Source organism: Shewanella sp. SM55 (genome assembly GCF_025654025.1).
GTDB classification, from domain to species: domain Bacteria; phylum Pseudomonadota; class Gammaproteobacteria; order Enterobacterales; family Shewanellaceae; genus Shewanella; species Shewanella oncorhynchi.
The window spans coordinates 1-57,671 of the sequence record NZ_JAKKRS010000019.1 but is presented as its reverse complement, the minus strand read 5'-3'; the positions used below and the strand labels follow the sequence as shown (position 1 = coordinate 57,671).

The following is a 57,671-nucleotide window of genomic DNA, read 5'->3' as shown; positions in this document are numbered from 1 at the left end:
CACCACAAGGTCTGGAGCTTCTTGCGACGGTTCATTGGCTAAATAAATATGAGCAGGCAAGAAATACCGACCAGATAGTGGAAGGTATACATTCATGGAATGCCAGAAAGCAGTTGTTTACCGTGCGGCAAATTTCTATCGCAGAAAAAATATTAGGTAGCCAGCATTGGCTGACAGCTTGAATTGATAACAACAAAGCCTCTATTTTAGAGGCTTTGTTGTTATCTGATATGTGTTAGGTTTTCTGCCGAGATGACTGGAAAGGGATAAATTGTTTTATTAAAAGTTTTCACAAGGACTCGTGTCATATGCATGATAATCAAGTTATTGACTCTCATCTGTGCTTAAAAAGCATCTATGAACTGTTGGATCAGTTTTTCTTCATTCCTGCTTATCAACGGGGGTATCGTTGGACGACAATGCAGGTTGAAGCATTGTTAAATGACATTTGGGAGTTCGCCCGTACACCAGCGTCCAGTCAATCTGCCTTCTATTGCTTGCAACCTGTAGTCGTGATTCAGAAAGGGAGCAACTGGGAGGTGGTAGATGGTCAACAGCGCCTAACTACGCTGTTTTTGCTGTTGCGTTACTTCGAAATTGAACATTTTCGTGACACTTTGGCCCGTCGTTATAAAAGACAGCTTTATTCATTAGACTACGAAACACGCAATACTTGCCCCCAATTTCTGCAGCATATCCATGAAGAATTCCAGATCGACAACATCGATTTTTTTCATATGCACCAGGCATTTCAGACTATCAAAGAGTGGTTTGCCGACAAAGATTACAGCGACCATGATGACTTTATAAAAATCCTTCTGGAGAAGTCTTCAGAGAGACCTGCTGTCAAAGTCATTTGGTATGACTTGAGCGGAGAAGGTGCTGACCAAGGTTACGCCATCGATGTATTTGCACGTATCAATATTGGCAAAATTCCACTGACTAATGCAGAGCTGATCAAGGCATTGTTTTTGAAACAATCGCACTTTAAATCCGAGGAAGCAAAGTTAAAGCAACTGCAGATTGCCTCCGAATGGGATGCAATAGAGAAACGCCTACAAGAACCATCGTTTTGGTATTTTATCAACGATTCTGGTAAATCGTATCCGACGCGTATCGAATACGTATTTGATTTAATGAAAGGAAATAAAGGCAGCAATGACCCTTTTTATACCTTTAGTAAGTTCCAGGACGACCTTTATGTGGAAGGAAAGTCCATCGAAGCGCTTTGGAAAGAAGTCAAAGACTACTTTTTAACGTTCGAGGATTGGTACCAAGACCGCGAGCTGTATCATTTAATCGGTTTTTTGGTGCAATGCGGCTTCAGAGTGGCTTATTTAAAAAACCATCTATTGGCTAAAAGCTATTTTAAGCGGGCTTTACGAGCCCTTATCGCAGAGAAACTACCTAAAAATATCGATGAATTAAGCTACGAAGATGATCAAACTAAGATCCGTCAACTCTTGCTACTGTTCAACATTCAAACGCTGCTCTCAACCCAAAATGCTGATGTCCGCTTCCCTTTTGACCGCTTTACGCACGAGCAGTGGGACATTGAGCATATACGTTCCAGAAGCGATAGCGCCCCGAAAGGAAAAGAGCGAACCAAGTGGCTTGATGAGTTAGGACATTTTTTACGTAATGACCCAAGTGCACTGACATTCTTCCTTCCTAAAGTAGAATCTGACACATCGCTTACCGTGAACCCGCAGCATCCGCAGGCCGCCACTGAGGCGGCTCAAGAGGTTGCAGAGAAACAAATTAGTCAACTTTTGAATGAGGTCGATAGCTTCCAAAACGACGATTTTCTCGGACACAGCTTTGATGATTTTTTTGAATCAGTAAACGAAAAACTCCACCAGCAACCGGTAGATTGGGTTGATGATCTTGGCAATTTGGCATTGCTTGATTCCAGCACCAATCGCAGCTACAAAAATGCGCTTTTCCCCATCAAACGCGCCCGAATTATCGAATGCGACAGTCATGGCGTGTTTGTACCCATTTGCACTAAAAACGCCTTTTTAAAGTATTACAGCAAGGCATATACGGAATTTGCGCACTGGAATGAAGCCGATGCAAACGACTATATGAACGCAATAAAGCAAGTGTTGGCCGATTACTTACCAGAGCAAGGAGCAAGCAATGACTGAACCATTGGACCTCGAGCATGATGGGCAGCGCTTGAGTTTTTTCCAGCTGTTTCGCGACTCTGATTTGAAGATTGAAATTCCCATCATTCAGCGAGATTACGCTCAGGGACGTCAAAAGGAAGCTGTTGTACGAGAAACCTTTTTACAAGCACTGTTTGAATACTTAGCCACTAACCGGCCTTTTAATGACCTAGATTTTGTTTATGGAAGTATTACTGAATCGTCAAAGTTTATTCCACTGGATGGGCAGCAACGACTCACCACTTTGTTTTTATTGCACTGGTATTTGGCGGTAAGTGCGGGTGAGCAGGAGTCCTTCAATGTTATCCTGAGTCATAATCGGCAAGCTCGGTTCACCTATGAAACCAGAAGCAGTTCACGAGAATTTTGCGATGCATTAGTAACCTATTTGTTTGATTACACATTGATAGAAGATAGTGCATCCCCTCAAGCAGTTTCCTCAATCATTAAAGACCAACATTGGTTTTTTACGTCTTGGTGCCTGGATCCAACAATTCAGGCAATGTTGACGATGTTGGATGCTATCCACCTGAAATTCAAAGAGCATCCTGAGTTTTACCTGAGGTTGACACACGATGAATCGCCAGTAATCACCTTCAGATTTCTCAACCTGGAAAAGTTTTTACTGACTGATGATCTTTACATCAAGATGAATGCTCGTGGTAAGCCGTTAACAGCCTTTGAAAACTTCAAAGCTAAGTTAGAGAAAAAAATACAATCATTTCACAGTGAATGGCCACTTAACTACAGCTTAGCCTATAAGGCTGGACCGATTTCAGGGTACGACTACTTTATTCACAAAATTGATAATGAGTGGGCAGACGTGTTTTGGCCATTTCGAAACACTTACTCAGATGACAATACTTTCGATGATGAGTTGATGAATTTCATCGGGTTATTTATCGCGCAGCAGCAATTGTTACGAGGTGGTATCGATATCGATGAAGTTCAATATACATTTTTTGAAAGTGCGAAAGTGAAGCGCTTAAGTTTGCAAGAGTATGAAAGTGCAAACGCGCTGTCACAGGCGCTGGTGATTAAGTTAATTGAGCTTCTTGATTTACTCAGTGATGGCAACTCCAAACAAGGCGGGCTTACTCGATACTTGATCGATAATGATTACTATCAAGAGGTTGAGACCTTTGAAAAAGTACTCGCCAATTCGACAAGCTATCCGGAAAAATTGCGTTTTTTTGCATTCTACAGTGCGGTTGCTAATGGTAAACGTGACCAAGAGCTGGTTGAGTGGATGCGTGTTGTGTTCAATCTAACAGAGCAGAAAATATTCAACACGTTCTCAGAGTATTATGCCTCTCTCGTCAGTTTAAACGAGTTAGCGCGCCACCAAACACCAATCCTTGAGTTACTGCGTGACAATATCGATATCAAAGCATTTCCTGAATATCAGGTATTTGAAGAGAAGTTAAAGGCACATCTGCTTTTGAAGTCGACACAATGGCGGACATCGATTTTGCAACTTGAGCTTCACCCCTACTTAAAGGGGCAAATTGGGTTTGTTCTCAAATTTTCTGGCATTGTTGACTACTTTTCTGTACATCAAGATGTGGAGTGGCCTCCTTCTGATAACGAATTTTTGTCGCGATTTTTGTATTATGCCAAGGCTGCGGAATCAGTATTTGATGTACTGAAGGATGGCTCTAACAAAATGAATTATGCATGGGAGCGAGCAGTACTCTGTAAGGGTATCTATTTCATCAGTAAGGGAGGCAATCCGTATAATTTGCTGAGTTCTTTGAGTGCTAAAAACGCTCGTCGGGATTTTTCTTGGTCGAGATTGCTGCGCTTATCGTTGACAGCGGATGACGAATGGAATCAAAAGCAAAGCTATGTTCAACAAGTATTTGATGATCCGATATTTGATACTGACAATGTGGTTCAAAGTCTGGAAAGCATCTGCTCCACAAATGTATCAACACGGACGTTTGATCAAGACAATTGGCAGCATTTGCTAATTACTACACCATCTCTCTTTGAAATATCGAGCCAAGGCTTTGTGACTATGGAAGAGAATACGGTGATCCTAATGCACCAGTCGCAAAGAAATCACAAGCAAAGCGAAATCCGAACCGCTTACCTATTTAACTTATTGAAAACAGAATCTTTTGATTGCTTACCATTTAGCATAATGGACTATGAACCTGTGCGAGGTATCGAGAGTAGACCATACATCGAGTTTGCCGGACTGCACTATTTAGGCGGTTTATATGAGCTTGATGTCAGCTATACAGACGCGAGTTTCACTCTTACCTTTAAACAGGCTTTAGGTGAATATGAAGCGTTGCCACAAAATATTGAGAATGAGCTTTTTGAGTTGGGATTTGTAAGGGATGGATTTATGGAAGGTCTGTTGTATTGGTTTAAGTTAGAGTGTTACACATTGTCTTCAGTAAAAGAGGCGGTTTATCAAACCTGTAACATACTAGATCGTCTAGCAGATGGCTGAGGTAGACCAAAATAAAAAGTCCTCAAGAGGTGGATAATTAAGTAGTTCACCGCTGAGTTGATTTGGAATCGCCACTGATTTCCTCGACACTTTTTAGTTAGATATGGATGAGCTTTATAAAGTTCTATTCGGTTGCATACAGGTGTATACGGAGTAAACAAAGACTCTTTATTGGTCTTCTGATAGGTATTGAGAGCGCAAAATAGAGATATTGACCATGACAGAAAAAACGTCAGTAAAAAAGATGACGAAGCATGCTCTAAATGAGCATGAAAAATTTGGCAATGATCAGGGCTGTTTAGCACCATCAGCGGACGATATAGATCTATTTTCTTATGCTGAAAAGTTGTCGGAGGAAATGCGAGAAAAAAAAGTAAAATTTCGCCTCAACTATTCAGGTAAGGATAACTTTTTCCTCCCCTCTTTAAACGAATGTATAGAATTCATCGTTGGTACAACGTACGTATCAACTGTTGCACGGGAAAGAGGCGAAACAACATTGGGCCACACATTTAAAGCATCATGCAAAATGAGCTATAAGCAACATCAGGCTCTCCCCCCGCTATCCGACCAACCATTGTGCAATCCCTGAATGATGCGTTTATCTGTTCTTTCTCAACCATCTTGCTACTTTCTTGATTTCTCATAATAAATTAATATCGAAATGCGGATATGATTGATGGTCGAATGCTCATGTATAGGGATTTAAAAGGAGAGGATAAGTGATGTTAGATTTCGAATTTGCGTGTAAGGAAAGCTTTGAGCGCCGTAAATCCATTAAATTGATGCCATGGGAGCGTGAAACCCTCGATGTCATCTATCAAGTGGCTGAACTCATTTTTGAAAATGGGGTGATCGCCGATCCCGTGCAATATAAGAAGCACCGGTACCTAATGTTTCGGCCATCGATGGCGAATGGCGATAAACCCATCACTCCGTTATTTGGCATTTACAGAGATAGATCACTAGGAAAAGATGAGAATCGTTTTAGATTACGATTTACCAGCAAGAAAAAAGCGGTAGTAAAGGCGTTATCTGACAAGGGCATCAGCCCAGACTACGAATTATTGTTGTTAGACATTTACAAAGATAGAAACACCCTTATCAATCTCCTAGAAAAAGTCTTATCCATTCCTGCTATCTGCGACATATATTCTCTCCCCAAATTTACCGACGGCATGAAACGGAAGGTACGCGAAGCCAAACAACGCCCATCATCATTACAGGCCCAATTTAGAGCTGATCTTCTCGAAGCCTATGGCAATACCTGTCCAATTACTGGATGCAAGATCGCAGAGGCAATGGAGGCCGCTCACATCAGTCCAGTAGGAAAGCTCGAAGATGAAAAAAACCCAAATATCTATCATCCATCTCTGGGAATTCTGTTAAGGGCTGACATTCATAGACTGGTTGATAGTGAATTGATTAGCTTTCAAATCAAAGATAGTCAAGCAATTGTTTTAGTTAATAAAATGCTTCAAAATGACTCAATGTATCGTGATTACAACGGTACTAAAGTCAAACCGCCAAAAGGTTATGAAAAGGCGTGGAAGGAGAATATCAAAAAGCAATACAACTCAAAGCACTAAGTTCAAGGTTCGGCTCGGCCAATTTAATAGGTGTTTGAGAGGAATGGCGTCTGGAAGGACAAGGCACAGGAGTAAATCTAAATTCCCTCGGGGTCTTCCAACAACACCAGAGTATGACCTTTACTCTCAGCCGGAGCAAAGCGACAGCGGTAAGGCTTTTAACCTGCATGTTTGCATGATGGTTTAAATTGAGGCGAAATTTGCGTCGTGAGACGCCTGTGCAATAGTGGCGATTCATACGGTATTTGAATCGGACTGTTGACTTTAGATTTGGCTCAGTTAAAAAGCCTTTAACTGAGCTAGATCTAAATAGTTATTATTTCAGCGGGAGGTGTTTATAATCAATTTCAAATATTGCGACAATTTTTCTAACGCTTCCCTTCGCTCATCGAAATAATCATGCTGGTTATAAATCCCTTCAACACCCTTTAGTTTGTGGTTAAGGCAACGCTCAGCAACGTGTCCTAGTGTACCTTGTTTTGCAAGCAGGGTTCGGCATGTACGACGTAGATCGTGCACAGTGAAGTGGGGCATATCACCCATTAAGTTTGGGGGTTGTTTTTTCTTACCGGCTTCGTGGCCAAATAGTTTAGTGATTGCTCGGTTTAGCGTATCAGGGCCCATATGGGGATTTTTACTGGAGCGTCTGCTTGGAAAGACATAATCTGAGCCACAAGCTCTAATTTTTAACTCATATAGCCATTCCATCACTATGGTAGGCAATGGAATCGCAATACCCACTCCTGATTTGCTTCTGTTTTTGGACAGATTCCACACCTTTTCATCAAGATTAAACTCCTTCCAAGGCGCTTCAGCCAACTCAGACTTACGTACTCCCAATGTAATCAGTAGTGCGCAGGCTAGGTAATTGTCACGGCTAAAACTGTCACTATTTTCCCTAGCGATCTTAAAAAACGTTGTGACTTCCTCTAGCGTTAAAGCGCGGTCTTTACTTTTTTCTAAGCCACCAGCATCTGATATAGAAAATGCACTGGCTGGATTTGCACCAAGTAAATCTAGTTTTATGCCGTGATTAAAAAGCTGCTTACAGTACATTAGAGCATCGTTAGCGATGGCGGGGCGGCCTGTCGCGGCGATAGTTTTGAGGATGTCTCTGATATCTCTAGCTGTAACAGTATCGATATTAAAGCTGCCTATATGCGGCGCGATATCCTTGCGATAGATACGTTCTGGAATATTGGCGTATTTAAGTCGATTGATGTTACCAAGGTGCCAATCAGCAAAAAGCTCATCAACAGTTTTGATTTGAGATTGCTCTGCACGTTTTTTGGCTACGAGCGGATCGAGACCATCGCGAAACTGTTTCATTTTGGTAGCAGCTTCTGCACGCGCATCAGCAAGAGACATATCACTGTATTTTGCTAAGGTCATTTCTTTGCGTTTAGATTGCGCCGTGTAACGGAGCATCCAATATGGAACGCCAAGTTTTGGGACAACAAAATACAGACCGTTTCCATCTGCATACCGGCCTGGCTCTCCTTTTGCCTTGGACTCAATCTCTTTTACTGTCAGGTTTCCCATAAATCCATTCCCCATCATGACCTTAAGGTTGCTTTTATGAAAGCCAATAATACCCACCACTGACGATCGGGTTTATTGTAGCATACCCACCAATATACCCACCATATAGTGGTGGGTAGTGGTGGGTATAGATGGATGTTAGTAGACGGTTTATATGTTAAAACTGATTAAAAACAATAATTAATGATACTTAGTGGATGGTTGTGGATATCATTCGACGTTTTGGATCTGCTCGCGCATTTGCTCGATAAGAACTTTAAGTTCCACTGCGGCCGAGGTGATCTCAGTGCTGATGGATTTAGAGGCGAGTGTGTTCGATTCGCGGTTGAATTCCTGCATCATAAAATCTAAACGACGACCTTCGCTGCCGCCTTTTTTGAGGATACGGCGAGCTTCGGCCACATGGGCTTCGAGGCGATCCATTTCTTCGGCTACATCTTGTTTCTGTGCCAGTAGCACCATTTCTTGCTCGATGCGGGCTGGGTCGAGTTCACCTTTGATTTCTGCAAGGCGGTTGGTGAGCTTTTCGCGTTGATACAACATCACAGTAGGCATGTGCTCGCGTACGACGGCGATTTGCTCGCTGACTCCGTCTAAGCGGCTTAGCAGCATATCTTTGATGGCTTCGCCTTCACGGCCGCGGGCTTCGATGAATTGATCTATGGCTGAGTCGAAGGCTGTGATCAGATCGGCGCCGATTGCATCCATATCTTGTTCACCGCTTGCTAGCACGCCCGGCCAGCGCAGGATGTCGGTAAGATTGACATCGCCTTGTCCCGCTTCTTGCTTGAGCCAATTGGCAGCGCCTAATAGCTGTTTGGCCAGCGCTTGATTCAATTGCAGCTCGTTGTTGCTGTTGTCTGCCAGTTCGTAGCGCAGATTGACTTCGACTTTACCGCGGCTTAAGCGTTTACGTAGGCGGTCGCGCAGTACGGGTTCGAAACTGCGGAATTGCTCGGGTAAACGTAGGTAAGTTTCGAGATAACGTTGATTGACTGAGCGAATTTCCCAGGAGGCAGTGCCCCATTGTGCTTTGTGCTCGATGCGAGCGTAGGCTGTCATGCTTTGGATCATGGGTTGTCCTAATGGTTTAATCGTCATAATGAGAGGCGATTATAGAGTCAATGGCTTTAGGATTAAAGGCATACAGCAAATATACCCAAGCTGCCTGAAGATACGAGTTTCAGAGCGCCTAGAGTGCTTCAATTCAAGGCGCAGCAATGACAGAATGTCGGCTACCTTTTGAATTGATGCAACACGGAAGTGAAGTGCCCTAGGCGTTCCGTCCCGGCGGTTGATGTTAACCACGGGGTAACGCACTTTATGCTGCGTTGGTTATTTTTAACTTAGTCCACTAGGTCCGCAAATAACCGCAATCGCCATGGATGGCGTGAATGCCATTTATGCAGGAGCAATAAATGGCCTTGCCTAAAGTGCGTTAAACTTCCGCTGAATTCTGCATCTTCAGGTTGTTTGGGTATAAGGACACGGATTAGGCGTTTGAGTGTGATGAGTTTGCCAGAGAATCACCCTAAGCATGGCATCCTAAGGCTCAAGCCCTTATAATATGCAGCCAAAATCGGTCAATGACTCAGAATACAGGAATCTCGCATGCGTCCAAGTAACAGAACGCCAGCACAAACTCGTCCCATCACTATCACTCGCCAGTTTACGGCCCATGCCGAAGGTTCTGTGTTAGTGGAATTTGGCGAAACGAAAGTGCTTTGTACCGCCAGTTTTACTGAAGGTGTGCCACGTTTCCTTAAAGGTCAGGGTCAAGGCTGGGTGACGGCGGAATACGGCATGTTGCCACGTTCGACCCATAGCCGTATGGATCGTGAAGCCGCTCGCGGTAAGCAATCTGGCCGTACGCAAGAAATTCAACGTCTTATCGGCCGTGCTCTGCGCGCCTGTGTGGATATGAAAGCCCTAGGCGAAAACACTATCGTGATCGATTGTGATGTGATCCAAGCTGACGGTGGCACGCGCACCGCGTCTATCACTGGCGCCTGTGTGGCCTTAGTGGATGCACTGAACTGGGCACGCGGTAAAGGCATCATTAAATCTAACCCGCTGAAATTCCTTATCGCTGCAGTCAGCGTCGGTATTTACAAGGGTGAAGCGATAAGCGATCTAGAATATATCGAAGACAGCGCCGCTGAAACTGACATGAACGTGGTAATGACGGAAACGGGCAAGATCATCGAAATTCAAGGCACCGCCGAAGGCGAGCCATTCAGCCACGAAGAATTACTCGAACTGTTGGCATTGGCCAAGAACAGTATTCGTGAAATCGTCGATGTGCAGAAAGCCGCACTGAACTAATAGTGTGGTGATGAACAAGCCCCGTCATGTTATAGAGTGCGGGGCTTTTTATTAGCTGCAACTTTTTATCTGCAGCAAGATGCTAGTGTTAGACAAGCCCTGTACCGAATTAAATGTTGCCCAATAAAACATTACCTAATAAAAACCAATAAAAGATAAAGCCGTAAGGAGATATTGTGAAAGCCTATCAACGTGAGTTTATTGAATTTGCCCTAGAACGTCAGGTATTACGATTTGGCGAATTTACCCTTAAATCGGGTCGTATCAGTCCTTATTTCTTCAATGCGGGTTTGTTCAATACTGGCCGCGATCTAGCGCGTTTAGGCCGTTTCTATGCCGCTGCGTTAGTGGATTCAGGCATTGATTACGATTTGCTGTTTGGCCCAGCTTACAAAGGTATTCCGATTGCGACCACTACGGCGGTTGCCCTGTGTGAACACCACGATATCGATATCCCTTACTGCTTTAACCGCAAAGAGAAAAAAGATCACGGCGAAGGTGGCAGCTTAGTCGGAAGCGAGCTGAAAGGCCGCGTTATGTTGGTAGATGATGTGATCACTGCCGGTACTGCGATTCGTGAGTCGATGGAAATCATCGAAGCCCATAAAGCACAATTAGCGGGCGTGTTGATTGCTTTAGACAGACAAGAGAAAGGCAAGGGCGAGTTATCGGCAATTCAAGAGGTTGAGCGTGATTTTGGCTGCGGAATTGTAGCAATTATTAAACTTGCCGACCTCATTAGCTATCTATCAGAAAAGCCTGGAATGGAAGCGCAACTTGCCGCCGTGAGCCAGTACCGCGAGCAATACGGCATTTAAGTCTAGCGTTTGGCCGTTGGTATTGATCAAGTGGCTATTATTGGCGTGGTGAAATCAGTTAATCAGCCGGCATTGATCTTAGCTAGGTTGAGAAAGGTTTGATTGAGTGGTATGAAAACAAAAAACGCTGCGATTCTATAGAAGGAATCGCAGCGTTTTTTTTATTGAGTTGTATTGATTGCTATTGATTTAGGCACACTTTAAATCACGTTACGCTTCAATACACTTATTTCGACTGATGCAAAAACTCGGCGCGGGTCGCAGGGTTAGACTTGAAAATACCGCCAAGTGCTGTGGTAGTGGTTGAACTGGTTGAGTCCATCACGCCACGGGATTTCACGCAGTAATGCACAGCATCCATTTTAACCGCAACGTCTTTGGTTTCGAGCAAGGTTTGTAGCGCGACTAACACTTGCTGAGTCAAACGCTCTTGCACCTGTGGACGTTGGGCAAAGAAACGCACGATGCGATTAATCTTTGATAAACCAATGATTTTTTTGCGTGGTAGATAAGCTATGGTCGCAGTACCATCGATCGTCACTAAATGGTGTTCGCAGGTGCTGGTGAGGCTAATGTCTTGCACTCGCACCATTTCATCGAAGCCCATCTTATTGTCGATAACCGTGATCTTAGGAAAGTTCGCATAATCTAAGCCGGAGAAGATTTCATCGACGTACATTTTAGCAATGCGGCGCGGCGTATCGGCAAGGCTATCGTCTGACAGATCCAATGACATTAATGTCAGGATTTCTTTCATATGATGTTCAATCTTGTCTTTACGTTCTTCACTGCTGTAAACGCTTGGGAGCATTGGGGTTTCAAGTCCACGTTCTAATAACGCGGCTTGTACTTTTACTGCTGCTTCACTTAATGCCATCTTATCCTCCACTACGTCGTAGCGGCTATAACAGAAAACCTATGCTGAACAGTATGGGGTATTTGGGCTGTCCAGCACTAGATACAAATTATTGCTATTCTCGCTAGAGCAAGAATAGGCTGATGAGAATAGCGCGAATAGCGGCTGATTCATACCGAAAAACGTTCATCGCAAACATGAAAAAGCCGATAGTCCTTATCGGATATCGGCTTTAAATCTACTGTGGCTAATCTTATTCAACGATAAACGTTGGCTAACGTCGCTGAAGTTTACAGTGTTAGATTTGTTTTTAGGAAACTCAGCATCTTTTCGTAGTATTTCGCTCTGTGTTCATCGTTATAAAAACCGTGGCCTTCATTATCCATCACCAGTTTTTGGTACGGATATTGGTGAGCTTTTAAGGCTTTTTCGAGGGATTCCAGTTGCTCAATTGGCGCTCGAGCATCTTCGCCGCCATGAACCAGTAGCAAGTTTGCTTTGAGTTTATTGACGTTTTCAGAAGGAGACATTGCCTTGAGCACCGCTTCATCTTGCCCTAGTACATCCTTAAGATAGCTTGTTCCTGCACGTCGACTGGCGACATCGCCTTCATCAAACATTAATTCTAAATCGTATACACCAGCTACACCCACAGCGCATTTAAACATATCTGGCGCAAGCACAGCGCTCTGCAAGGCGCTGTACCCACCAAAGCTACCACCAACGATACAGATGCGTTCCTTATCGGCAAAACCTTGGTCAATAACGTACTGGGTTGCGTCGATAATGTCATGCTGAATATCTGAGCCCCATTTTTGATAGCCAGCGCGTTCAAATTGATCGCCATATCCGCCTGAACCACGGAAGTTGACCTGTAGAACTGCTATGCCTTGGCTTGCTAGATATTGGTTTTGTGGGTCAAAGCCCCACCAGTCACGGATACCGTGTGGACCACCGTGTGGATTGACGACTAAGGGTAGGTTTTTAGCTTCTTTACCAAAGGGGAGCGTTAGATATCCATGGAGTTGTTTACCATCACGGCTGGTGAAAGTGATGGGTTTAACATCAGCCATTTGCTCTGGGTCGAGCCATTTTTTAGCGGCGGCTAGATATTCAAGTTTTAGTGTTTTCGTATCAAATATGTAGTAATCGCCAGGGTTTCGATCATTAAACGCAAGTACGACGAGTTTTGCTGCATCTCGGGTTTCGCTAACAATTCGTACTTGGTGACCGGGGAGAGCACCCAGCAGATCTTTTAGTAATTTAGCGTGCGAATCCTCATTATCGACAAAGGCATAACTTGGGTAACCATTTTCAAACTCGACGGCATAAAGTTGTTTATTGGTGCCGTTAATCCAAAAGTTGCTAGGGTCAACGTTTTCATCCTGAATGATTTCAGTTTTATCGCCCGTTTCGAGATTAATTTTGTAAACCCCTAAGGTTTCACCTTGGGATCGACCGGCGGCATAAATCGTATTTTTATCATCGGCAAAGGAGAGTGGTTTAAAATCAGCAAGACCTAGATTTAGTTTATCGGTATTTACCCAGTTACCGTCTTTGCGGTAGAACACTTTAGTAATGTTTTTATTGTCCTCACCGGCAACGAAGCGGACTTCACCTTGATGGTCTGTCATAAAACGGGCTCGGCCGATAGGTGAGCCTGTGATGCGTTTACGTGTGCCATTGAACAAGTCTACGCGATAGACATCTTGTGATAGTTCAAAGTCAAGATTGATCCTATCATTCCATGGAATAGCATTAACTAACATGTAGCGTTCATCATCTGGCAGAGGATCGAGGATAAACGCGCTCGCCCGCATAGGGGTATTTTTCTTGATATTTGAACCTGTTTGTTGCTCGCCACTCTCGAAGCCGAATAAATACGCTTTTCGTGAACCATCGGCATTTACCGCCATCAATTCACCGTAGTAGATAGGTGTGTCTTGCCAGCCTTTTAGGTATTCTTTTGCCAGTACCAGTCGCTCACTGTTGGCCCATTCATAGTCGCCGACTTGAGCATTATCGGGAAAACGTATCGCATTGAGGAGTTTTTTGGTTTGGGTATCTAAGACTAAGAGAACGTTTTTACCTTCGACACTTGTGATAGCGCTTAAGTATTTACCAGTAGGCGATATTTTTACATCCGAGTACTCATCACCTTTGCTGAATAACTGTGCTTGCGATAACGCATTCGCGTTGGAGCTATTGGCTGCAAAGGTGGATATTGGAAGTATTGGTAAGCAAAGTGTCGCCAACATGGCTAATCGGAAGAGTTTCATCTGACATCCTTGTAAAATCATTGTGTTTTTTGTTCTTAAAATGTTTTTCGAGGATAAAACAAAAGATGGGGCGAAACAAGGAAGGAATATCGAAAATAAAGGACGATAGTTACCGTCCTTTATGTTGAAAAATCATTAGCTTTGTAAAAGTTGGTGCTGGATAAAACGCCACTGTTCATCGAAGTGTGTCGTCGGTTTGAGTTTGAATTCACTTCGTACAAATTGAGCGATTCGGCCTTCGGCAAAGGCTAACAGTAAATTGGCTAATATGGCTTCGTCTAAGTTGAAGCCTTTACCTTCTCGCAGGGTTTTTTCCCGTAAAATTTGCTTTAACTGGGTTTCAATTTTGGCAAATAAGTTACCAATACGGCTTCGCAGGCGTTCATTTTCACCGAGTAGAGCATCACCGTTGAGAACGCGGGAAATTCCTGGGTTACGCTCGGCAAAGATCAGCAGCAGTTGCAGTACCAACTGGCAGCGCTTCATGGTGTCTTTTTCGTCATCCATGATTAAATTGATGCGCGACAATAACGACTCTTCGATAAATTCGATTAGGCCTTCGAACATCCGCGCTTTACTCGGGAAGTGGCGATACAGTGCGGCTTCCGATACACCGACTTCTGAGGCCAGTTTCGCTGTGGTGATCCTTTGTCCTGGGTTGGTTTCTAGCATCTGCGCTAGACATTGCAGAATGTGTTCACGACGATTAATTTTTGGGCTTACAGCCATTGCAGTATCCTTGGCTCAATAACGACTTAGGGGATTATTTAGTGCCTGAATGGCCAAATCCGCCTTCACCACGGTCTGAGCTGTCGAACTCATCAACGAGTTTGAATTGTGCTTGTACCACAGGAACAAACACCAGTTGCGCGAGACGATCGCCCATTTCTAAGGTGAATGGACTGTCACCACGATTCCAACAAGATACCATTAAGGGGCCTTGGTAATCTGAATCTATGAGTCCGACTAGATTCCCCAGTACGATACCGTGTTTATGGCCAAGGCCTGAGCGCGGTAAAATCACCGCTGCAAGTCCTGGGTCGGCCACATGAATGGCAATCCCCGTGGGAATGAGCACTGTTTCACCCGGTGCTATGGTTAAAGCCGTGTCTATCATGGCGCGAAGATCCATGCCTGCACTGCCTGCGGTGGCGTAAGCGGGCAAGGGAAATTCTGAGCCGATACGGGAGTCGAGAATTTTTAATTCAATCGGTGTTTTCATGTATTTGTTTTTTCTTTCACTATCAACGAAAGTAATTGCCGTGCCAACGTGAGTTTGTCAGTAGCAGGCAAATCTTGACTGCCGTGCGGCCAGAAAACACGCAGGGCATTAGCATCGGCATTAAAGCCTAGGCCAGCAATGGAAACGTCGTTTGCGGCGATCATGTTCAAGTTTTTACGTTTGAGCTTATCACGCGCATAGGCTTCTACATCATGGGTTTCGGCGGCAAATCCCACCACAAAAGGACGGTTAGGTAAGCTCGCAACCGTGGCTAAGATATCAGGATTCCTCACCAGCGCAAGTTGCATTTCTTCGGTCGATTTTTTGATCTTACAGGTAGCAATATCGCTAATGCGGTAGTCTGCAACGGCGGCGCAGCCAATAAAAATATCTTTTTTATCAAAGTTATCCATAACAGCATCGAGCATATTTTGCGCCGATTCAACATCAATGCGTGTCACGCCTTCTGGGGTGCTTAGATTTACTGGGCCTGAGACTAAGGTGACTGTTGCCCCCATATCTGCCGCGGCTTTGGCCAGTGCAAAGCCCATTTTTCCAGAACTGTGATTTGAAATGTATCTGACGGGATCAATTGCTTCACGGGTTGGTCCGGCGGTAATCAGCACCGACTGTCCTGCGAGTGGCTTAAATTCAACGGCGTCAGGCGTGGCAAAAAATTGTGTAGCCAGTTCCGCTATGTCTAATGGCTCTAACATACGACCAGGACCCACTTCACCACAGGCCTGACTGCCACTGGCGGGTCCCCAAAGTGTAAAACCACGTGATGCTAGGCTAGTTAAATTAGCTTGAGTTGCCAGATTACGGTACATCTGTTGGTTCATTGCTGGACACAGGGCAATTGGCGCCTCAGTGGCAAGACACGTGGTGGTGATTAGCTCATCGGCCATGCCTGCATTAATCCGCGCCAATAGGTTTGCGGTTGCAGGGGCGATGATGACGAGATCTGCCCAACGAGCGAGTTCTATATGACCCATGGCTGCTTCTGCTGCGGGGTCGAGCAAGCTAGATGCCACTGGATGTCCAGACAACGCTTGCAGCGTCAGAGGCGTGATAAATTCCATCGCACTTTGGCTCATCACCACGCGCACATCAAAACCACGCTCTTTCAAGCGACGTACTAAATCAGCACTTTTATAGGCCGCAATACCGCCGCCAATGCCCAGCAGGACGTTTTTATTTGTCAGACTCACAGACATCATCCGAGATAGAAATAATGCCGGCAACAATATCACAAAGCGGTGAATTTTAGTGACTATCCCAGTTCAAAAAATCTCGTCCATACTCAGTAAAGTGAAAATATGTGAGATGACAGGGAGGTCGCATGGGGATTAAAGATTGGCCTGAGGGCGAAGGTCCCAGAGATAAACTGTTACAAAAAGGAGCTGCGCATCTCTCGGATGCTGAATTACTGGCAGTATTGCTGCGTAACGGTTTAGCTGGATTAAACGCGGTTGACCTTGCTAGGTCGCTTATTTGCGAGTTTGGCGGCCTCAGAAACCTGCTCTGTGCCCCAAGAAATCAGGTGTGTCGACTTCCGGGCGTAGGACCTGTAAAATACGCCCAGCTTCAAGCTGCGGCCGAATTAGCGCGGCGTGTAGCGCAGGAAAATCTGCAAAGAGGTCAGGTTTTGACAAATCCCGATTTAACTCGGGACTATTTAATGCGACAATTGGCCGATCGCTCCTATGAAGTGTTCGCAGTTTTACTGCTGGATAGCCAGCATAGAGTGATTCAATTTGTCGAATTATTCCGCGGCACAATAGACTCAGCCTCAGTATATCCACGTGAAGTGGTGAGCTTAGTGCTGGAGAAAAAGGCCGCAGCAGTTATAGTTTGTCATAATCATCCGTCTGGTATTGCCGAGCCCAGTCAGGCTGACCGACGAATAACTGAGCGATTAAAAAATGCGTTAGCAACCATAGACGTATCCTTGTTGGACCATATGGTTGTAGGTGATCGAGAGATAGTTTCTTTTGCAGAACGAGGCTGGATTAATTAATCTAACACTTGATCTTCACTCTGTGATCGTGTATAAAATGCGCCCTCTTTGTGCCTCGGGCGACGGCCATACGAGGCACATTAATGCTCGAGCGTTAAAATTGTTTTTGGAGAAGATTGACATGTCAAGAGTATGCCAAGTTACTGGCAAGAAGCCGATGGTTGGTAACAACCGTTCGCATGCAAAAAACGCGACCCGTCGTCGTTTTTTACCTAACCTACAAAACCACCGTTTTTGGTTAGAAGAAGAAAAGCGTTTCGTACAGTTACGTGTATCTACTAAAGGTATCCGTCTGATCGACAAAAAAGGTATCGAAGTTGTTGTTGCTGAACTTCGTGCCCGTGGCGAGAAGGTATAATAGATCATGGCTAAAGCTAAAGGTAATCGTGAGAAGATCAAATTAGTTTCTACAGCTAAGACTGGTCACTTCTACACAACTGAAAAAAACAAGCGTAACATGCCTGAAAAAATGGAAATCAAAAAATTTGATCCAGTTATTCGTCAGCACGTTATCTACAAAGAAGCCAAAATCAAGTAATCCTTGGTTAGTGTTTCGAGAAAAGCCCCTTATTTAAGGGGCTTTTTTTTGCATTTTTTTAGTGGCTAGTCATCAAGTTGAGATAATTGCCTCGCAAACTGATGCCGCTGAATCATCCCCTGTGAAGTTAAAAAAGTGTGAACACTTACTGAAAATATAAAATAGTGCAGTTCTAAGCACTTTAAATCATCAAATCTGCACTTTAGTGAGAATAAATTCTTTATATGTGAATTAAAATGCAATACCATACGCGAAAGTTAGCGATTCATTCCTGGTGTGTCATAGTGACGCTGCCAGCTCAAAAATGAGGTGTAAATAACGCGTGCGTACCACTGAACTGGTTGATGGATTTCGTCATTCTGCCCCCTATGTTAATGCCCACAGAGGTAAAACTTTTGTGGTCATGCTGGGTGGTGAAGCTTTGGCTCAAAATCAATTCCGCGCCATCTTAAATGATGTCGCCCTGCTGCACAGTTTAGGGATCAAAGTGGTGTTGGTATATGGCGCTAGGCCGCAGATTGATGCTGCATTAGCCGCCAACGGTATTGCGCCTGCCTACCACGACGGTGTGCGTATCACGGATGAAGATTCGCTCAAAGTGATTAAGCAAGTTGCGGGTGCACTGCAATTTGATATCACAGCGCGTTTATCCATGAGTTTAAGTAATACGCCGATGCAAGGTGCGCAAATTAACTTAGTGAGCGGCAACTTTGTGATTGCTCAACCACTGGGTGTGGATAATGGTGTGGACTTTTGTCTGAGTGGCAAAGTGCGTCGTATTGATGTGCAAGGCTTAAAACGTCAGTTAGATAATCACTGCATCGTATTGATGGGGCCGATTGCGGCTTCGGTTACTGGTGAAAGCTTTAATCTCACCGCCGAGGAAATCGCGACTCAAGTGGCAATTAAGCTCAAAGCCGACAAGATGATCGGCTTTAGCTCACAGAACGGTATTCTCGATCGTAATGGCGATGTGATTGCCGAGTTGATGCCAAATGATGCGCAAAACATCATGAACAAGCTGGCCGAGCAAGGGTCTGCTTGTGTTGGCACTATGGCGTTTCTCAAAGCCAGTATCGATGCTTGCCGCAATGGCGTACCGCGTTGTCATTTAGTTAGCTACCTCGAAGATGGCGCCTTGTTGCAGGAACTGTTTTCTCGCGAAGGGATAGGCACGCAAATCGTGACTGAGAGTGCCGAGCGTTTACGCTGTGCGTCGATCGCTGATATTGGCGGTGTACTGAACCTTATCCGTCCATTGGAGGAGCAAGGCATTCTGGTGCGTCGTAGCCGTGAGCAGCTTGAGATCGAAATCGAACAGTTCATGTTGATTGAACGCGATGGTTTAGTGATTGGTTGTGCTGCGCTCTATCCTTTTGAAGAGGACAATGCGGGTGAGTTTGCTTGTTTGGTGGTGCATCCTGATTATCGCGATGCCGATAGAGGGAGCTTACTGCTGAAGAACATTATCAATCAGGCCAGAAACCGTGGTTATTCACGATTGTTTGCATTGACAACTCGGAGCATTCACTGGTTCTTAGAGCATGGTTTTGTGATTGAAGATGTTGAAGCACTGCCGCAGAAGAAGAAGCAGTTGTATAACTATCAACGCCGCTCCAAAATTCTCGCGCTCGATCTTTAAGCCGTTCTAAATCAATCCAATCAATGTCAGCCTAGTACTCATATTAGCGCTGGCATTTTTATCGACATAATATGTCTTTGTTGGCAGATTAAGGCTTCACTGCACGGGAGATACTGCCAATGAGTCCTCAATTTTTTGAACTCGCCCCTTTAACCCAAACCTCTATCTTCAGTTTTATCGTCTTATTGCTCGGTTTAGCGGGTATCTTACTGATGTTATGGCTAAAAAATATGCCTAAGATAGCGAAGTCGGCGAGTTTAGGTATATTGCTGGTGGTGATGGGCGGATTTTCTTGGGTCTTCTATCAATCGAATAGCGCCGAATTAGTGTTAACCGATACAGAGCTCACATTGGATGTTCCCTTCTATAAAGTGCAGTTATCCCGCGTGGATTTATTGCCCGCCGAGGCACGCATAGTCGATTTGCAACAAGAGGCAGATTTAACGCCGAGATTTAAAGCCAACGGTATAGGCATGCCAGGATTTCAATTGGGTTGGTTTAATCTACAAGGGAAAGGCAGGGCATTTTTGGCGATAACAGATAAATCGCAGTTAGTGTTAGTGCCAACGACTAAAGGCTACAGTTTATTACTGACAGTACCGCAAGGGAGTGAGTTTTTAGCACAGTTACAAAAGTAATCATCATATGTCATCACTTCTGCAACTGTGTATCGGCGTGATAATGCTTACGCCGTCTTGCGTTTATAGGCCATATCTAAGGTAAAGACGAGTAGCGCGCTCCAGATAAAGCCGAAGGTCACGCCTTTTTCGGCATCGAAGGGCTCATTGAACAGACTCACCGCGAGGATGAACATAATACTCGGGCCAATATATTGGAAAAAGCCGAGCATAGACAATGGAATACGTACCGCTGCCCCTGCAAAACACAGCAAAGGAATGGTAGTCACTATCCCAGCCGCCATTAACATCAGATTCAATTGCCAATCGTTAGTCAGCATGCTCGCCGTGGCAGTGTCTAAGGTTGCGACGAGATAAATCAGCGCTACCGGTAATAACACTGCGGTTTCGACCAATAATCCGGCCTTAGCATCCACATTGACCTTTTTTCGCAGCAGCGCATAGAAACCAAAGGTGCCCGCGAGTGCCAGTGAGACGATGGGAATTGAGCCAAAAGAGATTAACTGGATCAATACGCCAGCGCTGGCGAGTGAAACCGCAAACCATTGCAGTTTACGCAATCTTTCGCCTAGAAATAACATACCGAGTAAGACGTTGAGTAAAGGATTGATGAAGTAACCTAGGCTGGCATCGAGCATGTGATCGTTATTTACCGCCCAGATAAATAGTAGCCAGTTTCCCGCGATCAATATGGAAGTAATGGTGAGAACCATCAGCTGTTTAGGCTGTTTAAACAGTAAGCGTAAGCGTGAGAACCCGCCGATAAACTGCATAATCATCAGCATAAACACGAATGACCAAATCACCCGATGGAGCAAAATTTCGGTGGCGGAAACATGGTTGAGTAATTTGAAATATAAAGGCGCAAAACCCCACATACAGTAAGCACTGACGGCAAGTAGGATCCCTTTGCGGTATTCAAGATCTGGCATGAGACATCTTCGAAGAACAACAAGGTGGCGATTGTAGGTGTGTCTGACCGCTGACTCAAGGGCATCGCCGTGTTCTTTTCGTTACAGAATATCTCCGCAATAGATTGAATGGGCGATTAAAGTGAGTAACCATCCTGTTAATTAAGACGTTTACCTTAGTCAATTTTGAGCCCTAAGGCACTAATACACATCTAAATTTAACCACCTAACCCACCATATAAGTCCCTGTTCCAAAAGCGATATGCGTGCCTTGCTCATTATGTAGTTCCATGCGGCATACTGAAACTCGATTACCCGCACGAATGACGCTGCCCGTGCCCGTAAAGGTGAGGCCGCGTCCCGGCCGCAGATAATCGACGCGCATATCAATCGTCCCTAAAGTTTGGAGGCGTTGTTGTAATTCTTCAATCGTCCAATCTTCACGGCTTGCAACCAGTCCTGCAAATGCGGTGAGTCCGCCGACCACATCTAGTACTGTAGCTGTGACACCGCCGTGGAGGATCTGTTGATGGATATTGCCAATAAGTTCTGGTTTCATATTGATGACCACTTCGACACCGTCGACATCGTAGCGTTTAATATCGAGCCCGAGCAGATTATGAAAAGGGACATGTTGATCAAAGACTTCTGCCACTCGGCTTAATATCTCGGCTTGGATTGGGTTTGTCATGGTTTCTCATCCTTGTCACTGAGTGACGGTATTAGGCGTAATTGGATTTGTTATCAACACTTAGATTAACAAAGTGCGGCTTAGAGCAATTAATCTACAGTGAAGCGTGCGCAGAATGCAACTTAAGCTAGATTGAAGATAAATTGGCTATGGGCATTATGGTTAGTTGAGGGAGGGCGATCTTAGTCGATGACATTTATCCAGAATGGGTTTACGACAAGATGGCGCAAGACAGGAGCGGTTCAGTCCTTTAGAATAGGCCCCCTCACTTTTGACATAGAAGATCCATGGAAAAGCTCGTACTCGACACGCATGATGATCCGCTCTCGCAACGCCTCGCACAGGTGTTTGGTTACCGTGACTTTAGGGACGGTCAGCGGGAGGTGATAGAACGTGTCTGCGGCGGGCAAGATTGCTTAGTGATCATGCCAACGGGCGGCGGTAAGAGTCTGTGTTATCAGTTACCTGCCTTGATGATGAATGGCATCACTATTGTCGTCTCCCCATTGATTTCTTTGATGAAAGATCAAGTCGATAGCTTGTTGCAAACCGGTGTTGCTGCGGCTTATCTGAATTCCTCATTGCCGCGCGAGCAGAGTGCCGAAGTATTAAGGCAGCTACGCCACGGTGAGTTAAAACTGCTTTATGTGTCACCTGAACGTTTATTAACCGCTGATTTTATTGAGCGCATGCAGTCGCTCCAGCTCGCGATGTTTGCCATCGATGAGGCGCATTGTATCAGTCAGTGGGGTCATGATTTTCGCCCAGAATATGCGGCGCTCGGCCAGTTAAAGCAACTCTTCCCCTATGTGCCCATGATGGCGCTGACCGCAACAGCAGATCAGGCGACTCGGCAGAGTATTTGTGAGCGGCTCGGTATTGACCCATTCCGTTTACTTTCAAGTTTCGATCGGCCCAATATTCGCTATACAGTCGCCGAAAAGCTTAATGCAGCTAATCAGTTACGACATTTTTTAACGCAGCAGAATGGTACTAACGGCATTATTTATTGCAGCAGTCGTCGCCGTGTCGATGAAGTGGCTGACCGTTTATGCCTGCAAGGTTTTAATGCCAAGGCCTATCATGCGGGAATGACGCAGGAAGACCGTGGTGCAGTACAGGATAGTTTCCTTAAAGATCAAATTGATATTGTGGTTGCCACTGTGGCTTTCGGTATGGGGATTAATAAGTCTAATGTGCGCTTTGTAGTGCATTACGATATCCCGAAAAGTATCGAAGCCTATTATCAGGAAACGGGCCGAGCAGGACGTGATGGGCTCGATGCAGAAGCTTTTATGTTGTTCGATCCCGCCGATATTGGTCGGGTGCGACATTTGATTGAACAGTCCGAGCCAGGACCGCAGCAACAGGTCGAATTCCACAAACTTAATACTATGGCTGCCTTTGCTGAGGCGCAGACCTGTCGCCGCCAAGTGTTGCTGCATTACTTTGATGAGAGTGCATTAGAGCCCTGTGGTAACTGCGACATTTGCCTCGACCCGCCTAAGCGTTATAACGGCACCGAAGATGCGCAGAAGGTGCTGTCATGTATTTTCCGTTTAGGCCAGCGTTTTGGTATCAATCATTTAATTGAAGTGTTGCGCGGTTCGAAAGGCGCGCCGATAGTCGATCGAGGGCATGACAAACTCACGACTTGGGGGATTGGTAAAGACAAGAGCCATGAATATTGGTTGAGTGTGATCCGCCAACTCATTCATTTGGGACTGGCGAGTCAAGATGTGACTCGCGGTTCATCTATTACCCTAAACCCATCAGCACGACCTGTGCTCAAAGGGGAAGTGGCGCTAATGCTTGCTGAACCGCGTATTCAGTTAACAACCACAAAACGTAAGGCGAGTCAGTCTAAAGCACCGTTGAATTATGACCGTAAGTTGTTCGCACGGTTGAAGTTATTGCGTAGAACCATTGCCGAGCAGCAGGATGTGCCGCCGTATTTAGTCTTTAACGACGCTACCCTCGCAGAAATGGCAGCCATGATGCCAACGAGCGCGGGGGAAATGCTCGCCGTCAACGGGGTTGGCGAGCGTAAACTGAGTCGTTTCGGTGACGCTTTTCTCGATGAAATCGCGGCTTATTTAGCGGGAGAATAATAGTTTGGATTATTCTCATTGACTTTAACCTTGCCCAATTGATTGATACTGGCTCGCTTAATTAAAGACTCTAAGGTATCAAACTGTTGCATCGCCGCTATACCAATATTGACCTTACTTGAACCCTGCCAAGGCTGAATGCAAGCAACTAACTGACTAACGACTCTTTTAGCACCAGTTGCCGAGGTATGCGGCAGGATAATGACAATTTCATCCATCGAATATCGGATTAACTTATCTTGCTCCCGTAGTCTGTGTTGTAGCTCATCCTGTAAGAGAGGCAGGTCAACTTGACGGATCTGACTCGCATTAAACAATAATAAAGACAGTGGGTAATTACCTTGTTTGGCACTGTTTAATGCTGATGTGACTTGTTGGAGCAGCGTTTCAGCAGGTTCATTACCTTCAATATGTGGGGCACGATTATTCTGTTTATCAATCAAATACCAAATAGCTCCGCCCAATAATGCCATCGCGATTAAGAACAGTGTGCTATAGGCCCAATCGACATTTAGCTCTTGTAAGATTGAATCTTTTTCTGGTGCAGTGCTATTTGGCTTCTGCTGCAGATCTTGTTGATTTAGGCGGGCCTTAAATTGCAATATCCGAGCATTATTCATCGCTTGATTGGTGAGCTCGGCCGCTCGATAACGTTTGAGCAAGAAAGAATAGGCTTGTTTAAAATCCCCTTTTTCTAAGTAGTGATCGCTCATGATCCCGTAAAACCCTTTAAGATCTGAGTATTGTTTTAGGTTTTCAGCTTGCTCAATAGCGTGATTCATGAGGATTAAAGCGGCATCTTCTTGATGCTGAGCAAAACGAATTTGGGCGAGTAGGCGAGTTGAACGCATTGTCGCTAATTGTTGATTTTGTTTTTTAAACGTATTAATCGCGATAGAAAGATATTCTTCGGCATTATCGATGCGGCCTTTATCGAGCGCGATTGAGGCCAAAATGGCATAACTGTAGGCGAGTTCAAGTGGCGAACCGAGCTCAGGTAAAAGCGCTTTAGCTTGTTGTTCGAGTTTATCACTGTAATCAAACTCTTGATTATCAAGCGCTATCCGAGCTGCATTGCGTAAAATAAAGTGTAAAACTTTCCCTTTTGCATCGGCACTTTGTATACCTAAGTTGGTGTAATACATGGCTTGGGGGAAATCATGGGTGGCATAAAGTAAATTTCCCATCGCGGCATACACATAGGCCTGTGGTGGCCAAATCCAATTTTGGGTTTGAGCATGAATATCCGGATAAATATCAATCGCGAGGCGTAAATCTTCGATAGCAGAAGAGAAGTTGTCAGTGTCAGTATCGAGTTGGCCACGTAAGCGTAAAGCATCGACTAAGGCTTGTGGTTGCTGGTAACGTCGCGCGAGGTTAATGGCTGAATCAAGCAAGGGCAGCGCATTTTGAATATTGTTATAGCTAAGGTTGGCATCGGCTTGGCAAATCAAAAAGTAAGGTCGTACTTGATCTAGCTTAAGTTGTTTAGCGTTTGCTTCGCCTAATTGAGCGACGTTGATAGCGGCTTCATTTTCCCCTATTTGTAGTAGGTTTTGGCATTTCAACACACTTAATCTGAGTCGATTGATATCTGAGCTTGCACTGGTCGCAAATTGTTTTTCTAACGCTGTTATTTGAGTGAGTGCTTTACTGGGATATTGGTAGACGAGTTCAGTGAGTTCATCTAATTGGTCTATAGCACTGGCCCCAAAGGGAAACAGCCATAACAACAGGCTCAGTACCAAGACGCGAAAATCCATTTTGTGCTCCATATAAAATGCGTAAGTTCTAACATCCCTAATCACTAAGGCGGGATTATAACTTTTCTTAATCGTTTTTTGCATAAAAAACTATTTTTTTCTAAGGGGAATAAGTTAACACATCCCAGTGATTTCTGAATCCAAACAGCCGGTTAATTCTGTGGAATCGATCACTAATTTGGGGATGAAACTCACCGTTATTAGCCTTAAGACAGGTTGAATGAGTGGAACATGAAAAAATTAGGGTTGACACTATCGGCTAGGCAAGTTAAATATTAACCGTCCTCAATAATTCAAACAGAATAAATATACAGATTAAATGAATATTATTAGCCGCAAACTCGACCTCCTCCTTCTCTCTCTCGCGGTTTATACGCGGAGGTCTTAGTGTTGCACGCTCGATAAAGAGGCAAAGCATTCACAAACCCCGCACCGATGTTGCGGGGTTTTTTGTATCTGAATACGGCAAAAATTAACTAACGAACGGTGACGTTCCATGGAGAAGCGAGATGTCTAACAGAGTCATAATATTTGATACTACCTTGCGTGATGGTGAGCAGGCGTTAGCCGCAAGTTTGTCGGTCAAAGAAAAACTACAGATCGCTATGGCGCTGGAACGTCTCGGTGTGGATGTGATGGAAGTGGGTTTTCCGGTTTCTTCACCCGGTGATTTTGAGTCAGTGCAGACCATAGCGCGTACCATTAAAAATAGCCGCGTTTGTGCCTTATCCCGTGCATTGGAAAAGGACATCGATGCCGCGGCGCAGGCCTTGTCTGTCGCAGATCAATTCCGTATCCATACGTTTATCTCGACCTCAACGATTCACGTTGAGAGCAAGTTGAAGCGTTCTTTCGACCAAGTGTTAGAGATGGCCGTAGGCGCGGTGAAGTATGCCCGCCGTTTTACCGACGATGTGGAGTTTTCCTGTGAGGATGCGGGGCGTACGCCCATCGATAATCTATGTCGTATGGTAGAAGCCGCCATTCGTGCGGGCGCACGCACCATTAATATTCCCGATACGGTCGGTTACACAGTACCAAGCGAGTTTGGCAATATCATTCAGACTTTGTTTAATCGGGTGCCGAATATCGACCAAGCGGTGATCTCAGTGCATTGCCACGATGACTTAGGTTTATCTGTGGCTAACTCGATTACCGCTGTACAGCACGGTGCGCGTCAAATCGAATGTACCATCAATGGTATAGGTGAGCGTGCGGGTAACTGTTCGCTGGAAGAGATCGCTATGATTTTAGCGACGCGTAAGGGGATGTTGGGATTAGAAACGGGCATTAATGCCAAGGAAATTCATCGTACTTCTAATTTAGTCAGCCAGTTATGCAATATGCCAGTGCAGGCGAACAAGGCGATTGTCGGTGCCAATGCCTTTACCCATTCGTCGGGTATCCATCAGGATGGCATGTTAAAAGCACAAAATACCTATGAAATCATGACGCCCGAAAGCATAGGTTTGAATCGTAACAACTTGAATATGACCTCGCGCTCGGGTCGCCATGTGATCAAGCATCGCATGGAAGAAATGGGCTATAGCGAGCACGATTACAATATGGATACTCTGTATGAAGAGTTTCTAAAATTGGCAGATAAAAAAGGCCAAGTATTTGATTATGATTTAGAAGCCTTAGCCTTTATGGAAGCGCAGGCCGAAGAAGACAATCACTATCAATTGCAGCAATTAGTGGTGCAGTCTGACTCAACTGAAGGCGTAGCTACGGCGACTGTGCGTATCGAAGTGGGCGGCGAAATTAAAACCGAAGCCGCAACGGGTAATGGTCCTGTCGATGCTGCCTATAACGCGATTGCCCGCGCAACCGATCGCCGAATCGATATCATCAGCTACAAGCTAGGCGCTAAGGGTGTAGGTCAAAATGCCTTAGGCCAAGTCGACATTACCGCGGTTTACCACGAGCAGAACTTTCACGGCGTAGGTTTAGCGACCGATGTGGTCGAAGCCTCGGCGCGCGCTTTAGTGCATGTGATGAACTTAACGTGCCGCGCAGACAAGGTCGCCGATTACAAACAAAGCATGCAAAAAAACCGAGAGCTAGGCGGCGTCTAGTCGCTAAAAGCATCCAAAGAATAGCAAGGTCGAGCATAAAGCATTTACATTTAAAGGAGTTGGCTGGCGTATGAGTTATCAAATAGCAGTATTAGCAGGGGATGGGATCGGTCCTGAAGTGATGGCAGAGGCGCGTAAAGTGCTGCGTGAGGTTGAAGCGCGTTTCGATTTGAATATCGAATACACTGAATTCGATGTTGGCGGTATTGCCATCGATAACCACGGTAGTCCCTTACCCGATGCCACACTAAAGGGCTGTGAAGCGGCCGATGCGATCCTGTTTGGCTCGGTAGGCGGCCCTAAGTGGGAAAAGTTACCGCCAAATGAACAACCTGAGCGCGGCGCGCTATTGCCTCTGCGTGGTCACTTCGAACTGTTCTGTAATCTGCGCCCAGCAAAATTGCATGATGGCTTAGAACATATGTCGCCGCTGCGTAGCGATATTTCCGCCCGTGGCTTTGATGTTTTATGTGTGCGCGAGTTAACCGGCGGCATTTATTTTGGTAAGCCGAAGGGCCGTCAAGGCGAAGGCGAAAATGAAGAAGCCTTCGATACCATGCGTTATAGCCGTCGCGAAATTAGCCGTATCGCCCGCATCGCCTTCGAAGCCGCCCGTGGTCGCCGTAAAAAAGTGACCTCAGTGGATAAAGCCAATGTGCTCGCCTGTTCAGTGTTATGGCGCCAAGTGGTTGAAGAAGTCGCAGTAGATTTCCCCGATGTCGAGCTTGAACACATCTATATCGATAATGCGACCATGCAGTTGCTACGTCGTCCCGATGAGTTCGATGTGATGCTATGTTCTAACCTGTTCGGCGATATTTTATCCGACGAAATCGCCATGTTAACTGGCTCTATGGGCTTGTTGTCATCGGCGAGCATGAACAGCACTGGCTTTGGTTTATTTGAACCAGCGGGTGGCAGTGCGCCGGATATCGCGGGCAAAGGTATTGCAAACCCTATCGCCCAAATTCTGTCGGCGGCATTAATGCTGCGCCACAGCTTAAAGCAAGAAGAAGCCGCCTGTGCGATTGAACGTGCCGTAAGCAAAGCATTAAATTCTGGCTACTTAACCGGTGAGCTATTGAGCAGCGACAAGCGTAGCCAAGCTAAATCAACCGCCGAGATGGGTGACTTTATCGCCAATGCTATAAAGGAAGGTGTGTAATGACGACTGTGCCAAAAAACGCGGTGGCAAAAACGCTGTATCAAAAAGTATGGGATGCCCACGTTGTAGCGACTCCTGAAGGTGAAGCGCCGATCATTTATGTCGACAGACATTTAGTCCATGAAGTGACTTCTCCCCAAGCATTTAGTGGCTTAAAAGTGGCGGGCCGCAAACTGCGTGCACCGGAAAAAACCTTTGCTACTATGGATCACAACACTTCGACCCGTAGCGCCAGCTTGGATGCCCTAAGCCCGATGGCGCGCACTCAGGTTGAAACCCTAGCGCAAAACTGTAAAGACTTTGGCGTGCGTTTATACGACATTCACCATCCTAATCAAGGGATTGTGCATGTGATGGGGCCAGAGTTGGGTATTACCTTACCCGGCACTGTGATTGTCTGTGGTGATTCCCATACCGCGACCCATGGCGCCTTTGGGGCATTGGCGTTTGGCATTGGTACGTCCGAGGTTGAGCACGTTTTAGCAACCCAAACCTTGCGTCAACTAAAAGCTAAGACCATGAAGATTGAAGTGCGTGGTCATGTCACCGATGGCGTGACCGCCAAAGATATCGTACTCGCTATTATTGGCAAAATCGGCATGGATGGTGGCACGGGTTATGTGGTGGAGTTCTGCGGTGAGGCGATTGAAGCCCTGTCGATGGAAGGCCGCATGACAGTGTGCAACATGGCGATTGAGATGGGCGCTAAGGCGGGCATGGTCGCGCCGGATCAAACCACTTTCGACTATTTAGCAGGCCGCGAGTTTGCACCCAAGGGCGAAGATTGGACTGAGGCTGTCGCTTATTGGCAAGCCATAAAAACCGATGATGGCGCCGTGTTTGATGCGACTGTGGTACTCGATGCCGCCGATATTGCACCACAATTGACTTGGGGTACAAACCCCGGCCAAGTCGTAGCGATCGATGGAAAAGTGCCAAATCCTATTGATGAAGCCAACCCAAGCACCCGTGCCAGCATGGAAAAGGCCTTAGAATACATTGGCCTGAGTGCGGGCACGCCTATGACAGACATCAGTATCAACAAGGTATTTATCGGTTCTTGTACTAACTCAAGGATTGAAGATTTACGCAGCGCCGCCGTACATGCCAAAGGTCGTAAAGTCGCGAATGGCGTCACCGCGATTGTCGTACCCGGTTCTGGTCAAGTGAAAGCGCAAGCCGAAGCCGAAGGCTTAGATAAAATCTTTATCGAAGCGGGGTTTGAGTGGCGTTTACCGGGTTGTTCTATGTGTTTAGCGATGAACGATGACAGATTAGAAGCGGGTGATCGCTGCGCTTCGACCAGTAATCGTAACTTCGAAGGCCGCCAAGGCCGTGGCAGTCGCACCCATTTGGTGAGCCCTGCAATGGCCGCCGCCGCTGCGGTGGCTGGGCATTTTGTCGATATTCGTAAACCTTACTAATTACCGTAAACCCAAGAGGAGAAGTTAATGCAACCTTTTACGACCCATACCGGGATTGCGGGCATGATAGACAGCACCAATATCGATACGGATCAGATCATTCCGAAACAGTTTTTGTCTAAGGTGACGCGCGATGGTTTTGGCGTGCACTTATTTCATGACTGGCGTTATTTAGATGATGCGGGCGATGTGCCTAATCCTGAGTTTTCATTGAACCAGCCTCGTTATAAAGGCGCTTCAATTCTTTTGTCGCAGGAAAACTTTGGTTGTGGTTCAAGCCGCGAGCATGCGCCTTGGGCGCTGGCAGACTTTGGTTTGCGCGCCATTATAGCGCCGAGTTTTGCCGATATTTTTTACGGCAACTCAATCAATAATGGCCTATTGCCTGTGGCGTTAACCCATGCGCAGGTGCGTCAGTTGATGGACGAAGTGGCGGCAGAAGAAGGCGCGCAAATCACGGTTGATCTCACAAGCTGTAAAGTGATTGCACCGTCAGGTGCTGAGTTTAGTTTTACGCTGGCAGAGTCGGCGAGACATAAGTTACTCAATGGGTTAGATGCTATTGGGTTGACCTTGTCCCATGCTGCGCAAATCAGTCAGTACGAAACTCAAATCCAAGGTTGGCGCCGCTAAACTTTCAGCGCACATTTGTACTCGTGTTGAGTCTATAATTAAGCGCCTAAGTTAATACCTAGGCGTTTTTGTTTTGAATCTCAATACACTCTTAATTTAATTTATTGTATTTTAAGACATAAATTTTTATTGTCGTTTTGATACTAGAAAATTTCATTCTCTGCAGTGATTTATGCTGAATTTGTCGAGTTTAAATGATTTACAGGTGTTCCAAAGTTTTAATTTTTTATCTTGTTGTTTAATATTGGTATTTGTTGGGTTCTTAATTTAAATCTCACGACTGTCGTGAATGATTTTTGAGTGTTTAATGGTTGGCTTTTGTTTGAATGGTGATGTATGTCACTAAATCTGTTTTAAAGTCGCATTTCTTTAGAGTTTCTGTCTGTTTTATCTCCTTCGGTTGCAAACATCTTCTGCATAAGTAAACTGCTGCGCATTCAATATGGAGTGTTTGCTCTATTTTGCCTGAACGCCGCAGTACTCATCTAAGTAGTACAGATAACAATAATATGATTAGAGAATAACAATGCAAAAACGTCTTCTGACTTTGGCTGTCACTGCAGCCTTGTTAAGTTCAACGACTCAACTCCATGCCGCGGGTTTTCAACTTGCGGAATACTCTGCTACAGGTTTAGGTCGCGCCTTTGCGGGTGAAGCCGCTATGGCGGATAACGCTTCGGCTCAAGGTCGAAATCCTGCAATGCTGACTTATTTAGAAGGACGTCAGTTGTCCGCGGGTGGCATTTACGTTATGCCAAACGTCGATGTGACAGGTGATGTCAGCCTTAGCTCACCGTTAATTGGTCCTAATCCTGTTGTTATGAAAGGTGGCGATGCACTGGATGTGGCCGATGACGCACTCGTGCCAAATTTTTATTATTCAAATCAGCTAAATGATCAATGGACTTGGGGCCTAGCGGTAAACTCTAATTATGGTCTAGCCACTGAATTACCCGCTACTCACGCAGCGGCTATTTTTGGTAATAAGACTTCGGTTACGACCGTTGAATTTAATCCAAACATCGCTTATCGCATCAATGATGCTGTCAGCGTAGGTGCTGGTGTACGGATCGTTTATGGTGAAGGCGAAATTGGTGCCTCATTACCAGGTTGGGTTGATGGTATCAAACCTGCTCTGCCGGCTCCTGTGCAGGCTATGTTACCTCCAGGTGGCACTGAGCTGAAAAGCATGAAGGGTGATGATGTGGGTTACGGCTGGCAGTTAGGTGCAAGCTGGCAAATTAATCCTGCTCACCGTTTAGGTTTTGCTTATCACAGCGGCGTGCAACTGGACTTAGATGGCCATGCGTCTGGTGTTCTGTACACTGGCGGCCAAGATGTGTCCATTGAAGGTTATTTACCGCTTGAATTGCCCGCTTTTGCAGAGATAGCTTCCCATCACCAATTGACCGATAACTGGGCCATGCATGCGAGTGTGAACTGGACCGATTGGAGTGTATTCGATCAACTAGTGGCTTATTTCCCTGGTGAAGTTAAGCCTAAGGGCGGCTTAGAGTCTGATTTAGTTAAAGAAGAGCACTTCGAAGATAACTGGCGCTTCGCGCTAGGGACGACTTATCAAGTGAATAACGACTGGTTAGTGCGTGCCGGTGTTGCTTTAGATAAAACGGCGGCAAATGACGAGTGGCGCACAACCACAATTCCAGACTCTGACCGTCTGTGGTTCTCTGTCGGCGCAGGTTATCAGGCAACTAAGAACCTGAACGTTGATTTTGCTGTGACTTATATTAAAGCGACTGGCGATGCGCCAATCAACGAACAGCAAAACCTATTGAACCTCGCGACTGTTAACTTTAACGGTGAAGCAAGCGGTGATGTATGGCTTGCGGGTATCCAAATGAGCTACAAGATGTAATTTCAGCATGTTAAAAAAAGCCCTGAATCTTCAGGGCTTTTTTATGGCTATAGCATGGTGGCGTTATCTTGTTTTACGGCTTGCTTGCTGGTCACGGCGGTAAATTCCGAATATATTCACTGCATAAGTCGGTGGATCATGTTAATTCTCGCTAGCATAAAAAGGCGGCGGAGAGTTCATATAGGATAGTAGCGTGCAGAAAAAATACGTGGTGGCCTTAGATCAAGGCACGACCAGCTCAAGGGCGATAGTGTTCGATCACGACGCAAACATTGTCAGCGTGTCCCAGCGGGAATTTACCCAGTTGTACCCTAATCCGGGGTGGGTCGAGCACGATCCCATGGAGATCTGGGCAAGCCAAAGTTCAGTATTGGTTGAAGTGCTGGCTAGGGCGGGGATCCATAGCGATGAAGTGGCGGCGATAGGTATTACCAATCAGCGGGAGACCACAGTTATTTGGGAGAAGGCCACAGGCAAACCTATCTACAATGCAATTGTGTGGCAGTGTCGCCGTAGCTCTGAAATCTGCGAGCAACTCAAAGCCCAAGGGCTTGAAGAGTATGTGCGTGAAAACACCGGCCTGCTACTCGACCCTTATTTTTCAGGCACTAAAATTAAATGGATCTTAGACAATGTGCCCAACGCTCGCGCGCAAGCCGAGTGTGGGGAGTTGTTATTCGGCACTATCGATACTTGGCTAGTATGGAAGCTGACCGAGGGCAAAGTGCATGTCACCGATCCCACCAATGCTGCCCGTACCTTGCTGTTTAATATCCATAGCCTGACTTGGGATAATAAGTTACTCCAAGCCTTAGGTATTCCCTTGTCTATGCTGCCCGAAGTCAAACCTTCCTGCAGCGTGTATGGTACGACACGGATTGCGGGTGAAGGCAGTGAAATCCAAGTTGCAGGAATGGCGGGCGATCAACAGGCGGCGCTTTTTGGTCAGTTATGTGTCGAACCCGGTATGGCGAAGAATACCTACGGCACTGGCTGTTTCTTGTTGATGAATACGGGGACAAAGGCCGTGCGCTCAAACCATGGCTTGTTGACCACAGTTGCCGTGGGGCCGAAGGGGGAAGTGAATTATGCCCTTGAAGGTTCCGTCTTTATGGGCGGCGCGACCATTCAATGGTTGCGGGATGAGCTCGGGCTCATTCGTGATGCCAGCGATACCGAGTATTTTGCCTCTAAGGTCGCCGATACTAATGGCGTGTATCTGGTGCCCGCCTTTGTGGGACTCGGTGCGCCCTATTGGGATCCCAATGCCCGTGGCGCGCTATTTGGGCTGACGCGCGGGGCGAATCGTAATCATATTATTCGGGCAGCGTTGGAATCTATCGCTTATCAGAGTAAAGATTTACTCGATGCTATGACCAAAGACAGTGGCGTCAGCCTTAAGCGTTTAAAGGTGGATGGCGGCGCGGTCGCTAATGATTTTTTGATGCAATTTCAAGCCGACATTACCGATGTCGAAGTGTTAAGGCCAAGCGTTTGTGAGACAACCGCTTTGGGCGCGGCATTTTTAGCTGGGTTGGCCGTGGGCTTTTGGGAGAGTGTGATAGAGCTTGAGCACAAAGCCTGCATCGATAAGCATTTTATCCCTAATATCGATGCCCAGACTCGAGTACAGCTATACGCAGGTTGGCAGGACGCGGTGGCCAGAACTCGAACTTAAACAATACGTCTTGAGGCGGCATTGGTTTGAGATCAAACTTAATTTGAGGTATCGCATGATTCGAAATCTGGTCTGATTTCAGACATGCTCGATAGTGCTGCTAAAAAGAGGCTAATAAAAAGGCGCTAATCCAATGGGATTGCGCCTTTTCCGTTTTATATCAGTACGGATTTATACCTCTACATCAATGATATGTTGGCTCGGTAGCTTCTTGATTTCTGCGGAATCATCGGTCACTTCAAGTACGACACCTTCTTTTAGTTTTAGCGTTTCGGTTTCATCCGATGCACGGCGTTTCTTATTTTTATTGTTATCTGATTCTTTGCGTCTTTCCCTGACTTTAGTATTGCGGCTTTCTAACGCTGGAGGTAACTGCGACTGCGGTGTTTCATGGCTATCGGGGGCATTTGCGCTTGCGCTGCTGACTTGGTCAACAACCCGTTTAGGGTGAAACACGGCTTTTACTGGCTGTGCCAGCATGGCATAAATGCTATCCAATCCACTCATAACGCCTCCTTGTTATTACACCTCTTAATATGATATCGGCTGAAGTAGGTCAATATTTAGACTATACGCCGTTTAACTTGTTAAGGCGAATAAGGCGAGCCATTAGGTAGCTAGTGCGGGTATAAGGTGAATGTATAGGGAGAAAGTGGTTCTTTTGGTGGATTTTACGTGGGATTTTTGATCTTTCTCGCAATCGCGACATTAATATTCAGCCATTAGTAAAAAGATGAACGTCTTTATTTGGAATAAAAATTTAGATTTTTATGCTGATTTCAACTCTTTTTTGACTGTCGAATAAGGATGGACGTAAGTTTGTTTTGTTGCGTTTTTGAGTTTGACGTTATTTCTCGACCCGTAAAATCCCACAAATACAGAAATAATTCCCCATTTTTTTCATCGCAAGCACCTGAAAGCAAAAGGTTGCTGAATATATCGGCGCTATTTATTCCTGTTGTTTCCTCTGTTTAGTCAATCTCTAATGGTTTTTCTTGTCAAAAGTTTGTCGCGAGGTTAAGTGCTCAACATGCGGCTAACCCGCTTGCCGACTGGATTTATAAAAGGATCCCATCCCTTGACAATGCTTGTCGACTGTCCCTAAACTTAGCAGTTGTGGGAAATAGTGGATATTTGTGGATCAAAAATCAAAGGATAGGATGAATTAGCGTGTTTCGTGGAGCCAGTGCTATCAACTTAGATACAAAGGGACGGATCGCTATTCCAGTGCGATACCGCGAACCTTTGCAGCTTGAGCACCAAGGCCGCATCGTGATTACCGTTGATATCCAATCCGCCTGTTTACTCTTGTATCCCATTCACGAATGGGAATTGATCGAAGCTAAGTTGTTGAAGCTTTCAGATACCGATAAAACCCAGAGATCCTTAAAACGCCTGCTACTCGGCTACGCCCACGAAGTGGAGCTCGACAGTAATGGGCGCATATTATTGCCGCCACCGTTAAGGCAATATGCCAATTTAGATAAGCGCATCATGCTAGTGGGGCAATTGAATAAATTTGAGCTGTGGGATGAGCAATCTTGGCTGCAGCAAATTGATGAATGTCAGGAAACGATTCGAAGTGAGGATCTCGTTAATAATGAGCGCCTCGCGGATTTTTCACTTTAACGAGTCGTGATAACTAAATAAGAAGAGAGTAATGAGTCAAGAATTTGCCCATTTATCCGTACTGCTAGCAGAAACGGTTGGCGGTTTAAACATCAAAGACGATGGCATCTATATCGATGGCACGTTTGGCCGCGGTGGTCATTCAAGACAAGTATTACAACAACTCGGTGAACATGGTCGATTGATCGCCATCGATCGTGATCCTCAAGCGATTGAAGCGGCCAAACAATTTGCTGACGATCCACGCTTTCAAATCGTGCATGGTGGCTTTGGTCAATTAGCCGATTATGTCGAAGAGCTTGGGCTTGTGGGCAAAATTGATGGCGTATTACTCGATTTAGGTGTGTCTTCACCCCAGCTCGACGATGCTGAGCGCGGTTTTAGTTTTTTGCGCGATGGTCCACTCGATATGCGTATGGATAACAGTCAAGGCCAAACGGCTGCGCAATGGTTGGCTCGTGCCGAAATTGAAGATATGGCTTGGGTATTTAAAACCTACGGTGAAGAGAAAAATGCTCGCCATATTGCCCGTTGTATTGCTGCCGACCGTGAGAAAACGCCGTTTTTACGTACCAAAGATTTAGCCGATTTAATTGCGCGTATCACTAAAAATAAAGAACGCAATAAGCACCCTGCGACTCGGGTGTTTCAAGCGATCCGCATTTATATCAATAGTGAATTAGATCAAATTGATCAGGCACTTGAAGGAGCCGTCAATGTGCTTGCTCCCCAAGGACGCTTGTCGGTCATCAGTTTCCATTCTTTAGAAGATCGTATCGTGAAGCGTTTTATTCGTCGTCATAGCCAAGGCGAAAGTGTACCGCACGGTTTTCCGGTGACTGAAGATCAAATTAACAAGTCGCGTAAGTTACGTGCCGTGGGCAAGGCGATTATGCCATCCGACGAAGAAATCGAACGCAATGCCAGAGCTCGCAGCTCAGTGTTACGCATTGCCGAGCGTTTAGATTACTAAGGGGCGCACTGTGAGTAAGCCCTCGATTAATCTGCCACGGATCGTTTTACATGATTTATGGCTGCACAAATGGATCTTGTTATTAGCCTTGCTTGTGCTGAGTAATGCGGTTGCCGTGGTTTATGGCAGCCATGTTAGCCGTCAACTGACAACCCAGTGGGACCAGTTACTGCAGGAGCGAGATAGATTAGATATTGAGTGGCGCAATTTATTATTAGAAGAGCAATCGCAGACTGAGCACAGTCGTATTACGCGTATTGCCTCTAAGGAACTCAACATGAGTCGTCCGTTACCCAGCGAAGAAGTTGTGGTAAAGGTGCCGTGAGTATAGGGAAGATATGACTAGGCAAGCGAAAATCAAACGGGTAAGCAAACCGCAAAAACCTCAATTGATCCACTGGCGTTTATACGTAGTGGTCGGGTTTGTGTGTGCGTTGTTTTGCAGCCTAGTGGGACGCGCAGCTTACATTCAAATTATCGAGCCCGACAAATTACGTCACGAAAGTGACATGCGAACATTGCGGACCACAAGTCGTGAAGTGCAGCGTGGCTTGATCACCGACCGTAATGGCGACATGCTGGCCGTGAGCGTACCTGTACGAGCCGTCTGGGCCGATCCAAAACAAGTCAATGATAGTAATGGTTTTGCCGATATGCGCCGCTGGCAAGCCTTAGCCGATGTGTTGCATGAGCCCCTCGAAGATTTGTTAGAGCGAGTGCGCAGTAACCCCACCAAACGCTTCACCTACTTGAAACGCCAAATTACCCCTGCGGTTGCGGACTATATTACTCAACTTAAATTACCCGGTGTATTTCTAAAGTCTGAATCCCGCCGTTATTATCCTGGCGGTGAAATCACAGCTCAGTTAATCGGCATCACTAACATAGATGATGTTGGGATTGAAGGTGTTGAAAATGCTTACAATAGTTGGTTAACAGGTACGCCTTCCAAACAAAAAGTGCGTAAGTCACGCGATGGTCATGTCGTCGAGCGTCTGGATATAGTGCAGGAAGGTGAGAGCCCTAACGATCTCGTGCTGAGTATCGATCATAGGATCCAACAATTAGCCTATCGCGAACTAAAACGCACCACTGAGATGAACCAAGCGACTTCGGGTTCGATTGTCGTCCTCGACATTCACACGGGTGAAGTCTTGGCAATGGTGAATACGCCTTCGTATAACCCCAATGCGCGCGACAATCTGCAAACCTTCAGAATGCGTAACCGTGCTATGACAGATACCTTTGAGCCGGGTTCGACCATTAAGCCATTTGTGGTTGCCGCAGCGCTTGAAGCTGGCACAGTTAAATCGACCGATATTATTGCCACTTCACCGGGTTGGATGCGTTTAGGTGGTCGCCAAGTACGTGACCCCGCCAACTACGGCGATATGAGTTTGGCGCGTATTTTGGCTAAATCCAGTAACGTCGGCATCAGTAAATTGGCTTTGTCTATTCCGGTGCAGCAACTGCTCGGTACTTATCAATCCATGGGACTTGGCAGTTTTTCGGGAATTAACCTCACGGGTGAAAGCGCTGGCTTGATTCAAGATCGCCACCGTTGGTCAGACTTTGAACGTGCCACCTTGTCGTTTGGTTACGGCTTAACGGCAACAACACTTCAACTTGCGCGCATGTATGCCACCTTAGGCAATGGCGGTACTTTGTTTCCTGTCTCGATAATGAAACTGAAAAAGCCACCTGTCGGTGAGCGAGTTATTTCTGAAAATGTGGCCCACGATGTAATGCAAATGCTGGTCGGTGTAACGGAAAAAGGCGGCACTGGCACCTTAGCGCACATCGACGGTTATCCAGTTGCAGGTAAGTCTGGCACAAGTCGTAAGGCAGTTGCTGGTGGTTATGGTGATGATTATGTTGCTTTATTTGCGGGTGTTGCTCCTGCGAATAATCCTAGATTAGCGATAGTGGTGGTAGTGAATGAGCCTAAGGGCGATCTCTATTATGGTGGTTCAGTGGCGGGGCCTGCATTTGCCAAAGTCATGTCTGGCGCACTGCAAATGTTAAACGTTGAACCCATTACCGATAAAGAACAAGTGCAATTGGCGGGAATCGCCGCTGGGAGAGCAGAATGATGTTATTACGGGATTTGCTAGCGCCTTGGCTACATTATGCTGGCGCGCAGTCCTTCAATGATCTGACCTTAGATAGCCGCGCAATACGTCGCGGCGATGTGTTTTTGGCGCTGCCAGGACATAAGGTCGATGGCAGACAGTTTATTGAAAAAGCCTTAGATTTAGGTGCCGCAGCCGTATTAGTTCACACGGATGAGGCTGACCAACATGGCAAAGTGTTGCTGGGCGATAATGCCGAGCACTGTGTGCAGATTTATTTCTTTCAGTTAAGTCGTCAGGTATCGGCAATTGCCGCCCAGCGTTATCCCTTAGCGCACAAGTCTGCCGTTATGCCATCCCTTGGGGTTATCGGCATTACTGGAACTAACGGTAAAACCTCTACGAGTCAACTCATTGCACAACTGGTAACTTCATTGGGGGGCAAAGCCGCCGTCATGGGCACCCTTGGTAATGGTCTCTGGGGGGCTTTAGTCGATAGCGGTAATACCACTGCCGATGCGATTACCTTAATGCGTCAGTTGCATGAGTTTGAAGCCCAAGGCGCGAACGTCTGCGCCATGGAAGTGTCGAGCCACGGCTTAGTGCAAGGCCGCGTCGACGCAGTACCATTTGATGTTGCCGTGTTCACTAATCTGACGCGCGATCACCTCGATTACCACGGCGATATGGAAAGCTATGCCGCCGCTAAACAAAGCCTATTTCGTTTCAGCACTTTAGGTCACGGTTTATTAAATCTCGACGATGCAGTTGGCGCCTCTTGGTTGATTGAGCTTAAGCCTGTGCCTGCGCAGATTTGGGGTTTTAGCATTGAAGGTCATCAAGGTGCGGCTTTTTATACTAAAAATGCCAAGTTTGACGATCAAGGTGTCAGTGCAACCTTAGTGTGGCCCGAGGGCGAAACTCAAATTCACTCACCACTTCTTGGTGCCTTTAATCTCTCTAATTTACTCGCGGCGTTATCGGCCTTGTATCTGCAAGGTTTTGATATGAAAGCGTTAGCCGAGCAGGTGCAATATTTAACGCCCGTTGCAGGTCGTATGGAGCGTTTCACTACTGCGGATAACATCACCTTAGTAGTCGATTATGCCCATACACCCGATGCGATTGAACAAGCGTTAAACGCGCTACGTCGCCATTGTGCCGGTGATTTATGGTGCGTGTTTGGTTGTGGCGGCGACCGTGATAAGGGTAAGCGTCCTTTGATGGGTCAAGCTGCAGAACAGTATGCCGACCGTATTATGGTGACCAGCGACAATGCGCGCAGTGAAGACCCTGCGCAAATTATTACCGATATTATCCAAGGGCTTGCAACACCTGAACAGGCATTGACTGAGGTTGACCGTATCGCAGCGATTAAAGAGGTTGTGGCATTGGCTAAACCTGGCGATGTTATCTTGCTTGCGGGCAAGGGCCACGAAACTTACCAAGAGGCGGCAGGTGTGCGTCATGATTATGATGAACGCGCCCTGGCACGCCAGTTATCGGAGCAATCAAGATGATCCCTCTTTCTCTCGAGACTCTAAGTCAACACTTAGGCGTGCATCGAGTCGGTGACGACGTCACCATCCAAGATTTAAGCAGTGATAGCCGTAAAATCGGCGCTGCAACCCTGTTTGTTGCCTTAAAGGGTGAGCGCTTTGACGGCCATGATTTTGCAGCTACAGCTATTGCGAACGGCGCCGCGGCGTTAATGGTTGAGCGTGAGTTAGCTTTTGATATTCCGCAGCTCATAGTGGCTGATTGTCAAAAAGCCATGGGTGCGATTGGTGCTTATGTTCGTGACCAGATCAATCCGATTTGTGTTGCTTTGACTGGCTCAAACGGCAAAACCAGCGTGAAGGAAATGATCGCGACCATTCTGTCGGCAAAGCATCAAATCCTCTATACCGCTGGCAATTTTAATAATGAGATTGGTGTGCCGCTCACTTTGCTGCGTTTAACGCCAGCGGATGAGTTTGGGATATTCGAGCTTGGCGCTAACCATAAAGGTGAAATCGATTACACCTCGGGACTCGTGCGTCCAAACGTCGCGCTGGTGAATAACGTCGGCAGCGCCCATTTAGAAGGATTTGGATCGCAAGCGGGTGTCGCACAGGCGAAGTCAGAAATTTTTAATCATCTGCAGGCTGATGGCACTGCCATCATCAATGCCGATGATGCCTTCGCTGATTTTATGAGCGTTAAGGCAAGACCTTATAAGCAACTGAGCTTCTCCCAGCAAGATGGCGCCGCTAAACGTCATATCGACGTGATAGCGACAGGCCATAAGACTAATGCGGATGGTTGCTATCGTTTTATGCTCAATTATTTAGGTGAATCTTGCCAAGTGGTATTGCCGTTGGCGGGTCGTCATCAGGTGAGTAATGCTCTCGCTGCTGCAAGTGTTTGTATTGCTTTGGGATTGAGTTTGACTGAAATATCTGAAGGCTTGAGCCAATTAACGCCAGTGAAAGGACGTATGCAGCCGAGTCAATTGGGGCGCGTGCGTCTAATCGACGATAGCTATAACGCAAATCCTGTCTCCGTTGGCGCTGCTATCGCTTGGTTAAAGGAAATTTCTGAAAATCGCTGTCTGGTACTGGGAGATTTAGGAGAATTAGGCGACAATGCGCCCCTTTTACACGCTGAACTAGGGCAACTGGCCAAGCAACAGGGGATTGATGCCTTGTTTTGTACCGGAACTTTAAGTCAGCACACGAGCCAAGCTTTCGGTGCGGAGCACTATGACAGTGTGGCGACGTTAGTAGAAAAACTTATAAAGCATATAAACCAGTTGCCGGGACAGGTAACGGTTCTCGTTAAAGGTTCACGTAGCGCCGCCATGGAGCGGGTCGTGGATGGCCTAACAGTAGCCTTCGGGCGTGGGGAGTTAGTGTAAATGCTGGTATATCTGGCCGAGTATTTAACCCGTTTTCATACCGGGTTTAACGTGTTTTCCTATGTGACATTTCGAGCCATTTTAGGCTTATTGACTGCATTGGTTTTTAGCTTATGGTTTGGCCCTAAACTGATTGAACGTTTGCAATTACTGCAAATTGGTCAGATTGTGCGTAACGATGGTCCAGAATCACATTTTAGTAAGCGTGGCACGCCGACTATGGGGGGCTTGCTGATATTGGCTGCTATTTTCATCAGCGTGTTGCTGTGGGGCGATCTCGGTAGCCGCTATGTGTGGGTCATGCTGTTTGTGCTCGGCAGTTTCGGTTTGATCGGCTTTATCGACGATTACCGCAAAGTGGTGCGTAAAGACACTAAAGGTTTGATCGCGCGCTGGAAGTACATTCTGCAATCTTTGGCTGCGCTGCTTATTGCTTTTTTTCTGTATGCCACAGCGGCCAATCCAGGCGAAACCCAATTAGTGGTGCCTTTCTTTAAAGACGTGATGCCGCAACTCGGCGCCGTATTTATCGTATTGGCGTACTTCACGATAGTGGGTTCGAGTAATGCGGTGAACTTAACCGATGGTCTCGATGGTTTGGCGATTATGCCGACGGTAATGGTCGCGGCGGCGTTTGCGTTGATCGCTTATTTGTCGGGTCACGCTCAGTTTGCGAACTACTTACATATTCCGCATTTACCCGGTTCTGGTGAGCTTGTGATTGTCTGTACCGCCATTGTCGGTGCGGGTCTGGGCTTTTTGTGGTTCAACACTTACCCTGCGCAAGTCTTCATGGGCGATGTGGGTTCTCTGTCATTAGGTGCTGCACTGGGCACAATTGCAGTGCTCGTTCGCCAAGAGATTTTGTTAGTGATTATGGGCGGCGTGTTCGTGATGGAAACCCTGTCAGTCATTCTGCAGGTGGGTTCGTACAAGTTACGCGGCCAGCGTATTTTCCGCATGGCGCCGATCCACCATCACTATGAGTTAAAAGGTTGGCCTGAACCTCGAGTGATAGTGCGTTTTTGGATTATCTCGATATTCCTCGTCTTACTTGGCTTAGCCACGTTGAAGTTAAGGTAATTGGTTATGCAAAATCAGTATTCACACATAGTGTTAGGTTTGGGGGCCACGGGCTTGTCCGTGGTGCGCTATTTGTGTGGAAAGGGCATTACGCCATTGGTGATGGACAGTCGTCGGCAGCCTCCGGGTGCTGAAACGTTAGCAACGTCTTTTCCTGATGTGAAGCTGATTTCTGGCGGATTCGATTGCCGTTATCTTGTGCAAGCGACGCAGATCATTATCAGTCCCGGCATTGCTACTTATACCCCAGAGGTGCGTGCCGCTGTGGATATGGGCATTGAGGTGATTGGCGATGTGGAGCTATTTGCCCGTGAAATTGCTGACCGTAAACCTTGTGTGATTGGCATTACTGGCTCTAACGGTAAATCGACTGTCACTACGCTGGTGGGGGAGATGGCAAGGGAAGCGGGTATTGCCGTTGCCGTCGGAGGTAATATCGGTGTGCCTGCGCTGGATTTACTGCATGAAAATGCGGACTTATTTGTGCTTGAGTTGTCGAGCTTTCAATTGGAAACCACCCACAGCCTTAAGTGTGTGGTGGCGACCTGTTTGAATATCAGCGAAGACCACATGGACAGATACAGTGACATTGATGCCTACCGCGAGGCTAAATTACGTTTATACAAACAAACCCGTGCCGTACTCTTTAATCGTGACGATAAACTGACCGTACCGCCAGAACCAATGAACCAAAATAGTTTTGGTTTAGCTGCGCCAGAAGCGGACGAATGGGGCATCAGCGACAGCAAGATTTATCACGGCAGCAGCGAAATAATGCCGATCACTGAAGTCTCGCTGATTGGCAGTCATAACCATGCCAACCTACTTGCGGCGATGGCGCTTGTGGATGTCGTCGGTGTCGATAAGCACGTTATGGCAAAAGTGGCGCGTACTTTTACTGGCTTATCCCATCGCTGTGAAGTGGTTGGTATTAAGAATGGCGTGACCTATGTCAATGACTCTAAAGCGACAAATGTCGGTGCCACAGTCGCCGCGCTCGATGGCTTGAGTGACCACTTAGGCGATATTATTTTGATTGCTGGCGGTGACGGTAAAGGGGCTGATTTTAAGCCTTTAGCTGTGGCTTTAGCTAAAGTGACGCACCTCATCACCTTAGGCCGCGATGGTAAAAAGATTGCTGCATTGAAAGACGGCTCGATAAGAGTCGACACTATGGCTGCTGCGGTAGCGAAAGCCGCTGAATTGGCAACCTCTGGTGATATCGTTTTATTATCGCCAGCCTGCGCCAGTTTAGATATGTACAGTAACTTCATGGCTCGAGGTGATGATTTTAGAAACCTCGTGGGACAACTTAATGGCGAGTGATGCAAGACAACTTAGCCTATTTGGGCGTTTGCGTTTAGCAATACCCAATTGGCAACGTGATACCGAAGTTCCGGGCGTGCAATTGTACGACCGTGCTTTGCTCGCGGCTGTGTTGTCTTTGATTAGCTTCGGCTTTGTAATGGTGATGTCAGCCTCTATGCCTGAAGCGCAAACGCTCACGGGGAACCCATTTTATTTTATGACTCGCCATGTGGGTTATTTAGTGGGTTGCTTATTCATTGCGGCATTTGTGCTAAGAGTAGAGATGCAGACTTGGCAGCGCTGGAGCCCCATGTTGTTGTTGATTGTGGGTTTGATGTTGTTGGCTGTATTGGTGGTTGGCACTACGGTAAACGGTGCAACGCGTTGGTTATCCATAGGCCCTATTCGCATCCAGGTGGCGGAAGTCGCTAAATTTGCCTTCGCCATCTATATGGCGGGTTACTTAGTGAGGCGTCATCAGGAAGTGCGCGAGAATGCTAAAGGCTTCTATAAGCCGATTGCAGTATTTGCGATTTACGCTGTGCTGATTTTGATGCAGCCCGACTTAGGTACTGTGGTGGTGCTATTTGTGGGAACGGTTGGTTTATTGTTCTTAGCCGGTGCGCGTTTACTCGATTTCTTTGCCTTGATTTTTGCGGGCGTATTGGCGTTCGTGGCCCTAGTACTATTGGAACCGTATCGTATCCGCCGAGTGACTTCCTTTATGGATCCTTGGCAAGATCCCTTCGGTAGCGGTTACCAGTTGACTCAATCTTTGATGGCCTATGGTCGAGGTGATTGGTTCGGCCAAGGGCTCGGAAATAGTATTCAAAAACTAGAATATTTACCCGAAGCGCACACTGACTTTATCTTTGCCGTGATCGGGGAAGAATTGGGCTTTATCGGCATTATTGCTGTGTTATCTGTACTGCTATTTGTGGCGCTGAGATCGATTCGTTTAGGTAATTTGTGTTTAGCCATGGATAAGCCATTTGAAGGTTATTTAGGTTATGCCATCGGTATTTGGATTTGTTTCCAGACTGTGGTGAATGTCGGCGCGAGTATCGGCATGTTGCCAACCAAAGGGCTGACATTACCTTTTATCAGTTACGGTGGTAGTAGTTTATGGGTCATGACTGCGGCAGCTATGATGTTGTTGCGCATTGATTACGAGCGGCGCATGACATTAGTTCAGGCCGTGCAAGGGAGATTGAAGTGATGACTCCAACAGGAAAACGTATTTTAGTCATGGCGGGTGGTACGGGAGGACATGTGTTCCCGGCACTGGCGGTGGCTAAGTATTTAGCTCAACAGGGTTGGCAAGTGCGTTGGTTAGGCACGGCCGATCGTATGGAGGCGCGTTTAGTGCCCCAGTATGGATTTGATATTGATTTCATCGATATCAAAGGTGTGCGCGGTAATGGTTTGATCCGAAAGCTTGCGGCGCCCTTTAAAGTGGTGCGTTCAATATTGCAGGCTAAGGCCGTGATTGTTGAGTTTAAACCCGATGTGGTCCTTGGCATGGGCGGATTCGCCAGTGGCCCAGGTGGTGTGGCGGCAAGATTAGCCGGTATTCCACTGGTGCTGCATGAGCAAAATGCCATCCCAGGGATGACAAACAAGTTATTGTCGCGGATTGCGACGCAAGTGTTATGCGCCTTTAAAAATACCTTTACCACAGTGAAGGCCAAGGTCGTTGGTAATCCGATTCGCCAAGAACTGATTGCCTTAGGCGCAGAACCTAAGCATGAGGCTGATAAAGCTTTAAAAGTGCTCGTGGTCGGTGGCAGCCTTGGCGCCAAAGTATTTAACGATCTTATGCCAGAAGCTGTCGCGATACTGAGTCAGCAGCAGTCAGTGACGATTTGGCATCAAGTGGGTAAAGATAATCTTACGGGCGTGAAGGCGGCATATCAGCAACAAGGACAAGATGGTGGCGTGAATATCGCTGAGTTTATCGACGATATGGAAGCCGCCTATCGCTGGGCTGATGTGGTATTGTGCCGAGCTGGCGCCTTGACTGTGTCTGAGTTAGCGGCGGTGGGGCTACCGAGTATTCTGGTACCTTATCCCCATGCAGTGGATGATCATCAAACCCGTAACGCTCAAGTATTGGTTGAGGCTGGCGCAGCTTTCCTATTGCCACAGGCCATCTTGGATGTGAATAAACTGGCGAACAAATTACAGTTGCTCGCCAATGACAGAACAGAATTAGCCCGTATGGGCCAAAGAGCGAGAGACGTTGCGGTACTGGATGCGACTGAACAAGTTGCCGCAGTGTGCATCAGCCTTGCTGAGAAAGGATAAGCATGACTAAGACAGAAAGATACGCACAACTGAGAAGCATGATCCCAGAAATGCGCCGTATTAAGCGTATTCACTTCGTCGGCATTGGCGGCGCGGGCATGGGCGGGATCGCCGAAGTGTTAGTGAACGAAGGCTATCAGGTGAGTGGTTCGGATATTGCGCAAAATGCCGTGACCGACAGATTGTGTTTACTCGGAGCCAAGATCCAAATTGGTCATGCCGCTGAAAACGTGCAGCAAGTGGATGTGGTCGTTATATCAACCGCGATTAATCTGGAAAATCCAGAAATCCTTGCCGCTAAAGAATTACGTATTCCTATTGTGCGTCGTGCTGAGATGTTAGCCGAGTTGATGCGTTATCGACATGGTGTGGCGATTGCGGGCACTCATGGTAAAACCACGACAACGAGTCTTATCGCCAGCGTTTATGGTCAAGCTGGGCGGGACCCAACCTTTGTGATTGGTGGCTTGCTTAACAGTGCCGGTACCAATGCCAGATTAGGTACCAGCCGTTATTTGATTGCCGAAGCCGATGAGAGTGATGCGAGCTTTTTGCATTTGCAGCCTATGGTCAGTGTGGTGACTAACATCGAAGCTGATCATATGGATACTTATGGCGGTGATTTTGAAAAACTGAAATCGACTTTTGTGGATTTTCTGCACAACTTGCCGTTCTACGGTGTCGCTGTGGTGTGCATTGATGATGCCGTCGTGCGTGAGATTCTGCCGCGTATTGGCCGTAAACACGTGACCTATGGTTTCAGTGACGATGCGGACGTGCAAGCACTTAATTTTAGCCAGCAAGGTCATCAGTGCCGTTTTACTGTCAGACGTAAAGCTAAAGAAGATCTCGATCTGGTGTTGAATTTACCGGGTCAACATAATGTGCTCAATGCGTTAGCGGCCATTGCGGTGGCGACTGAAGATGAAATCGACGATAACGCTATTACTCAGGCTCTAGTGGAGTTCCAAGGTATAGGGCGTCGTTTCCAGCATTTAGGCAAATTTGCCACGCCGAAGGGCGAAGTCATGTTAGTGGATGATTATGGTCATCATCCCAGCGAAGTTGCGGCGACCATTAAAGCTGCGCGCGCAGGATGGCCTGATAGACGTTTGGTCATGGCGTATCAGCCGCACAGATACACTCGTACCCGTGATTTGTATGAGGATTTTGTGGAAGTGTTATCGCAAGTGGATTGCTTATTGTTACTCGATATTTATAGTGCGGGTGAAGCGCCGATCACAGGTGCGGATGGTCGAGCATTATGCCGCTCAATTCGCTTGCGTGGTCAGCTAGATCCGATCTTTATCGCAAGCCCAGATCTGCTTGCAGAAGTGTTGCCCGATGTATTGCAGGACGGGGATTTATTACTCACCCAAGGTGCGGGTAATATTGGCGCCCTGTCACGACAGTTAGCGTCGTCTGGATTAGGGTTTGCTGTGGTGGAATTACCTGCGCAAGCAAGCTGATCTTTAGCGCTTGATCTGCGAGAAAAAGGAAATTTTGACCAAAGGATTTTGGTCTATATAATGGCCGGTTTTCTGTGGTTTTTAATGGGTGTCGTTAAAGGTGGGATGAAGCGTGTCTTGGAGTGATAAGAGGCGGCACTGGCGGGCAAGAATGTCACGGTTTAATTGGTATCAATGGAGCGGGGCTGGCTTTTTATTCTTCATCGTAGCCAGTTTTGTATTTGGTGGCTATCAGTTACATAAATTTTTGAATGATGCCAGCAACTTGCCGATTGAGGCCGTTGCCATTAAAGGTGAGCGGGTTTACACCACAGATAAAGATATACAAGTAGCACTACAGCATTTAATGCAGCGCAGTTTTTTTAGTGCTGACATTACCTTAGTGCAGCAGGCGTTAGAAGCTTTACCTTGGGTGTATCGCGCATCGGTAAGGCGCGAGTGGCCAGCGAAACTCAGGGTGTATTTGCAAGAGCAACAACCCGCAGCCCATTGGAATGGTGACTTGTGGTTGAACGTGCATGGAGAAGTATTCGAAGCGCCATCGCACCCAGAGCTTGAACATTTACCGCAGTTATCTGGACCAAATGATATGGGCCTTGAGGTGTTGACTGTCTATGCACAGATCAACTCCCTACTAAAGATTAATGGCTTTACCTTAGCCAGTTTGAATTTAACGCCACGACATGCGTGGCACGCGACCCTTGGAAACGGTATCGTTTTAGATTTGGGTCGAGAAGATAAAATTGCACGGATACAACGATTTATTACTGTTTATCCGGTTTTGGCGAAACAAGAGAAATCCGTTGCCAGAGTAGATTTGCGCTACGACACAGGGTTGGCCGTAGGCTGGGGCGATGCACAAACAAGAGAGCCGATAATTAATGATCAAAAACCAAGATAGAAACCTTATCGTCGGATTGGACATAGGAACCTCTAAGGTCGCAGTGATCATAGGCGAAGTTCTGCCCGATGGCGAAATTAGCATAGTCGGCCTTGGTAACCATCCCTCAAGGGGCATGGATAAAGGTGGCGTGAACGATTTAGATTCGATAGTTCGCAGTGTGCAACGTGCGCTCGATCAAGCGGAATTAATGGCGGATTGCCAAGTTTCATCGGTTTACTTGAGTATTTCGGGTAAACACATCGCCTGCCAAAATGAAAACGGCATGGTATCGATCAATGATGAAGAAGTGACACAGGAAGATGTTGATAACGTGATCCATACGGCTCGCTCGGTGAAGATCCCGACCGAACGTCGCATTTTACACGTGCTGCCGCAGGAATATGCAATCGACGTTCAAGACGGTATTCGCAGCCCAATCGGTATGTCCGGTATGCGTATGGAGGCCAAGGTACACATAGTGACCTGCGCCAATGATATGGCGAAGAATATTACTAAGAGCGTTGAGCGTTGTGGCCTTAAGGTCGACGACTTAGTGTTCTCTGGGATTGCTTCAGCCGATGCTGTGTTGACCTTCGATGAGAAAGATTTAGGTGTGTGTATCGTCGATATCGGCGGTGGCACTACGGATATCGCGGTATATACCAATGGCGCCTTGCGTCATTGTGCGGTTGTACCGGTTGCTGGTAACCAAGTGACGAACGACATTGCGAAGATTTTCCGCACGCCATCGTCACATGCTGAACAAATTAAAGTGCAGTTCGCCTGTGCTCGCAGTTCTATGGTGAGCCGCGAAGACAGTATTGAAGTGCCATCGGTAGGTGGTCGTCCATCGCGGAGCATGTCACGTCACACGCTCGCCGAAGTGGTTGAACCAAGATACCAAGAGCTGTTTGAGCTTGTGCTTAAAGAGTTGAAAGACAGTGGGTTAGAAGATCAAATCGCCGCAGGTATTGTGCTCACAGGTGGCACAGCGTCGATTCAAGGTGTGGTCGATATTGCGGAAGCGACTTTTGGCATGCCAGTTCGCGTAGCGTCACCGCTACCGATCAAAGGTTTATATGAATACGTGGACCAGTCTATTTACTCCACTGGAGTCGGACTGCTTCATTACGGCGCACGACGGGTGATCGAACGTCAGTTCGAACGTCCTGAGCGCCAAGGGGTAACTAGCGCTTGGAATCGGGTCCAAAGCTGGTTTAAGGGCGAATTTTAATTTTCATAACGCAGGCAACACGGAGATCAGACAATGTTTGAGATCATGGATACTCACTCAGACGACGCGGTGATTAAAGTCATCGGCGTTGGCGGCGGCGGCGGTAACGCTGTCGAACATATGGTCAAACACAACATTGAAGGTGTTGAGTTTATCGTTACCAATACAGACGCTCAGGCCCTGAGAAAATCAGGCGCTGGCTCAACAATTCAATTAGGACGCGATGTCACTAAAGGTCTTGGAGCAGGGGCAAACCCAGATGTGGGTCGTGCTGCAGCTGAAGAAGACCGCGAAAACATTCGCGCGGCAATCAAAGGTTCTGACATGATCTTTATCGCTGCCGGTATGGGCGGTGGTACAGGTACAGGTGCTGCACCTGTTGTGGCTCAAATCGCACGTGAAGAAGGTATTCTGACCGTTGCGGTTGTGACTAAGCCTTTCCCATTCGAAGGGAAAAAACGTATGGCTTACGCTGAGCAAGGTATTGCTGAGCTGGCTAAGCACGTGGATTCGTTAATCACGATCCCGAACGAAAAATTATTAAAAGTATTGGGCCGTGGTACTTCTTTACTCGATGCGTTCGCCGCAGCGAATAACGTGTTACTTGGTGCGGTACAAGGTATTGCCGAGCTTATCACTCGTCCTGGTCTGATTAACGTCGACTTTGCCGACGTGAAGACTGTGATGTCTGAAATGGGTAATGCCATGATGGGTACTGGCGTCGCTCGCGGTGAAGACCGCGCTGAAGAAGCGGCCGAAGCTGCTGTTGCCAGCCCATTATTAGAAGACATCGACTTAGCCGGTGCGCGTGGTGTGTTAGTGAACATCACTGCGGGTATGGATATGAGTATCGAAGAATTCGAAACTGTCGGTAATCATGTTAAGGCTTATGCCTCTGACAACGCGACTGTGGTTGTTGGTGCTGTCATCGACCCTGAAATGAGTGATGAGTTGCGTGTAACGGTTGTTGCGACTGGTATTGGTGCTGAAAAGCGTCCAGATATCCAATTGGTTTCTAAACCTGCACCTCGTCCAGAGCCTGTAGTGGTTGAACCAAAAGTCGAAGCCTATGTCGAAGAAGCTGCACATGTGAACTATGCAGCGCCAAAAGGCAACGTGTTGCCAGCGGCTCCGCAGCCAGCTCCTACGCCTGCACCATCGACAAAGCATGAATTGGATTATCTTGATATTCCAGCATTTTTGCGTAAGCAAGCCGACTAGCGAGAGCGTTTGAGTCCAGCGTAATATGTGAGGTGTTGTTCGTTTTGGGCAATACCACAACATAGCTGCATTTGTGTGACATAATAAAGTTATGTTATTATGTTGGACCAGTGCGGCTCGATTTGCCGACGCTGAGTGTACAAATATTAGGCTTTATAATTGGCATATAAACGGGTAACTGAATGATATTTCAACGAACTGTTCAGAAAATGGTGAAAACAACTGGTGTCGGATTGCATTCTGGCAACAAGGTCACTTTGAGCATTATGCCCGCGCCCGTTAATTCAGGGATCGTACTCGTGCGCACCGATTTGAGTCCTGCCGTCGCCATCCCAGCGAAGGCGGAGCAAGTTCGTGAAACCACTATGTGTACGGCACTTGTCAATGACGAAGGTATTCGTATCTCGACCATTGAGCATTTATTTGCAGCACTTGCGGGTTTAGGCATAGATAACGCTGTAATCGAAGTGGACGCGCCTGAAATTCCTATTATGGATGGCAGTGCAAGCCCATTCGTCTTCTTGTTGCAGTCTGCGGGTATTAAAGAGCAGGCCGCGCCTAAGAAGTACTTAAAGATTAAGCGCCCTGTGCGCGTTGAAGATGGCGATAAATGGGCCGAGTTAAAACCGTTTAAAGGTTTTAGAGTCAATTTTAAAATTGATTTTGCGCATCCAGAAATCGCTCGTAGCCAACAGCATGTGGTGATGGACTTTTCAACTTCTGCTTTCGTGAAAGATATCAGCCGCGCACGTACTTTTGGGTTTATGCGTGATATCGAATATTTGCGAGCCAACAACCTAGCGTTGGGCGGCAGCATGGAAAACGCTGTTGTACTTGATGAATATCGCGTCCTTAATCCCGACGGCCTGCGTTATGAGGACGAATTTGTTAAGCACAAAATTCTAGATGCGTTTGGTGATTTATATGTGGCTGGGCACGCTATTTTAGGTGAGTTCACTGCGTATAAAACCGGTCATGCGTTGAACAACCAATTGGTGCGTGCTTTACTCGCGCAACAAGATGCGTGGGAGTTGGTCAGCTTCGAAAAAGAAGCCGATGTCCCAGTCAGCTTTACCGTACCAGGTGGCGCTGTATTTGCTTAAAAAGCGATAAGATTATTTATTACGGCTGGCCAATGAGGCCAGCCGTTTTAGTTTTTCACCCAGTGAACCGCCAATATTTTCCGCTAATGCTGCAATGTGCTCTGCTGCTGCTGGGCTTAATTCTTTATGTCCCTGTTTAGGCTTTGCGTCATACATTGCTAATCTCGGGTTGACTTTAACTTCAATTGCGGTAAGGATTGGGAGCGTTTCTGCTTGAAGCTGGGTTAATAGCTTCGGCTTTTGGAAATTAATTCGCGCAGCCCAAGCTGCCGAAGTGGTTTCAACCACAAGAACACCCTGGCGGAAATTAGCGACTTTTAGTTGCTCCGCAACAGGACCTGCAATAATCTGCTTCACATGCTGATCCAGATACATAAGTAGTTCCGCTTTCTCAGCAAGGTCGGGTAATTTTCCCGATTGATGCAGTAATTGGCTGAGATCTTGAGGGGGCTTTTTCATATGATAATAAGATGGCTGAATTAGGCTATGAGTGTAACAGTATTTATTCAAGGTCGGAATGGCGTCACACGCTGGCAGCCCAGTAAACGCTGGTTGCTACTTCCAATACTATTGTTGGCCACTGGGTCCGGTATTTATCAACACAACTCCGCTCGATTTCAAGATCAGCAGGCCAGTGTCGATAACGATCGTCTCGTGCGCGAACAACAAAAGAAACAAGTCTTAGAGCTTAAAAGTGCTACTGAGTCTCAACTGGCTATGCTTGTGACTCATGTTGCACGTATGCAAGCCAAGATCACCCGTCTCGAAGCTTTAGGTCAACAGGTCGCCCAGCAGAATAAGTTGGATGAAGATTTTGATTTTTCATCCGAGGTTGGTGTGGGTGGTTTGAGCGAACTAGGCACTAACATCGAGCTCGGACAGCTTATCGACGATATGGATAAGTTGGCATCACGAATTGACAATAATAATGTTCAGCTTTCACTACTTGAAACAGTGTCATCTAACCACCATATAGATGATGAACGTTATATATCAGGTATCCCGCTCGATAAAGGTTGGTTATCGTCGCCCTACGGATTACGTAATGACCCTTTCAACGGTCGCAGGTCTGTGCATAAGGGGATTGATTTTACCGGTCGAGAAGGAGCTAAAGTTGTTGCGACTGCTGCAGGCGTGGTGACTTTTGCTGGAAATATGTTCGGTTATGGCGAATTGGTTGAAATCGACCATGGTAACGGTTTGCATACGCGTTATGGCCATAATAAAGCTTTGTCAGTGACTGTAGGTGATGTGGTCGCAAAAGGCGATGCTATCGCCAGTATGGGAAGCACTGGGCGCTCAACTGGGGCTCATGTGCATTATGAAGTGTTGCGCGGCGGACAGCAGATAGATCCACAAAAATTTGTCTACCGCAAAGCAAGTTAATTGAAACATTGGCTTCTAGTTTCCATCATGGACTTGGCCTACAGAGAATAAGTGATTCAGATGTTTGGTAAATTACTGACAAAAGTATTTGGTAGTCGCAACGACCGCACCCTTAAAGGGCTTCAAAAGATCGTTATTAGCATTAACGCATTAGAAGCTGATTATGAAAAATTAACCGATGAAGCATTAAAGGCGAAAACCGCAGAGTTCCGTGAGCGTTTAGCTGCTGGAGCTTCATTAGATAGCATCATGGCTGAAGCCTTTGCGACAGTGCGTGAAGCGTCTAAGCGTGTATTTGATATGCGTCATTTCGACGTACAGTTACTCGGCGGTATGGTACTCGACAGCAACCGTATTGCTGAAATGCGTACGGGTGAAGGTAAAACCTTAACGGCAACCTTACCCGCTTACTTAAACGCATTGACAGGCAAAGGCGTTCACGTGATTACAGTGAACGATTACTTGGCACGTCGTGATGCCGAGAATAACCGCCCACTGTTTGAGTTCCTTGGTTTAACCGTAGGAATCAACGTCGCTGGTATTGGCCAACATGAGAAGAAATCGGCCTATAACGCCGATATCACTTACGGGACCAACAACGAGTTTGGTTTCGATTATCTGCGCGATAACATGGCGTTTTCACCGCAAGAACGGGTCCAACGTCCGTTGCACTACGCCCTAATCGATGAAGTGGATTCAATCTTAATCGACGAGGCGCGTACGCCGCTGATCATCTCTGGCGCCGCCGAAGATAGCTCTGAGCTATACATCAAGATCAACACCTTGATCCCTAATCTTACCCGTCAAGATAAAGAAGATACGGAAGAGTTTGTGGGTGAGGGCGACTACAGCATTGATGAAAAAGCCAAACAAGTGCATTTCACCGAGCGTGGCCAAGAAAAAGTAGAAAACCTGCTGATCGAGCGCGGCATGTTAGCCGAAGGCGACTCACTCTATTCTGCTGCAAATATTTCCCTATTACACCACGTCAACGCGGCGCTTCGTGCGCACACGCTGTTTGAGCGTGATGTGGATTACATAGTACAAGACAACGAAGTCATCATAGTCGATGAACACACGGGTCGTACTATGCCGGGTCGTCGTTGGTCAGAAGGCTTACATCAAGCTGTCGAAGCCAAAGAAGGCGTACACATTCAAAACGAAAACCAAACATTGGCTTCGATCACTTTCCAGAACTACTTCCGTCAATACGAGAAGCTGGCAGGTATGACAGGTACAGCCGATACTGAAGCGGGATATGACGGATTTAGTTTATTTGACCGCCGATGAAAAATATCAAGCGATCATTAAAGACATTAAAGATTGCCGTGAACGTGGTCAGCCAGTATTGGTGGGTACAGTATCAATCGAACAGTCTGAACTGTTAGCGCGCTTAATGGTGCAGGAAAAGATCCCGCACGAAGTTTTAAATGCTAAATTCCACGAACGAGAAGCTGAAATCGTCGCGCAAGCTGGCCGTACTGGCTCTGTGACTATTGCGACGAACATGGCAGGTCGTGGTACCGATATCGTGCTTGGCGGCAACTGGAACATGGAAATCGATGAACTCGATAATCCAACAGCAGAGCAAAAAGCTAAGATCAAAGCCGATTGGCAAATTCGTCATGATGAAGTCGTTGCTGCGGGTGGTTTACATATCCTAGGCACAGAACGTCACGAATCACGCCGTATCGATAACCAGTTACGTGGTCGTGCGGGTCGTCAAGGTGACGCGGGTTCATCACGCTTCTACCTGTCGATGGAAGATAGCTTAATGCGTATCTTCGCCTCGGATCGTGTCTCTGGCATGATGAAAAAGCTGGGTATGGAAGAAGGCGAAGCGATCGAGCATCCATGGGTGTCTCGCGCAATTGAAAACGCTCAACGTAAAGTTGAAGCCCGTAACTTCGATATCCGTAAGCAATTACTCGAATTTGATGACGTCGCTAACGATCAACGCCAAGTGGTTTACGCCCAGCGCAATGAGTTGATGGATGCCGAAAGTATTGAAGATACTATCCAAAACATCCAAGACGATGTAATTGGCGCGGTAATCGATCAATATATTCCGCCGCAATCGGTAGAAGAGTTGTGGGATATCCCGGGTTTAGAGCAACGTCTACACCAAGAATTTATGCTCAAATTACCTATCCAAGAATGGTTAGATAAAGAAGACGATCTGCATGAAGAGAGTCTACGTGAGCGTATTATCACTGCTTGGGGCGATGCGTATAAGGCAAAAGAAGAAATGGTTGGCGCACAAGTGCTACGCCAGTTCGAGAAAGCCGTTATGCTGCAAACGCTCGATGGTCTGTGGAAAGAACACTTAGCGGCGATGGACCATCTGCGTCAAGGTATCCACTTACGTGGTTACGCGCAGAAGAATCCAAAGCAAGAATATAAGCGTGAGTCGTTTGAGTTATTCCAACAACTGCTGAACACCTTGAAACACGACGTCATCAGTGTGCTGTCGAAAGTACAAGTGCAAGCTCAGTCAGATGTGGAAGAAATGGAAGCGCGTCGTCGTGAAGAAGATGCCAAGATCCAGCGCGACTATCAACACGCAGCGGCAGAGTCGCTTGTTGGCGGTGATGATGAGCATGAAGCTGTCACTGCGCAAGCACCTATGATCCGTGATGGTGACAAAGTGGGTCGCAACGATCCTTGTCCTTGTGGCTCTGGTCGTAAGTACAAACAATGTCACGGCAAGTTAAGTTAATCTGCTGACAGATTAAGCCTACTGAATAAGTAGAATAAAACGTACACTAAAGGCAACTTATTTAAGTTGCCTTTTTATTTCCTCTTTAATAAGCCTAGCGCTTACTCTCGTGTCATCCGGATTACATTCTTACTCTTCTTTATATAGCTAATCGTCGTTATTCCCCATTGAACATCATTTCACTCTTATCTATAGCCACTAAAGTTAACCCGCCGCTGTAGCAAATTTAACCGTTAAAACCCATTTTGTGGATAAGTCTGAGGATAAAGTGGGGGTATTGTGTGACTAACTGAAAGTGTTAAAAAAAGATCCATTTTTCTCAAAAAAGCCCTTGCGGACTTTCTCAATCTCCCTATAATGCGCATCCACTGACACGGCAGACAGCGTAACGCAAGTTAAGCAAAGAAAGCCAAGCAGTTCATCGGTTAGCGAGCTAAACGATGAGTGTTGAGAAAGTTGAAAAAACTACTTGACGCACTAACGGGAATGCGTAGAATACGCAGCCCTGACCCGCTGAAAACTCAGTGTGTGGTCAACGCTCTTTAACAATTTATCAAGCAAATCTGTGTGGACACTCACAGGTGTTGAGTTAATCGAAACTGCTTAACCTTTGGGTTGGCAGTCAAAAATTTAAATCAATGTAACAATGAGTGTTCATAGCAATATGTACAGTTTGTTTCTGCTTTTAAGTGGGAACAAAAAATCAGAATTCATTGAGCCGCTGAAGTCGTAAGACGGAAGCAACAAAACTTTAATTGAAGAGTTTGATCATGGCTCAGATTGAACGCTGGCGGCAGGCCTAACACATGCAAGTCGAGCGGCAGCACAAGGGAGTTTACTCCTGAGGTGGCGAGCGGCGGACGGGTGAGTAATGCCTAGGGATCTGCCCAGTCGAGGGGGATAACAGTTGGAAACGACTGCTAATACCGCATACGCCCTACGGGGGAAAGG

47 protein-coding genes, 1 rRNA gene and 1 pseudogene (1 of these 49 running past the window's edge) are annotated in these 57,671 nt (G+C 46.6%); 37 read left to right on the top strand and 12 right to left on the bottom strand.

The features are described 5' to 3' along the window. From L5L91_RS20005 to L5L91_RS19985, 5 genes are all read left to right on the top strand, one after another. On the top strand, nucleotides 1-182 hold the final stretch of the coding sequence (locus L5L91_RS20005) for a macro domain-containing protein (protein WP_263237498.1). Its footprint begins 859 nt before the window's first position; the window shows 182 of its 1,041 coding nt (coding positions 860-1,041); its start codon lies beyond the left edge, outside the window; its stop codon occupies nucleotides 180-182. 126 nt (nucleotides 183-308) lie between these two features. Continuing rightward, nucleotides 309-2,150: a DUF262 domain-containing HNH endonuclease family protein gene (locus L5L91_RS20000; RefSeq protein WP_263237497.1), complete on the top strand. Its 1,842-nt coding sequence runs from the start codon at nucleotides 309-311 to the stop codon at nucleotides 2,148-2,150. Next, nucleotides 2,143-4,635: a DUF262 domain-containing protein gene (locus tag L5L91_RS19995; protein WP_263237496.1), complete on the top strand. Its 2,493-nt coding sequence runs from the start codon at nucleotides 2,143-2,145 to the stop codon at nucleotides 4,633-4,635. Before L5L91_RS20000 ends, L5L91_RS19995 begins: the two co-directional genes overlap by 8 nt. Nucleotides 4,636-4,852: 217 nt before the next feature. After that, complete coding sequence (locus L5L91_RS19990) at nucleotides 4,853-5,227, top strand: hypothetical protein (protein WP_263237495.1); 375 nt, start codon at nucleotides 4,853-4,855, stop codon at nucleotides 5,225-5,227. A 133-nt stretch (nucleotides 5,228-5,360) separates the two neighbouring features. Continuing rightward, nucleotides 5,361-6,224 (top strand): HNH endonuclease signature motif containing protein, encoded by an 864-nt coding sequence (locus L5L91_RS19985; protein WP_263237493.1) that lies wholly within the window; start codon nucleotides 5,361-5,363, stop codon nucleotides 6,222-6,224. Between the two features lie 321 nt (nucleotides 6,225-6,545). On the opposite strand, the gene L5L91_RS19980 is transcribed toward L5L91_RS19985, so the two are convergent. Together L5L91_RS19980 and L5L91_RS19975 are read right to left on the bottom strand one after the other, a co-directional pair. After that, entirely contained in the window at nucleotides 6,546-7,766 is a 1,221-nt protein-coding gene (locus tag L5L91_RS19980) for a tyrosine-type recombinase/integrase (RefSeq protein WP_263237492.1), read from the bottom strand. A 210-nt stretch (nucleotides 7,767-7,976) separates the two neighbouring features. Next, on the bottom strand, nucleotides 7,977-8,840 hold the full coding sequence (locus L5L91_RS19975) for a YicC/YloC family endoribonuclease (RefSeq protein ID WP_263237490.1): 864 nt from the start codon (nucleotides 8,838-8,840) through the stop codon (nucleotides 7,977-7,979). A 537-nt stretch (nucleotides 8,841-9,377) separates the two neighbouring features. On the opposite strand from L5L91_RS19975, the gene rph reads away from it, so the two are divergent. Together rph and pyrE are read left to right on the top strand one after the other, a co-directional pair. Further along, complete coding sequence (gene rph, locus L5L91_RS19970; RefSeq protein WP_006079862.1) at nucleotides 9,378-10,091, top strand: ribonuclease PH; 714 nt, start codon at nucleotides 9,378-9,380, stop codon at nucleotides 10,089-10,091. Nucleotides 10,092-10,267: 176 nt separating this feature from the next. Next, entirely contained in the window at nucleotides 10,268-10,909 is a 642-nt protein-coding gene (pyrE, locus tag L5L91_RS19965; RefSeq protein ID WP_259511916.1) for an orotate phosphoribosyltransferase, read from the top strand. A gap of 226 nt (nucleotides 10,910-11,135) precedes the next feature. Here the strand turns inward: pyrE and folE are convergent, their stop codons facing one another. From folE to coaBC, 5 genes are all read right to left on the bottom strand, one after another. Next, the gene (gene folE / locus L5L91_RS19960; RefSeq protein ID WP_006079864.1) at nucleotides 11,136-11,786 is read right to left on the bottom strand and encodes a GTP cyclohydrolase I FolE; all 651 of its coding nucleotides are present in this window, start codon (nucleotides 11,784-11,786) and stop codon (nucleotides 11,136-11,138) included. A 269-nt stretch (nucleotides 11,787-12,055) separates the two neighbouring features. Then, nucleotides 12,056-14,044 (bottom strand): alpha/beta hydrolase family protein, encoded by a 1,989-nt coding sequence (locus L5L91_RS19955; protein ID WP_263237487.1) that lies wholly within the window; start codon nucleotides 14,042-14,044, stop codon nucleotides 12,056-12,058. 135 nt (nucleotides 14,045-14,179) lie between these two features. Then, complete coding sequence (slmA, locus tag L5L91_RS19950; protein WP_113941097.1) at nucleotides 14,180-14,773, bottom strand: nucleoid occlusion factor SlmA; 594 nt, start codon at nucleotides 14,771-14,773, stop codon at nucleotides 14,180-14,182. Between the two features lie 34 nt (nucleotides 14,774-14,807). Then, nucleotides 14,808-15,266 carry a dUTP diphosphatase gene (gene dut / locus L5L91_RS19945; protein ID WP_105251173.1) on the bottom strand — a complete coding sequence of 153 codons (459 nt, stop codon included), beginning with the start codon at nucleotides 15,264-15,266 and terminating at the stop codon, nucleotides 14,808-14,810. Further along, the gene (gene coaBC / locus L5L91_RS19940) at nucleotides 15,263-16,486 is read right to left on the bottom strand and encodes a bifunctional phosphopantothenoylcysteine decarboxylase/phosphopantothenate--cysteine ligase CoaBC (protein ID WP_263237605.1); all 1,224 of its coding nucleotides are present in this window, start codon (nucleotides 16,484-16,486) and stop codon (nucleotides 15,263-15,265) included. Before coaBC ends, dut begins: the two co-directional genes overlap by 4 nt. Before the next feature lie 122 nt (nucleotides 16,487-16,608). On the opposite strand from coaBC, the gene radC reads away from it, so the two are divergent. The 5 genes from radC (at nucleotide 16,609) to L5L91_RS19915 (ending at nucleotide 20,104) form a co-directional block, all read left to right on the top strand. Beyond that, nucleotides 16,609-17,286, top strand: a complete 678-nt coding sequence (gene radC, locus L5L91_RS19935; protein ID WP_113941095.1) for a RadC family protein — start codon at nucleotides 16,609-16,611, stop codon at nucleotides 17,284-17,286. Between the two features lie 121 nt (nucleotides 17,287-17,407). Next, nucleotides 17,408-17,644, top strand: a complete 237-nt coding sequence (gene rpmB, locus L5L91_RS19930; RefSeq protein WP_006079870.1) for a 50S ribosomal protein L28 — start codon at nucleotides 17,408-17,410, stop codon at nucleotides 17,642-17,644. Nucleotides 17,645-17,650: 6 nt separating this feature from the next. After that, on the top strand, nucleotides 17,651-17,824 hold the full coding sequence (rpmG, locus tag L5L91_RS19925) for a 50S ribosomal protein L33 (RefSeq protein WP_006079871.1): 174 nt from the start codon (nucleotides 17,651-17,653) through the stop codon (nucleotides 17,822-17,824). A gap of 322 nt (nucleotides 17,825-18,146) precedes the next feature. Next, a complete protein-coding gene (gene argA / locus L5L91_RS19920) occupies nucleotides 18,147-19,466 on the top strand; it encodes an amino-acid N-acetyltransferase (RefSeq protein WP_105251176.1) in 1,320 nt (439 codons plus the stop codon). A 119-nt stretch (nucleotides 19,467-19,585) separates the two neighbouring features. Then, the gene (locus L5L91_RS19915; protein ID WP_263237485.1) at nucleotides 19,586-20,104 is read left to right on the top strand and encodes a PH domain-containing protein; all 519 of its coding nucleotides are present in this window, start codon (nucleotides 19,586-19,588) and stop codon (nucleotides 20,102-20,104) included. 47 nt (nucleotides 20,105-20,151) lie between these two features. On the opposite strand, the gene rarD is transcribed toward L5L91_RS19915, so the two are convergent. Together rarD and L5L91_RS19905 are read right to left on the bottom strand one after the other, a co-directional pair. Further along, nucleotides 20,152-21,036, bottom strand: a complete 885-nt coding sequence (gene rarD / locus L5L91_RS19910) for an EamA family transporter RarD (RefSeq protein ID WP_263164971.1) — start codon at nucleotides 21,034-21,036, stop codon at nucleotides 20,152-20,154. Between the two features lie 205 nt (nucleotides 21,037-21,241). Further along, the gene (locus tag L5L91_RS19905) at nucleotides 21,242-21,706 is read right to left on the bottom strand and encodes a thioesterase family protein (RefSeq protein WP_131525639.1); all 465 of its coding nucleotides are present in this window, start codon (nucleotides 21,704-21,706) and stop codon (nucleotides 21,242-21,244) included. Between the two features lie 287 nt (nucleotides 21,707-21,993). On the opposite strand from L5L91_RS19905, the gene recQ reads away from it, so the two are divergent. Next, complete coding sequence (gene recQ, locus L5L91_RS19900; protein ID WP_263164969.1) at nucleotides 21,994-23,817, top strand: DNA helicase RecQ; 1,824 nt, start codon at nucleotides 21,994-21,996, stop codon at nucleotides 23,815-23,817. On the opposite strand, the gene L5L91_RS19895 is transcribed toward recQ, so the two are convergent. Continuing rightward, the gene (locus L5L91_RS19895) at nucleotides 23,799-25,580 is read right to left on the bottom strand and encodes a diguanylate cyclase domain-containing protein (RefSeq protein WP_263237484.1); all 1,782 of its coding nucleotides are present in this window, start codon (nucleotides 25,578-25,580) and stop codon (nucleotides 23,799-23,801) included. The two genes, recQ and L5L91_RS19895, sit on opposite strands and share 19 nt — an antisense overlap. Nucleotides 25,581-26,089: 509 nt before the next feature. Here L5L91_RS19895 and leuA point away from each other — a divergent pair. The 6 genes from leuA (at nucleotide 26,090) to glpK (ending at nucleotide 34,434) form a co-directional block, all read left to right on the top strand. Then, nucleotides 26,090-27,658 (top strand): 2-isopropylmalate synthase, encoded by a 1,569-nt coding sequence (gene leuA / locus L5L91_RS19890; protein WP_113941087.1) that lies wholly within the window; start codon nucleotides 26,090-26,092, stop codon nucleotides 27,656-27,658. A 70-nt stretch (nucleotides 27,659-27,728) separates the two neighbouring features. Continuing rightward, nucleotides 27,729-28,823, top strand: coding sequence for a 3-isopropylmalate dehydrogenase (gene leuB / locus L5L91_RS19885; protein WP_263185185.1), 1,095 nt, complete (start codon nucleotides 27,729-27,731; stop codon nucleotides 28,821-28,823). A 23-nt stretch (nucleotides 28,824-28,846) separates the two neighbouring features. Next, nucleotides 28,847-30,247 (top strand): 3-isopropylmalate dehydratase large subunit, encoded by a 1,401-nt coding sequence (gene leuC / locus L5L91_RS19880; protein WP_263148956.1) that lies wholly within the window; start codon nucleotides 28,847-28,849, stop codon nucleotides 30,245-30,247. A 27-nt stretch (nucleotides 30,248-30,274) separates the two neighbouring features. Then, nucleotides 30,275-30,880 carry a 3-isopropylmalate dehydratase small subunit gene (gene leuD / locus L5L91_RS19875; protein WP_263164965.1) on the top strand — a complete coding sequence of 202 codons (606 nt, stop codon included), beginning with the start codon at nucleotides 30,275-30,277 and terminating at the stop codon, nucleotides 30,878-30,880. 526 nt (nucleotides 30,881-31,406) lie between these two features. Continuing rightward, nucleotides 31,407-32,756, top strand: a complete 1,350-nt coding sequence (locus tag L5L91_RS19870) for an outer membrane protein transport protein (protein ID WP_263164963.1) — start codon at nucleotides 31,407-31,409, stop codon at nucleotides 32,754-32,756. A gap of 193 nt (nucleotides 32,757-32,949) precedes the next feature. Beyond that, nucleotides 32,950-34,434 carry a glycerol kinase GlpK gene (gene glpK, locus L5L91_RS19865; protein WP_263237482.1) on the top strand — a complete coding sequence of 495 codons (1,485 nt, stop codon included), beginning with the start codon at nucleotides 32,950-32,952 and terminating at the stop codon, nucleotides 34,432-34,434. Between the two features lie 171 nt (nucleotides 34,435-34,605). Here glpK and L5L91_RS19860 read toward each other — a convergent pair whose 3' ends face one another. Continuing rightward, complete coding sequence (locus L5L91_RS19860; protein WP_105251187.1) at nucleotides 34,606-34,941, bottom strand: hypothetical protein; 336 nt, start codon at nucleotides 34,939-34,941, stop codon at nucleotides 34,606-34,608. Nucleotides 34,942-35,604: 663 nt separating this feature from the next. On the opposite strand from L5L91_RS19860, the gene mraZ reads away from it, so the two are divergent. The 15 genes from mraZ (at nucleotide 35,605) to lpxC (ending at nucleotide 52,615) form a co-directional block, all read left to right on the top strand. Then, a complete protein-coding gene (mraZ, locus tag L5L91_RS19855; protein WP_105251188.1) occupies nucleotides 35,605-36,063 on the top strand; it encodes a division/cell wall cluster transcriptional repressor MraZ in 459 nt (152 codons plus the stop codon). 31 nt (nucleotides 36,064-36,094) lie between these two features. Then, nucleotides 36,095-37,036 carry a 16S rRNA (cytosine(1402)-N(4))-methyltransferase RsmH gene (rsmH, locus tag L5L91_RS19850; protein ID WP_105251189.1) on the top strand — a complete coding sequence of 314 codons (942 nt, stop codon included), beginning with the start codon at nucleotides 36,095-36,097 and terminating at the stop codon, nucleotides 37,034-37,036. Nucleotides 37,037-37,046: 10 nt separating this feature from the next. Beyond that, nucleotides 37,047-37,361 carry a cell division protein FtsL gene (ftsL, locus tag L5L91_RS19845; protein WP_105251190.1) on the top strand — a complete coding sequence of 105 codons (315 nt, stop codon included), beginning with the start codon at nucleotides 37,047-37,049 and terminating at the stop codon, nucleotides 37,359-37,361. A gap of 13 nt (nucleotides 37,362-37,374) precedes the next feature. Beyond that, nucleotides 37,375-39,129: a penicillin-binding transpeptidase domain-containing protein gene (locus L5L91_RS19840; protein ID WP_105251191.1), complete on the top strand. Its 1,755-nt coding sequence runs from the start codon at nucleotides 37,375-37,377 to the stop codon at nucleotides 39,127-39,129. After that, a complete protein-coding gene (murE, locus tag L5L91_RS19835) occupies nucleotides 39,126-40,628 on the top strand; it encodes a UDP-N-acetylmuramoyl-L-alanyl-D-glutamate--2,6-diaminopimelate ligase (protein WP_263237480.1) in 1,503 nt (500 codons plus the stop codon). The genes L5L91_RS19840 and murE overlap by 4 nt, the downstream gene beginning before the upstream one ends. Continuing rightward, complete coding sequence (locus L5L91_RS19830; RefSeq protein ID WP_263197896.1) at nucleotides 40,625-42,007, top strand: UDP-N-acetylmuramoyl-tripeptide--D-alanyl-D-alanine ligase; 1,383 nt, start codon at nucleotides 40,625-40,627, stop codon at nucleotides 42,005-42,007. Before murE ends, L5L91_RS19830 begins: the two co-directional genes overlap by 4 nt. Continuing rightward, nucleotides 42,008-43,090: a phospho-N-acetylmuramoyl-pentapeptide-transferase gene (mraY, locus tag L5L91_RS19825; protein WP_263237479.1), complete on the top strand. Its 1,083-nt coding sequence runs from the start codon at nucleotides 42,008-42,010 to the stop codon at nucleotides 43,088-43,090. It abuts the gene before it with no gap. Nucleotides 43,091-43,096: 6 nt separating this feature from the next. Continuing rightward, entirely contained in the window at nucleotides 43,097-44,416 is a 1,320-nt protein-coding gene (gene murD / locus L5L91_RS19820; protein ID WP_212601188.1) for a UDP-N-acetylmuramoyl-L-alanine--D-glutamate ligase, read from the top strand. Next, nucleotides 44,406-45,617, top strand: coding sequence for a cell division protein FtsW (gene ftsW, locus L5L91_RS19815; protein ID WP_113941076.1), 1,212 nt, complete (start codon nucleotides 44,406-44,408; stop codon nucleotides 45,615-45,617). The genes murD and ftsW overlap by 11 nt, the downstream gene beginning before the upstream one ends. After that, nucleotides 45,617-46,705, top strand: coding sequence for an undecaprenyldiphospho-muramoylpentapeptide beta-N-acetylglucosaminyltransferase (gene murG / locus L5L91_RS19810; RefSeq protein WP_263164981.1), 1,089 nt, complete (start codon nucleotides 45,617-45,619; stop codon nucleotides 46,703-46,705). The genes ftsW and murG overlap by 1 nt, the downstream gene beginning before the upstream one ends. 2 nt (nucleotides 46,706-46,707) lie before the next feature. After that, a complete protein-coding gene (gene murC / locus L5L91_RS19805; RefSeq protein ID WP_105251197.1) occupies nucleotides 46,708-48,174 on the top strand; it encodes a UDP-N-acetylmuramate--L-alanine ligase in 1,467 nt (488 codons plus the stop codon). Between the two features lie 151 nt (nucleotides 48,175-48,325). Next, nucleotides 48,326-49,075, top strand: coding sequence for a cell division protein FtsQ/DivIB (locus L5L91_RS19800; RefSeq protein WP_168826587.1), 750 nt, complete (start codon nucleotides 48,326-48,328; stop codon nucleotides 49,073-49,075). Next, nucleotides 49,056-50,291 carry a cell division protein FtsA gene (ftsA, locus tag L5L91_RS19795; RefSeq protein ID WP_006079897.1) on the top strand — a complete coding sequence of 412 codons (1,236 nt, stop codon included), beginning with the start codon at nucleotides 49,056-49,058 and terminating at the stop codon, nucleotides 50,289-50,291. Before L5L91_RS19800 ends, ftsA begins: the two co-directional genes overlap by 20 nt. Before the next feature lie 33 nt (nucleotides 50,292-50,324). Next, complete coding sequence (ftsZ, locus tag L5L91_RS19790; RefSeq protein ID WP_106648312.1) at nucleotides 50,325-51,512, top strand: cell division protein FtsZ; 1,188 nt, start codon at nucleotides 50,325-50,327, stop codon at nucleotides 51,510-51,512. Between the two features lie 182 nt (nucleotides 51,513-51,694). Beyond that, nucleotides 51,695-52,615, top strand: coding sequence for a UDP-3-O-acyl-N-acetylglucosamine deacetylase (lpxC, locus tag L5L91_RS19785; protein ID WP_011845621.1), 921 nt, complete (start codon nucleotides 51,695-51,697; stop codon nucleotides 52,613-52,615). 12 nt (nucleotides 52,616-52,627) lie between these two features. Here lpxC and L5L91_RS19780 read toward each other — a convergent pair whose 3' ends face one another. Further along, nucleotides 52,628-53,074: a DUF721 domain-containing protein gene (locus L5L91_RS19780; RefSeq protein ID WP_106648311.1), complete on the bottom strand. Its 447-nt coding sequence runs from the start codon at nucleotides 53,072-53,074 to the stop codon at nucleotides 52,628-52,630. Between the two features lie 27 nt (nucleotides 53,075-53,101). Here L5L91_RS19780 and L5L91_RS19775 point away from each other — a divergent pair, with 27 nt between their 5' ends. The 3 genes and pseudogenes from L5L91_RS19775 to L5L91_RS19765 all read left to right on the top strand — a co-directional run. Further along, the gene (locus tag L5L91_RS19775) at nucleotides 53,102-54,001 is read left to right on the top strand and encodes a M23 family metallopeptidase (protein WP_105251201.1); all 900 of its coding nucleotides are present in this window, start codon (nucleotides 53,102-53,104) and stop codon (nucleotides 53,999-54,001) included. 60 nt (nucleotides 54,002-54,061) lie between these two features. Further along, nucleotides 54,062-56,720: pseudogene (gene secA / locus L5L91_RS19770) on the top strand (preprotein translocase subunit SecA). Nucleotides 56,721-57,472: 752 nt separating this feature from the next. Further along, nucleotides 57,473-57,671 (top strand): 16S ribosomal RNA (locus L5L91_RS19765); the annotation flags it as partial.

Bases quoted from the DNA above. Each gene is read 5' to 3' on its own strand.
- L5L91_RS20000 (WP_263237497.1), top strand. From the start codon at position 309: ATGCATGATAATCAAGTTATTGACTCTCATCTGTGCTTAAAAAGCATC.
- L5L91_RS19860 (WP_105251187.1), bottom strand. From the start codon at position 34,941: ATGAGTGGATTGGATAGCATTTATGCCATGCTGGCACAGCCAGTAAAA.
- rarD (WP_263164971.1), bottom strand. From the start codon at position 21,036: ATGCCAGATCTTGAATACCGCAAAGGGATCCTACTTGCCGTCAGTGCT.
- L5L91_RS19895 (WP_263237484.1), bottom strand. From the start codon at position 25,580: ATGGATTTTCGCGTCTTGGTACTGAGCCTGTTGTTATGGCTGTTTCCC.
- rsmH (WP_105251189.1), top strand. From the start codon at position 36,095: ATGAGTCAAGAATTTGCCCATTTATCCGTACTGCTAGCAGAAACGGTT.
- radC (WP_113941095.1), top strand. From the start codon at position 16,609: ATGGGGATTAAAGATTGGCCTGAGGGCGAAGGTCCCAGAGATAAACTG.
- ftsA (WP_006079897.1), top strand. From the start codon at position 49,056: ATGATCAAAAACCAAGATAGAAACCTTATCGTCGGATTGGACATAGGA.
- mraY (WP_263237479.1), top strand. From the start codon at position 42,008: ATGCTGGTATATCTGGCCGAGTATTTAACCCGTTTTCATACCGGGTTT.
- rph (WP_006079862.1), top strand. From the start codon at position 9,378: ATGCGTCCAAGTAACAGAACGCCAGCACAAACTCGTCCCATCACTATC.
- lpxC (WP_011845621.1), top strand. From the start codon at position 51,695: ATGATATTTCAACGAACTGTTCAGAAAATGGTGAAAACAACTGGTGTC.
- L5L91_RS19840 (WP_105251191.1), top strand. From the start codon at position 37,375: ATGACTAGGCAAGCGAAAATCAAACGGGTAAGCAAACCGCAAAAACCT.
- L5L91_RS19830 (WP_263197896.1), top strand. From the start codon at position 40,625: ATGATCCCTCTTTCTCTCGAGACTCTAAGTCAACACTTAGGCGTGCAT.
- leuA (WP_113941087.1), top strand. From the start codon at position 26,090: ATGTCTAACAGAGTCATAATATTTGATACTACCTTGCGTGATGGTGAG.
- L5L91_RS19985 (WP_263237493.1), top strand. From the start codon at position 5,361: ATGTTAGATTTCGAATTTGCGTGTAAGGAAAGCTTTGAGCGCCGTAAA.
- slmA (WP_113941097.1), bottom strand. From the start codon at position 14,773: ATGGCTGTAAGCCCAAAAATTAATCGTCGTGAACACATTCTGCAATGT.
- murC (WP_105251197.1), top strand. From the start codon at position 46,708: ATGACTAAGACAGAAAGATACGCACAACTGAGAAGCATGATCCCAGAA.
- L5L91_RS19780 (WP_106648311.1), bottom strand. From the start codon at position 53,074: ATGAAAAAGCCCCCTCAAGATCTCAGCCAATTACTGCATCAATCGGGA.
- L5L91_RS19955 (WP_263237487.1), bottom strand. From the start codon at position 14,044: ATGAAACTCTTCCGATTAGCCATGTTGGCGACACTTTGCTTACCAATA.
- L5L91_RS19995 (WP_263237496.1), top strand. From the start codon at position 2,143: ATGACTGAACCATTGGACCTCGAGCATGATGGGCAGCGCTTGAGTTTT.
- L5L91_RS19915 (WP_263237485.1), top strand. From the start codon at position 19,586: ATGAGTCCTCAATTTTTTGAACTCGCCCCTTTAACCCAAACCTCTATC.
- ftsW (WP_113941076.1), top strand. From the start codon at position 44,406: ATGGCGAGTGATGCAAGACAACTTAGCCTATTTGGGCGTTTGCGTTTA.
- recQ (WP_263164969.1), top strand. From the start codon at position 21,994: ATGGAAAAGCTCGTACTCGACACGCATGATGATCCGCTCTCGCAACGC.
- ftsZ (WP_106648312.1), top strand. From the start codon at position 50,325: ATGTTTGAGATCATGGATACTCACTCAGACGACGCGGTGATTAAAGTC.
- leuB (WP_263185185.1), top strand. From the start codon at position 27,729: ATGAGTTATCAAATAGCAGTATTAGCAGGGGATGGGATCGGTCCTGAA.
- L5L91_RS19980 (WP_263237492.1), bottom strand. From the start codon at position 7,766: ATGGGAAACCTGACAGTAAAAGAGATTGAGTCCAAGGCAAAAGGAGAG.
- L5L91_RS19800 (WP_168826587.1), top strand. From the start codon at position 48,326: ATGTCACGGTTTAATTGGTATCAATGGAGCGGGGCTGGCTTTTTATTC.
- L5L91_RS19990 (WP_263237495.1), top strand. From the start codon at position 4,853: ATGACAGAAAAAACGTCAGTAAAAAAGATGACGAAGCATGCTCTAAAT.
- dut (WP_105251173.1), bottom strand. From the start codon at position 15,266: ATGAAAACACCGATTGAATTAAAAATTCTCGACTCCCGTATCGGCTCA.
- murE (WP_263237480.1), top strand. From the start codon at position 39,126: ATGATGTTATTACGGGATTTGCTAGCGCCTTGGCTACATTATGCTGGC.
- L5L91_RS19905 (WP_131525639.1), bottom strand. From the start codon at position 21,706: ATGACAAACCCAATCCAAGCCGAGATATTAAGCCGAGTGGCAGAAGTC.
- L5L91_RS19870 (WP_263164963.1), top strand. From the start codon at position 31,407: ATGCAAAAACGTCTTCTGACTTTGGCTGTCACTGCAGCCTTGTTAAGT.
- coaBC (WP_263237605.1), bottom strand. From the start codon at position 16,486: ATGATGTCTGTGAGTCTGACAAATAAAAACGTCCTGCTGGGCATTGGC.
- L5L91_RS19775 (WP_105251201.1), top strand. From the start codon at position 53,102: ATGAGTGTAACAGTATTTATTCAAGGTCGGAATGGCGTCACACGCTGG.
- rpmB (WP_006079870.1), top strand. From the start codon at position 17,408: ATGTCAAGAGTATGCCAAGTTACTGGCAAGAAGCCGATGGTTGGTAAC.
- L5L91_RS19975 (WP_263237490.1), bottom strand. From the start codon at position 8,840: ATGATCCAAAGCATGACAGCCTACGCTCGCATCGAGCACAAAGCACAA.
- folE (WP_006079864.1), bottom strand. From the start codon at position 11,786: ATGGCATTAAGTGAAGCAGCAGTAAAAGTACAAGCCGCGTTATTAGAA.
- leuD (WP_263164965.1), top strand. From the start codon at position 30,275: ATGCAACCTTTTACGACCCATACCGGGATTGCGGGCATGATAGACAGC.
- rpmG (WP_006079871.1), top strand. From the start codon at position 17,651: ATGGCTAAAGCTAAAGGTAATCGTGAGAAGATCAAATTAGTTTCTACA.
- murD (WP_212601188.1), top strand. From the start codon at position 43,097: ATGCAAAATCAGTATTCACACATAGTGTTAGGTTTGGGGGCCACGGGC.
- murG (WP_263164981.1), top strand. From the start codon at position 45,617: ATGACTCCAACAGGAAAACGTATTTTAGTCATGGCGGGTGGTACGGGA.